Genomic DNA, 57,671 nt, shown 5'->3' on the forward strand with positions numbered 1-57,671 from the left:
CAACTCGTTATATGTTGATAAAACTACATGTTTTTCTGAAATAAGGCCGGGATAAACGCATGTTTTTATCAGTTTAATGAGGGCCTTTTATGCGCTAAACCTTAAAAAACATAGCAGAGAATGAGTTTGTAAAGTAAAAACTCAGCCTTTACTCCAGAGATTTACGCGCTTCCCCCGGGTCTTTACCGTCCCTGTGCAATTGCTTATGCCTGCTCACAGCCACATCCAGCGGATTCTGAATCGCACGGATGCTGCGCTCCGTCACATGCGTATAAATCATCGTCGTCTCCGGTCGCGAATGCCCCAGCAGTTCCTGGATATAGCGAATGTCCACACCGTTTTCCAGCAGGTGCGTAGCAAAACTGTGGCGCAGCGTATGCGGCGTGACCCGCTTTCTGAGTTTAGCCAGACGGCAGCTGCGCTTCAAAAAAGCCCTCACCGATGAGGCCGAATACGCCTTGCCTGCTTCACCCTCAAAGAGAAATTGCTGGGGTTTATACGTCCTTACATAATTTACCAACAGTGGCTGTATGCTCCGTCCCAGCGTGCTGTGCCTGTCCTTTCTCCCTTTGCCGGATCGCACATAGACCGCCTGCCTGTCCAGATCCACATCGGCAAGCTTCAATTTCAAAACTTCGCCAATGCGCAGACCCGACGAATAAATCAGTCCCAGGAGCGCTCTGTGCTTTAAGTTGCGCGTCGCCTGTAAAATAGAAATCACCTCCTCCGTAGACAGGACGTCCGGCAGCTTTCGGTCTTTTCTCGGCATCGCAATAGCTTCGGTCTGCACCTCCGGAAAACGGTTCAGTGTAAAAAAATGCTTCAAAGCATTCATCGCCTGCCGGTGCGAACTGATGCTGTAATTTCTCCTGGCCAAAACCCCCTCCGCAAATAACTCTATGGACCGGTTGTCCAGGTCAGATAAAGCCGTGGAGTTAAAAAACCTCAGAAAAAGTTCCACAAAAGCAGCGTACGTAGTCACCGTGGAAGGACTCTTGCGCTGACCTTTTAGGTATGCCTTATAAGCCTCTAAAGCCTTACGATGTTCAGTATTCAATACGGCTTCGGGAATATGTTCAGCTTCGGCGTTTTGCATAGCCCTGTAATCCACCTCGCAGCCTGCAGCTCTTAGCACCCGCATCAGTTGTCGCTTGGAGGCTGCCGTATTCGGTACATAAAAACACCGGTGCGTCTGCGTCCACCTGCACTGTGGAAGTTTTTTTAAGGCCGCTTTCAGTTCAGCATCAAACCCAAACCGAAGCCCTATACAGGCCGCTTTCTTATGCATTAAAGGTTCCAAAACAACTGTTTTCATGCCGGACGAGGTTAAAAAGCCATCTAATATAAAACAAAATGCTATAAAAAGAAGCTAACTGTCTGGAAATGAGTGTTTTTTTTTGCTGAATTTGATAAAAGACAGGTTGATTAGGTTTAGACAGGGACACCTGAAACAGCATAGATCGGCTAAAACCCCCGTGTCTGAAAACACAAAAAAACCGCCTGTCCAGGCGATTTTTGAATTGTGCACACGCAAAAGAAAATTTGCTGCTGGCGCGAGCGTCTCGCCTGCCTCGCCCTTAGGCAGGCTCGTGCCTTGTGCCTTTGCCTTTTAGTATTTCTTTACCTCTAAAAAATAATCTATATTAGCTTCACTGCTACTAAAACCCCCCTTTTATGAAATCTATACTTTCCATTGTTTTAATACTTGCAATAGGTCACTTACAGGCTCAGGATTATTTTTTAGAGGACAAAGGTCCTTTTGATCCCGGCATCCCAAGTCCCGAAAAATTTCTGGGCTACCCCGTAGGCTCACACCACACCCGTCACGACAGAATAGTAGCCTACCTTACCCAACTGGCAGAAGTGTCTGACCGGGCAGAAATCAATCAGTACGGAGAAACCTATGAGCATCGCCCTTTGGTGATGCTTACGGTAACGGCCCCGGAGCATTTGGCTCAGCTGCCGGCACTTCAGGAAAAACATAACCGGGCGGCAGACCCCTCCAATACAGAGGACTTGTCAGACCTGCCTGTGTTTGTGAATTTAGGCTACAATGTGCATGGCAATGAGCCGTCCAGTTCCGAAGCCGCTATGCTTACCGCCTATATTCTGGTAGCCTCAGAAAGTGAAGAAGTCAAAAATTACCTCAGTCAGGCAGTCATAATGATAGACCCTACCATCAATCCCGATGGGAGAGACCGCCATTCGCAGTGGGCCAATATGTTCAAAGGCGATCCGCTGGTTGCCGACCCTGCAGATGCAGAACATAATGAGCGCTGGCCCAGAGGGCGTACTAACCACTATTGGTTCGATCTCAATCGGGACTGGTTATTAGGCATCCATCCGGAAAGCAGAGGAAAACTGAACTGGTACCACCAGTGGTATCCCAATGTGGTAACAGATTTTCATGAGATGGGAACCAATTCCACCTATTTCTTTGAGCCTATGAAGGCCAATGCGTCCAAAGACCCCATCATGCCCGCAGAGAATTATACGACCCTAAACGATAAGTTCGCAGAATACTATGTCGAAGCCCTGGACAATATAGGCTCCTTCTACTTCACCAAAGAAGCTTTTGATGGTACATATCCGGGATACGGTTCCTCTTATCCCGATTTGCAGGGCGGTTTGGGGATTTTGTTTGAACAGGCGAGTTCGCGTGGCCACCTGCAGGAAACCCCAACCGGAGAAATCACCTTTGCGTTCACCATCAGAAATCAGTTGTCATCCAGTATGGCTACCGTGAAAGCGGCAGTAGAAAATAAGGATTTGCTGTACGATTATCAGCAGAGATTTTTCGAATCCGCCCTCTCCAATGCAGAACAGAGTGATGTCGAAGCCTACGTCTTCGGAGATCGCTACGATAAAAACAGAACCCGTGCGTTTATCGATAAGCTCCTGTTGCACCGGGTGAAGCTGTATAAACTGGAGGAGTCCGTCAAGGTAGACGGGAAGTCGTTTACTTCAGATTTTGCTTATTATGTGCCAACCAGACAGCCACAGTACCGCATGGTGCAAACCATGTTTGAAACCTATGAAGAATACACCGACAGTGTTTTTTATGATGCTTCGGCCTGGTCGCTGGCCAATTTCTATAACATGGAATACGCGCCCTTAAAAAAGGCAGCCAAAACAGGTAAAGAGGTTTCCCGTGAGGATCTAACACGCGAAGCGGTAAAAGTCACCCAATCGGACTACGCCTATCTTATCGACTGGAACGATTACAATGCGCCTGCGGTGCTATGGGAACTTCAGAAAGCCGGTGTCCATGTGCTTTCGGCGTTCAAGCCGTTTTCCCTGGCCATAGACGGGAAAGAAAAGGAATTTGATTACGGGACCCTGGTGATTCCTGTTAGTCGTCAGCAAATAAGCAGCGATTCTTTGTATACGCTGGTAAAAGAGTCCGCCATGGGACATGCCGTGGAAGTCACCTCTTCTGCGAGTGGCTATAGCAGGTCTGGAGTGGATTTGGGAAGCCGGAATATACGGGCCCTGGAAAAACCTAAGCCGTTTATGCTCATCGAAGATGGCGTCTCTTCCTACGAAGCCGGGGAGGTATGGCATCTCCTGGATACACGCGTGGATATGCCCATTACCAAAATTCCCATGCGCAATTTTGAAGAAATCGACTGGGAACGTTACAATACAATGGTGATGGTTTCAGGAAACTATAAACAGCTGGATTCTACAGACAGCGAGAAAATAAAAAACTGGGTGAGTTTAGGAAATACGCTCATCACCATAAGAGAGGGGTCGGAGTGGGCCATTAAAAACAAAGTGGTAAACGAAAAGCTGATAGGAGCAGAAGACATAGACGAAGACGCAGCTGAAAAGGAGGAAAACACAACAGAAAGAAAGCCCTATGTGGAGGCTCCGGAAAATATCGGAAAGCAGTCTGTAGGGGGAGCCATTTTTGAGGTTGACCTGGACCTGACCCATCCGCTTGCCTTTGGGTATACCCGCGAAAAATTACCCGTTTACCGCAACAGTGAAGTCTGGATTGCACCTAGTGAAAATCCGTACGCTACCGTAGCAAAATATACAGACAACCCCCATATAGACGGGTTTGTAACCGATAAAAACTTAAACGAGTTTTTAAAGCCTTCCGCTTCTTTGATCGTAAGTAAAGTAGGCAGGGGGAGAGTAGTTTTATTTGCCGATAATCCCAATTTCAGAGGCTCCTGGTACGCAACCAACCGCCTGTTTCTTAACGCCTTGTTTTTAGGACAGCATATTGAAATTCCCTCGGAATAAATTAGGGTTTTTAAGGAAAAGAAGCCTCGCTGCCGCGAGCCTGCCTGCAAAGGCAGGCTCGTGCCTTTATCCTTAGCCTGCGCCTCAATCTTGCCATTTTTTTAACAAAAGAGTCTTTAAAATCCAGTATCTTTAAAATTAACACTTTTGGTGCTTGTAGTTGAGACTCGGTATTTTTTAAAAGACCTTTAGTCTCTTATGTAGAAATCAGAAATTCTGCAAAAATATAAATCTAAGAAGCACCTCTAAAACGTTTAGTCAATTAAAAAATAAAAATGTTATGAGCAAATTAGCAGAAAAATTCACGTACGGATATTACGTTCTAACCGCCTTAAAAAAGGCAGATAATCTTAAAACACGCGAAGAGGACTATATAGCAGCGGGAACGGTCAACTGGGTATCCCAGGTGTCCTTTTCGCCCGAAATCGTTTCGGTAGCGATAGGTCAGAAAAGCGATTTGAACGAAACGATAGACTATAGCCAGCACTTCACCCTACATCTGTTATCAGAAGACCATACGGAATATGTAAGAACATTTGGGATGAAATCAAGCATCGAGGATGGCAAGATAAACGGAGTGCCTTTCAAAAAAGAAAATGACCAGGCCATCGTGGAAGACACCCTTGGATACCTTACCTGCAAAGTGGTTAAAAGCATGAATATGGGTGACCACACCGTCTATTTTGGAGAAGTCATCAAAGAAGAGGTTCAGAAAGACAAAAAAAGCCTCTGCACCATGCAGCTTCCATCAGAATATACCAAAGACAAAGCAGAGATTTAATCAGGTTGTTTTAAAGTATACATTCAGCTAAGGCTGGGTCTCAGCTGAATTTAAAACCTCAGAAGTCCAATGTATTTACATTGGACTTCTGCTTTTTTATAAGCACGGCGCCTTTAGGTATCTTCAGGTCGCACTGAACGGGTCCGGTTTGCCGATGCCTTTATAAACCTCAGATCAATTTTCTCTGATTTTGAACCGGCACAGGCCTTATGAGAAATAAGTGATGATTCCTAAGTAAATCGGGATTCCAAAGGTGATATTAAACGGAAAGGTGATGGCCAGGGCCATGGGTAAATACAGTCCCGGATTTGCTTTTGGAACGGCTAGTCGGATAGCCGCCGGTACCGCGATATAGGAAGCACTGGCAACCAGGATGGCCAGAAGCAGTCTGTTGCCTATGCTGTCCAGGAAAAATCCCGAGATCAAAGCAATCAGACATCCGTTAAAGGCCGGGATTAGAATGGCAAACAGAAATGCCGAAATGCCGTTGCTTTTAAAGACCTTTAAATGCTTACCGCTGGTCAGTCCCATATCCAGTAAAAACACGGCTAAAAAACCCTTGAAAATATCCGTCGTAAAAGGTTCAATCCCCCTGGCCTGTTCATCACTGGCCATAAACCCGATCAGCAGACTCCCCATGAGTAAAACCACACTTCCGTTGCTTATCGAATGCTTGAGGATAGCCCCCAAATCAATTTTGGAGGCTGCTTGGGAGGTTTTGGAAAAAATGGCGAGGAGCAGAACCCCCATGACAATGGCCGGGGCTTCCATGGAAGCCATGACTGCAACCATAAAGCCATCGTAATCTATGCCTTGTATATCGAGAAAGGAAATCGTAGTCAGAAAGGTAACCGCACTTATAGAGCCGTATGCGGCGGCAAGAGCGGCAGCATTATAAATGCCAAATTTCTTTTTGGCTATCCAGAAGGAATACACAGGGATAAGGACAGAACTGAGCAGTCCAATAGCAAAGGCCCAGAGGATTTCATCTCCAAACTCGCTGTGTGCCAGTTCCTGTCCTCCTTTAAAACCGATGGAAAACATCAGGTATAAGGAGATGAATTTTGAAGAATTGGGAGGAATTTCCAGATCGCTTTTGATGAATGCTGCAAAGATGCCTAAGCAGAAAAAAAGCAAAGCGGGGTTGGTTAAATTATCGAGCAGTAGACTTAAATCCATAACGAGTGACCTCTTAAAGTTTGAGCTGCAAATATTTAACATTCGAAGCTTTAATGATAATTTATATTATTAATGAAAGTAATTAATTTATTTTATAGAAAACAGGCAAATCTGACTAATTTAAAAGCAAGTGGCAGAGCCAGTCGTCTCTATGGGCTTTGACTTCAGGCAGGAATACTGATTTGTCGGGTCTAAATGTTAACAGGTCTTGCCTGCCCACGCGTCCCGACTGACTTTGTCCTTAGGCAGGCTTAGTGCCTGCCTGGCCATGTTTTCAGGCAGACTCAAGGGCCCTCAGTTCTGAAGCTTATGACTTTTAATAGGTTAAAAGGCTAGATAAAAGCACCTTATTAAGGTATATTGATAAAATCATTAAAATTCAATTATGAAAAAAATAGTAATATCAGTAGTAATGCTCCTTTTTTTAGGGGTTGTCTCCTGTAAAGAGGAAACCTCTTCAAAAGAAGAGATGGAACAGGAACGCACGGTTCAAAAAATAGATTCTCTGGAAAGAGAACTCGAGAAAATCAATACAAGAATGGATAGTATATCCAAAGAAGCAAAAGAAACTGTAGAACAACTGAATTAAAAAAAATAATATGAAAACTATAATACTAATAAGTATACTCGGTGCTTTTTTATTTTTAAGTCCTGGTCAGGCCTTTGCCCAGTCTAAAGGACAGGAAAAGAAAGAAAAGGCGCAGGAGAAGAGAGAAGAGGCTCAGGAAAAGAGAGAGGAAGCGCAGTACGAAATGGATTCAGTTCAGACTGAAGACGAGCGGGGTTCTTCTGAAAAGGCGAACAAGAGGTCTAAAGGCAATTCCGGAAAGGCCTATGGTAAAAATAAGGGAGATATGACCGGCAGAGAGTTTGGTCAGCATCGTGCCCAAATGGCACAAAACAAAGTGGAAGAGACCGAATCTAGATTATCTGAAACCGAGAGCCTAATGAAAGATCGTAGAGAACGGCTGAAACGCATGAGAGAATCTCTAGAGGAAAAGGCAAAAATGCCCGAAGCCGATAACAAGGATATCGAAGAGCGAAGAGAAAGAATAAGTAAAGCCGAAGAAAAACTTTCCAGGTTGGATTCCCTGCTTATGGAAACCCGGGAAAAATTGAGAGGAACACGAAGTTCACTCAAGAAAACAATACCTGAAAACTAAGGCTTTAATCACAGACTTTAAAGTTAAGTTTATCAGATTCCTCTGAGGTCATCCTCAGGGGAATTTTTGTTTGTAGAACTACGCCTGTTGCTTGTGGTTTTAATTTTCCGGATTAACGGCGTTGATCCAGATGAGAAGCCCGCTCCTGCAAATAGAATTCCAAAACCCCTGTCGCGTTTTTTGTCTTTTTTGCGTTCCATCAGCCTCTAAGCAAGCTTAGGCTTCCGGAAAACAAAAAATCCAATACCGAAAGGTATTGGATTTTTGTTTGATGTGGGTCATACTGGATTCGAACCAGTGACTTCTACCCTGTCAAGGTAACACTCTGAACCAACTGAGTTAATGACCCGATTTTTAAACAAAAAAACCCTAGGTTTAGCTAGGGTTAGTGGGCGATGAGGGGTTCGAACCCCCGACCCCCTCGGTGTAAACGAGGTGCTCTGAACCAGCTGAGCTAATCGCCCCAAATTGGGATTGCAAATATAAACCTTATTTTGATTTCTCAAACTAAAAGTTTTATTTTTTATAAAATTTCTGCCACCGTAAATGTACTTCCTCCCACAAAAATCAGATCGCCTGCCTTAGCCTCCCTTTGCGCCGCCTTCAAGGCATTTTTAACCGTGGTAAAGGCTTTGCCGTACAGGGAATAAGTCTTGGCCTTGTAATATAAGCTTGTGGCTTCCATTCCTCGGGGAACGTTGGGTTTGGAAAAGTAATACCTGGCTGTTGCCGGAAATAAGGGAAGAATGCTGTCCAGGTCCTTGTCGCTGACAAATCCTAAAACCATGTGCAAATTCTCAAACGTCTCCTGCATCACCTGCTCCAGAACCAGTTTTAGTCCCTCCTGATTGTGCGCGGTGTCTGCGACGATTTTAGGCTGCTCCCCAAGGATATCCCACCGCCCTTTCAGATGGGTGTTGTGTCTGACTTCAGCTAAACCTTTTCGGATAGCGGTTTTGCTCACCTTCCAGCCGTCGAGTGAATTCAAAACCTCCAGGGTCTTTAAACAGGTTTTCAGGTTGAATTTCTGGTAATGTCCTTTTAGATCGCAGTCGGGCAGGGGCATATTCAGATCTTCAGCAAAGTGAATAGGCGCCTGTTCCAGCTCAGCTTTTTTCAGAAATACAGCTTTGGTTTCAGGAGTGGTTTCACCAATCACCACGGGAACCGTTTTCTTAATGATTCCCGCTTTTTCTCCGGCGATTTTCTCCAGTGTGTTCCCTAGAAAAGCCATGTGATCCATGCCTATGTTGGTAATCACCGAGAGCAGAGGAGAGATGATGTTGGTAGAGTCTAGCCTGCCGCCCATGCCCACTTCAAAAATGGCAATATCCACCTTTTCAGTCGCGAAATGGTCAAAAGCCATGCCCACAGTCATTTCGAAAAAAGACAGGTTTTGAGTCTCCAGAAAGGTCTTGTGCTGGTCAATAAATTCCACCACCTGGACCTTGGAAATATGCTCACCATTGATTTTGATACGCTCCCTGAAATCCTTAAGATGCGGTGAGGTGTACAAACCAACTTTATAGCCGGCGCTTTGCAGCACCGAAGCCAGCATATGGCTTACAGAGCCTTTCCCATTGGTACCTGCCACATGTATGCTCTTGAACTGCTGCTCAGGATTCCCCAGCACTTTGGTCAGGGCTAAGGTATTGGTTAAGTCTTTTTTAAAGGCGGTCTGGCCTTGTCGCTGGTACATTGGAAGTTGCTCAAACATCCAGTGCAGCGTTTCAGTATAGCTCATTTGTAGTTATTCAGATAATTTAAAAACGTAAGTGATAAAACCGATTTGTGTAGTTGGCGCTTTAGGGTCGCTGTTGAATTTTGTCGCGAGGGCGGCACGCCTGGCGGGATCCAGAAGGCAGGCACTGGCGTTGGTCGTACCCTTAGCTCCAGGTGTAGCTTTCACCACGTCACCGCTTCTGTTCACTTCTATCCTCACCACGACTTCACCGGACTCGTCACAATCCGGGACAATTTTCTTTTTATTAATGGCTTTTCTACCACCAAGGCGGTAATTGCCATCCCCGTCCAGTCCTTTTCCGGTACCGTAATAATTTTTGGCATTGGGGTCTCCTTCCGGATCCCCTTTATCTCCTGCCAGGTTATCGTTGCCATCCCCGCTTTCGGCCCGCCCTTCATTTTCCGGACCATTCATCAGGCTCTCCATAGCATCGGTGACCGATTGCTCTGGTTTTTGTTCTTTCACGGGCTCGGGTTCCGCCTCCGGAGTGGGTTCCGGCTCAGGTTCTTCCACTTTTTCTTTGACTTCTTCCTTTGGCTTTTCAGGCTGTTTTTTGGTTTCTTTTACAACCTCTTTTTTGTCTTCGATGACAGGTGCTTCCTCGCTTTCCTGAGTCACTACATCGTCCTGAATATCTTCTGCTGTTGTTTCTTCCACTTCCTGAGGCGGTGGTGGCGTACTTTTGGGTTGTGGTGAAGTTTTCACGAGAGCATCGGGCTGTACATCTCCGGAGCCCACCTCTGTGGTTCCAAAATTAATCGCAATCCCTCGCTGTTCCGGTGGATCCATATAATTCAGCCCAAAGAAAAACATCAGCAATACAAACAGGATATAAATTCCTGTGGTGATGAAGAAAGATTTCTTCTCGTGTCTGGTTTTAAATAGGTTCACAATTTAGTCGGGTTTAACAGCCAGTACAATTTTGTACTTATTCCTGTTGGCTATATCCATGATGAGTACGGCTTTTTCAATAGGAACTCCCTCTGCGGCTCGCAAAACAATAGTAGGATCCTCAATACCGCTTAGCCGGGCTTTGAGTTCACTTTCTATGCGACTGGAGCTTACCGGCTCTTCATTGATGTAAAATTTCAAATCGTCTGTTATGCTCACCGCTATATTTTGAGTGGTTGTGGTCTTACCCTTGGCCTTGGGTAAAATCAGGTCCAAAGCTTCGGGGGTGATTATGGGAGACGTCAACATAAAAAAGATGAGCAGCAAAAACACAATGTCTGTCATCGAAGACATGCTGAAGGTGGCGCTCACTTTATTTCTACCTCGTAAATTCATAACTAACTAGGTTCGTTCAGTAAATCCAGGAAATCTACGGCGGTGGCTTCCATCTGGTGCACCACTTTATCGGTTCTAACGACGACGTGGTTGTAACCGATATAAGCGATAATACCTACGATAAGTCCCGCCACGGTTGTGGTCATCGCGGTGTAAATACCTTCGGCCAGCGATCCCATTTCGGCCTGGCCGCTGCTGCTGGCCAGTTCATGAAAAGCAATAACCATTCCGATGACGGTTCCCAGGAAACCAATCATGGGTGCAGCACCGGCGATGGTTGCCAGGACACTGACGTTCTTCTCCAGCTTGTAAACTTCAAGTCGGCCGGCATTTTCGATGGCGGTATTGATGTCTTCCAGAGGCATACCAATTCTGGATATGCCCTTTTGCGTAAGTCTGGCAACAGGAGAATTCTCCTGGGCACAGCGCATTTTTGCCGACTCGATATTGCCCGAAGTTACGCTGTCCTTAATCTGATTCATAAAATTCTTATCGGTCTTCGAGGCTGCTTTGATAGCGAAAATGCGTTCAAAATAAATGTAAATCGCAAGAAACAAAAGCACGGCCAGAATCAAAATGATAATGGTTCCTCCCGGACCACCACTGAACATTAAATCGATGATGGACAAGGTTTTCTCTTCGGCAAGTTCTTCTCCGACAACAGGAGTGTCTTGAGCAAATGGTATCATCATGAGTTAAGGTGTATTTAGTATATAAACAACGCTAATGTAAGCAATTAATTTCATCACGTGTTAAGTATTTTCGACTCTAAATCAATTGTTTTAACGCAATTTCCAAAGCCACACTGCTGATGTGTTTTTTGTCATTGTTATGTTCAAAGGTCCGCTGAATGGCATTTTTGATCGTGAGAGATATATCGTTAAAAATCGCTTCATCGGTCATTAAGACTTTGCGTTCCATAAAGTAGGCAAAGACTCTCGCCATTCCGCAGTTGGCAATAAAATCGGGGATCACACTGGCCTTTTGGTCGGCGTATTCCATAATCGGACCAAAGAAGATTTCCCGGTCTGCAAAGGGTACATTGGCCCCGCAGGAAATCACTTCCAGACCATGCTCCACCAGGCTGTCGATCTGGTCTTTTTGAATGAGTCTGGACGAAGCGCAGGGTGCAAAAATCTCTGCGCCAAGCGACCAGAATTCAGCATTGGCCTTATCGAAAGGAATCAAATCCGGACTTTTTAAGGTGTTTCCTTCTTTCGCTAAAAACAAGTCCTTGATTTCTTCAAAGCTAAACCCATTTTTATTGATTAATCCGCCATTACGGTCCAGAATACCGATGATTTTAACGCCCATTTTGGACAGGTAAAAAGCAGCGGCAGAGCCTACATTTCCAAAACCTTGAATGATGGCTGTTTTGCCTTTCACATCCCCGCCGTAAATGCTGTAGTAATGTTTTGTAGATTCTGCAACGCCATAGCCTGTACACATGTCGGCTACAGTGAATTTTCGTAATACGTCTGGGGTATAATCGGTGTTTTCTATAACCTTGATGACCCCCTGTCTCAGCTGTCCAATTCTGTTGATTTTATCGGCTTCTGTAGGTTGAAAATGCCCGTTGAAAACCCCCTCCTGCGGATGCCATACGCCACAGCTTTCTGTAATGGGAATGACCTCGTGGATTTCATCTACATTCAGGTCACCACCCGTGCCGTAATAACTTTTCAGCAATGGAGAAACCGCCTTATACCAGCGTTCCAGAACCGCCTGTTTTCGGGGATCACTGGGATCAAAATTGATGCCCGATTTCGCTCCGCCAATGTCCGGGCCGGACACGGTAAATTTGATTTCCATGGTTTTTGCCAGGGACAGGACTTCATGTTCATTTAATCCTTCCCGCATACGTGTTCCGCCGCCGGCAGCACCGCCTCGCAGGGAGTTGATAACCGTCCAGCCTTCGGCTTCCGTTTCAGAATCCTTCCAGTGAAACACGATCTCAGGGGCTTTATCTTCATATTTTTTTAAAAGTTCTTTCATAGGGAATCTTCGCGTTTTGATGATTTGCTGGCAAATATATAGATTCATTGAAGCCCAGCCGATTTGAGCTTCAATTATTCTTAAAATGTATTAAGGTAAGAAAACCTGACCGGAGGAATGGTCCTGCGAAGCCCCCGTTACCGAAGCCAGCACATTCACTTCGCCACGGACTTTCAAAACACCTAAAAATCCGAAAACCAGGGCTTCTTTGTAATTGATCACTTCAGGGTCTGGAATGACAAGTTCAGCATCACATTGCTCAGAAATCAGCTCCATCAAATACCCATTGAACGTGCCTCCGCCGGTAAAGAGCACCTTTTGGTGACCGGAAACGGCCTTGGCGATCTGACGGGCGAAGTGTTGCGTGCAGGTGCTTATTATTTCTTCAGAACTCAATTCTGTAAGATTCAATAGGGGAAGAAATTCAGCTTCCAGCCATTCGATGCCTAGCGATTTTGGCGGGGGTTTGGAATAATACTGAAGCTTTTCCAGTTCAGCACCGAGCTCCAGATTTGGAACTGAAGCCCTGGCGATAGAACCACCCTCGTCATAGGCTTTGCCAAGCCTGTTGGCATATCTATTCAGAATTTTATTGACGGGGCAGATGTCATACGCGATACGCTGATTCCCGCTTTCAAAAGAAATATTGGCGAAGCCACCCAGATTTACGCAGGCCTCATATTGGCCAAAAAGCAGGCGATCTCCAATGGGAACCAAAGGAGCACCCTGACCGCCCAGGTCTACATCCTGTACCCTAAAATCGCAGATGACTTTGTGATGGGTCAGACCAGCCAGCGTTGGCAGATTGCCAATCTGGTAGGTGAGCCCCTTTTCGGGCTGGTGTAAAATGGTGTGGCCGTGAGAAGCGATGAAATCAATGTCAGACACGTGGTTCTCGCTGATAAATCGATTGATATATTCAGCCAGCAAAAGCGTATAGTCTTCATCCAGGGCTTTGATTTGTTCCATAGGTCGGGTGTGCGCATGTTTCAGCTTTTCTAACCAGACAGAGGAATAGGCGTAGGTACTGGTAGAATGAATTTCAAAAGAAAAATCTTCCCCTTTTTGGAAGCTACAGTGGACAAGGTCGATTCCATCCAGGGAAGTGCCAGACATGACGCCGATTACAGAATAGGTGTTCATAGATGAGTTCTCTGTGGTCAAAATTAATCCAAAGTCTTTAAACCTTTTGCCTGTAGATGTTTTTTCTAAAGAATTTTTCGTTCCACGTATTTTACATTAATCTTAATTTATGAAAGCTTTGATTGAAAATTCTTTAGGTTAATCTTATATTTGTGTCAAATTTTTAATAAAACTGAAACAGAAATTATATGGATTTTAAATTGACAGAAGAACACGAAATGATTCGCCAGGCGGCGAGAGATTTCGCTATCAATGAATTGAAACCCGGGGTCATTGAACGTGATGAAAAACAGGAGTTTCCCAAAGAACAGGTTAAGAAGATGGGCGAGCTCGGATTTATGGGCATGATGGCCTCTCCAGAGTATGGAGGCGGCGGAATGGATACCGTATCTTACGTCTTGGCGATGGAAGAATTGTCGAAAATAGACGCCTCGGCTTCCGTTGTGGTTTCTGTGAATAATTCGCTGGTATGCTGGGGACTGGATACCTACGGTACCGAGGCGCAAAAAGAAAAATATTTATCCAAATTAACGACTGGCGAGAAAATCGGCGCCTTCTGTTTGAGTGAACCTGAAGCTGGGAGTGATGCGACCTCTCAAAAAACGACGGCCATCGATAAAGGAGATCACTATATCCTTAACGGTACCAAAAACTGGATTACCAACGGAAGTTCTGCAGAAATTTATTTGGTGATTGCACATACAGACAAGCAGAAAAAGCACCGTGGAATCAATGCCTTTATTGTAGAACGAGGTATGGAAGGTTTTGAAGTGGGTCCAAAAGAACAAAAAATGGGTATTCGCGGAAGTGATACGCATTCGCTGACCTTCAACGATGTGAAAGTGCCTAAAGAAAACAGAATTGGCGAAGATGGGTTCGGATTTAAATTTGCCATGAAAACGTTGGCTGGAGGAAGAATCGGTATTGCAGCTCAGGCTTTAGGTATTGCTGCCGGGGCTTATGAATTGGCGAAAGAGTATTCCAAAATCAGAAAAGCCTTTGGAACTGAAATTAAAAACCACCAGGCCATTGCGTTTAAACTGGCAGACATGCACACCAGCATAGAAGCGGCAAGACATATGGTTATGAAAGCAGCCTGGGATAAAGACAACGGGAACAACTACGATTTGTCTGGGGCTATGGCTAAGCTGTATGCTTCTCAGGTAGCGATGGATGTGACGATTGAAGCAGTGCAGGTTCACGGTGGAAATGGCTATGTCAAAGAATACCACGTGGAACGAATGATGCGTGATGCTAAAATCACTCAGATTTATGAAGGAACTTCAGAAATTCAAAAAATAGTCATCTCCAGAAGTATCTTGGCCGACTAATATTTGACATTAGAGCATAGTAAAAGCCTGAAATTCTAAGCTTTAGAATTTCAGGCTTTTTTGTTTCTCTTTCCGACGATAGAAGGTAGTAAGTACAAAGTAGAAAGTACTGAGTAGTCAGTATGAAACGGGAAGTTGTATTCGATGTTTAATATTCAGTATTCAATATTAAGTAGTTTTTGAGTGCTTAGTTTGAAAAGGACTATCTATAGATAAGCCAAATACATCGCTTATCCAGTCTGCCGTAAGGTAAGCCATAGGGTATTTAGGGATATACCGGCCATCTGTCACTTCAAGTTGGACTGTATATCCTGTACTTAAAGACACAAAGCTATACGCTTATTTTTTTATGTAACCGACTCAAAGTCCATAGCGAGGTAATTCAATTAAAACAACCAATACCAATAGTTTTTAATTTGGTGGATTTCAACTCGCCTTTGCCTTCTGCTTGTTTTGAAAAGTTTTTCTTCTAATAAAAAATAGTATCCTTGCCATTCAAAAGGTAAACTATGAAAATTTCAGTAGAATTGACGCTCACGCCTATTCAGGACGATTACGAACCTATCATTATCGATTTTATTAAAGCTCTGCGTAACTCCGGACTTAGAGTTATTGAAAATCCGCTGAGTACACAGGTGTATGGTGAATACGAGAACGTGATGCAAATTCTGCAGGAAGAAGTTCAGACGGCTTTTGAAGCCATGGACCGGGGTTTACTGCACATGAAACTGATAAAAACGGATAGAAGTAAGTATGAGCCTCATTTTTGATTGGTTGTTTTCAGAATATGAAAACACCCCAGCGCATTTTATTGTTTTAGAAATCATCGCCATTGTCTTTGGATTTTTGAGTGTTTTATTTTCAAAAAAAGACAATATCCTGGTGTTTCCCACAGGGATTGTAAGCACGCTTATTTTTGTTTACATCCTCTATCAGTATAGCCTTTTAGGGGATATGATGATCAATGCCTATTATTTTATCATGAGTATTTACGGCTGGTATATCTGGACCAGAAAGGTGGATGCATCGCATTTCATTCCCATTCAAAAAGCAACACCAAGAGAAAACATAAAATCGATTTTTATCTTTATAGGAACCGCCATCTTTGTTTCTGTGGTTTATGAATTTTTTGATAAGTGGGAGGGATGGATCAGTTATATGGATGTATTGACCACCGGGATTTTCTTTGTGGGGATGTGGCTGATGGCCAAAAAGCGACTTGAAAACTGGATTTACTGGATAGTTGGGGACCTCATTTCTATTCCCCTGTATTACTACAAAGGCCTTACCTTTACTTCCTTTCAGTATTTACTTTTTACGATCATTGCTGTTTACGGATTTTTAGAATGGAAAAAGAACTTGAACAAACCCAAAGAGACCTTACTAAAATAGTGCTCTTTGGTCCGGAATCTACCGGGAAATCGACCCTTGCCGAAAGCCTGGCCAGGCACTATAATACCGAATGGGTGCCTGAATTTGCCAGAGCCTACTTGCAGGAAAAATATAACAATTCTGCAGAGGTATGTGCCCCCTCAGACCTGATTCCTATTGCCAAAGGTCAGATTCAACTCGAGAATGAAAAGTCTGAAAAAGCGAAAGATCTGTTGTTTTGCGATACCAATGTGCTTCAGACCCTGACTTACGCTAAAACCTATTTTGAAAACTTTAAAGATCCACTTCTTGAAGACTGTGTGAAGCAACATCAATACGCACATTACTTTCTGACGTATATAGACACCCCCTGGGTTCCCGATGATTTACGAGACAAGCCCCATGAGAGAAAAGAAATGTTTGCTATATTTGAAGAGACTTTGATCAGCAGAGGTGTATCCTACACCATTTTAAAAGGAAACCTCACACAACGTTTACAAAAAGCGAAATCAATCCTGAAAACATTATAAACCCATTATGAAACTTCATCCTAACGACCTTTCACGAATTCAAAAACACGAGCTCACTGCGGAAAAAATTGAGCAGGACTTAGAACATCTTAAAACCGGATTTCCCAAAGTTGACATTGTTAAACCAGCCACTTTAACGGATGGTATTATTAACTTAACCGCTGAAGAAAAAGCTGAACTGATGGAGGTTTACCAAAATTCAGCAGTGAAGGTTTTAAAATTTGTTCCCGCCAGTGGAGCTGCTTCCAGAATGTTCAGACTGCTTCATCAGTTTCAGGAGGGTTTCCCGAAATCTGACCTGAGTTTTGAGGCCTTCTTAAACCAAAGTCCATTTCAACCGCTTCAAAGATTTTTTGAGTCTATCGAGGATTTAGCTTTTTATGAAGATTTAAAATCAGCTCTAGAACAAAAAGGGATAGTGGTTGGCAAGTTGCCGAAAGGACAAATGGCCCTGAAGTTTACGCATGAGATATTGGCAGAATCGGGATTTGATATGTCCAACTTGCCAAAAGGTCTTGTCCCCTTTCATAAGTATCCGGATAAAAAACTAAGCGCTTTTGAAGAACATTTCCATGAAGCCATCCGTTATGCGGTGAAGGATAAAAAAGCTCAGCTTCATTTTACGATTTCTCCAGATCACCTCGCCGAGTTTCAGAAGAAATTAAAAGCTGTACAGCCTGAAATTGAAAACCAGACGCAGGTGAATTTTCAGGTTGATTTCTCTTTTCAGCATCCCTCAACCGATACGGTTTGTACAGATGCCACTGGGAAGTTGTTCAGAGATCAGAAAGGTGAAATCCTGTTTCGACCAGCCGGGCATGGAGCTCTGATAGAAAATTTGAATAACCTCGATGCTGATCTGGTGTTTATCAAAAACATAGATAATGTCTCTCATCAGCATACGGCCATTGAAACCGACCAGTCTTCACTGAAATACAAATCCGTTCTTGCTGGACTGCTTCTTCAGCTTCAGGAAAAAGCCTTTTTCTTTTTGAAAAAGTTAGAGAAGAATTCAGATAATCAGGATTTTCTTAAAAAAGCCGTCTCTTTTTTAAGAAAAGACCTGAATGTTCACCTGGATATTAAAGACAAACAGGATGTGTTTCATTTTCTCAACAGACCGATACGGGTTTGCGGCATGGTGGAGAATACTGGCGAGCCTGGCGGAGGACCATTCTGGATTAAGAATGGGGATGGCAGCATTTCCCTGCAAATTGTAGAAAAAAATCAAATCGATTTATCCGATCCCGATCAGAAAGAGAAAATGCAAGCCTCTACGCATTTCAATCCTGTGGATATTGTCTGCAGCATGAAAAATTATAAGGGAGAAGCCTTTGATTTGAAAACATTTGTAGACAGCGACCGGGGTTTTGTTGCCGATAAATTCGTGGGTGGAGAACCCATTAAAGGTCTGGAGCTTCCCGGCCTTTGGAATGGCGGCATGGCACATTGGAATACGGTTTTTGTAGAAGTACCTGTGCAAAGCTTTAACCCTGTGAAAGCGGTAATGGATTTGCTTAAACCCGGACATCAATCCCGAACGGATGTTTGATACAAAACAGCTTTACAAAGAACTTGAATTTCAATTTGCCTTGAGTGGCGGGCCTGGAGGTCAGCATGTCAATAAAACAGAGACCAAGGTGATTATCACCTGGCATCCTTCATCCTCAGCGGTTTTTTCTGAAACTCAAAAAAACAGGATACAGGAGAAACTGGCTTCCCGGATAAACGCTGAAGGTGAACTGAAACTAAGTGTCGCCAAAACCCGAAGTCAGCTTCAGAATAAAAAACTGGCGGTAGCGATGCTGGAAGATCTGCTTACCAAAGCACTTCACAAACCCAAAAGAAGGATAAAAACAAAGCCTTCCCGCTCTTCCAAATTGAAACGTCTTCAGAAAAAGAAACAGCACTCAGACAAAAAGCAGTTGAGGAAAAAACCGAAGCTTTAAAGGTTTATGTCATCCCGACGGTAGAAAGTACAAAGTAGTCGGTAGTCAGTAGGGAATAGAATGAAATGGAAAGCAGAATTCTGTGTTCCATAGTCTGTAGTTAAGCGTACTGGGTCGTGAATCCTTATGCCTTGAGCCGGCAAAGATTCTTCACTTCGCTGCTCTCCGTTCCACACCTGAGGCAGGCAGGCAGAGTGACAAAATCCTCTTTCATCCGTCAATCAGATTCGCCAGGTCTTTTCCCACACTGCTTCCAATAGCAACACCCATTCCGCCTAAACGGACCGCACAAAACACCCGGTCTGAAATCGGTTTTACAATGGGTTTTTTCTTTTCCCCAATCCCCAAAATTCCACTCCAGCGCTGATCGATTTCGACCTTCTGATTTGGTAGAATAAGATTTTTCAGCAAATCCTCCAAAGCTGTTTGAATACGTGAAGTGGTTTCCATAGCTGAGGTCATTTCGCGTTCCTTGTCCAGATTTCGACCTCCCCCGAGCAGGATTCGGTTGTGGATGTTTCTGAAATAATAAAAGCCTTCATCCAAATGAAAGGTGCCCTGAAGGGGTAAGTTTGGAATGGGTTTAGAAATCAGAACCTGACTCCTGGCCGGAGTTACTTTTAGATTCAATAATTCGGAAGCAAAGGCATTGGTGGCAATGCAGAGGTGGCTGGTTTTAAAACTAAACTCCTTGAGTTGGATATGCACGGATTCCGCGTCGGAGGAGAAAGAGGTGACTTCCGTAGAATTTAAAACTGAAATGCCTTCGGACTGCACTTTTCTCAATAGGGCCTGCATCATTTTACCGGTATCAATCTGTCCTTCAAAAGGAGTGAAAATGAGATTTGACAGGGAATTCCCGAATCCAAATGCATTGGGTTTAATTTGGAACGTGTCGGCCTTAAAAATGGGACGCAGCATGTCGTTAAGCATGCTTAGGTTGGCTTCGCAGGCTTCGAAGCTGTCTTTATTTTTCTTCAGAAAAACTTCGTATCCTCCATGCTGCTGATAGTCGATTTGTTTTTCGCCCAGTGTGGATTTCAGTAATTCCAGTCCCTCTACACGTTGCTGTACCAGATTCAGAAGCTCTCCTGTATCGTGGTTTTGCAGATCGGAAAGCAATTCACTTGCACTGCCAAAACAGGCAAATCCTGCATTTTTAGTACTCGCGCCCTGAGGTAAAATTCCCTTTTCAAGAACTAAAACCTTAGCCTTTGGAAACTTTTTCTTAAGCTGAAGTGCACAGGATAGGCCCACGATACCACTTCCTATGATGCAGAAATCTATATGCTTGAACCAGGTGTTTTGTTCCCAATAGGATAAATTCATGACGCGAAATTTACAGCAAATATAAGCCTCTTTAAATTTTTGTCGCTGTAGGAGCACGAATCTTGAAACAGGCTGGATTGAATTGGATTTTTTATCTCCTTAAGCGCTTAAACCTTTCTCTAAGCAGAATTTTAGCTTACATAACTATTTCCAAACCAAGCCCGATAAATTTTGTAATAAATAGTGATGTGTTTAGGCTGAATTCAAAACATTTATTTTAGTTTTGCGGCACATCTCAAAGGGGTGTTCCGATAGTTATCGGGACTGAGATTATACCCAATGAACCTGGGCAAGTAATGTTGCCAAGGGAAAATGACAGGTCTGTCATGCATTGTTTTTTACTCCTGATACCAGAGCGGTCATCAGGTTTTTTTATGTTTAACTTTGAATAATTGCCCCTTTTATTCGTGAATTATTTTACGAATGAAAACTAAATTATTTCTATTATGCGCTATCCTATGGGGATGGCAATCCTTCTCACAAACTTACACGATAGAAGGAAAAGTAACCGACAATGGCGAGCCACTTCCAGGGGTAAGCGTTTATGCCAAATCCAGTAATATTGGCACCGTTACCGATGATGACGGGAACTATGAATTAAGCTTTTCTCCAGGCAGTTATACGCTTGTGTTTACCTTTGGCAATCGCAGGGAATTTAAAATCAAGGTAGATTCCAATCAGACTTTGAATGTGGATATGGCCAATGCTGAAGAAGCTCTGGATGAGGTCTTGGTCGAAGCCTTTCGGGTTAACTTTGATGATCCAATTCCTCACTCCAATCTGAGAAAAAAAGAAATTGAAAAACGGAACCTTGGTCAGGATATTCCCATTTTGCTCAATGTTCTTCCGTCGGTAGTATCTACAACCGATGCCGGGAACGGAATTGGCTACACCTCAATACGGGTGAGAGGAAGCGATGCGTCCAGAGTAAATGTGACTCTGAACGGAATCCCCTACAATGACCAGGAAAGTCAGGGTACCTTCTGGGTCAATTTACCGGATTTCGCCTCTTCTACGCAAAGCTTACAATTGCAGCGAGGTGTGGGAACTTCTACTAACGGCTCCGGGGCTTTTGGAGCGAGCCTGAATATTCTTACCGATGCCAAAAGTGATGAGGCGAGTGCAGAATTAAGCAATTCGTTCGGATCCTTTAATACCAGAAGACATGCCGTAGAATTTGGTACCGGCCTTCTGCAGGATAAGTTTACCTTTTCCGGCCGTCTGTCTCAAATAAAATCGGATGGTTACATCGACAGAGCCTTCTCAGATTTGAAGTCTTATTTTTTGCAGGGAACTTACAAGGAAGGGGGCAGCTTTATTAAAGCTCTGGCTTTTGGAGGCAATAATGTGACCTACCAGGCCTGGTATGGTGTAGACAGGGAAACTCTGGAAACCGACAGAACCTTTAATCCTTCAGGCATTTACACCGATGAAAGTGGTAATACTCAATTTTATGATAACGAAGTTGATAATTACAAACAAGACCATTACCAGCTTCACTGGAACCAGACTTTAAATCAAAACTGGTCCACAAACTTGAGTTTAAATTATACCTACGGCCGGGGTTATTTTGAACAGTATGAAGAAGATGCAGATTTAGCTTTTCATGAGATTGGACCTGTAATGGTCGGAAATGAAACCATTGAAAATTCGGATTTGATCAGAAGACGCTGGCTGGATAATGATTATTATGTCATTAATGCAACAACAAATTATAGAGACAGTCAGCTGGAGTTTACTTCGGGCCTCTTTTATAGTTATTACACCAACGATCATTTTGGAGAAGTCATCTGGTCAAGATTTGCGGGAGATTCTGAAATAAGAGATGATTATTATTTTGGCAACGGTACCAAGACAGAATTTACTGCATTCAGCAAGGCGACATGGCATCTCAACGATGCATTGAGTGTTTTTGGAGATTTACAGGGGCGTTTTGTGAATTATAATACCAGCGGCCTGACTTCAGATAAAGTGAATCTTCTGGTCGATGAAAACTTCAATTTCTTCAACCCTAAAGCCGGGGCTACCTATCAGCTAAACACCGATAACCAGTTTTATGCGTCTTATGGACGAGCTCAGCGAGAGCCTCGCCGAAGAGATTTTGAAAACGGCATTACCAATCCGGAAATTTTAGATGATTTTGAACTGGGCTGGAGACTCGATTTAGGAAACTCGTCTGTGAATACCAACGTGTACTATATGTATTACAAAGATCAGATGGTTCTTACCGGCGCTTTGGATGATGTGGGTGCACCCATCAGAGAAACCAGTGGAGAAAGTTATAGACTGGGTCTGGAGATTGATGCGGATATCCGAATCAGTAAATTGTTTTCTGCCCGTCCTAACCTGACTTTAAGCAGAAATAAAAACATCGATTTTAAAGCCAATCTTAATGGTGAGATTCGTAATCTTGGAAACACCAACATCTCTTTCTCTCCAGAAATCATCGCAGCAAATCAACTGGTTTTTCACCCCAGCGAAGCCTTTCAAATCAACCTGATCTCAAAATTTGTCGGGGAACAGTATATGGGAAATATAGATAGTGAAGTCTCCTTACTGGATAGCTTTTTCACGAATGATGTGAATATTGTTTATGAGTGGAAAAATCCGCCCTTATTCAAATCTGTGGTATTTTCCGGTCTCATCAATAATATTTTTGATGTGAAATACGAATCCAACGGGTATTTCTACTTTTTCGATTTCCAGAATTCGGCAGGACAGGTCGAAACCTTTGAAGGTGCAGGGTTTTATCCTCAGGCAGGTATTAATTTCCTTGCCGGGATGACACTCAAATTTTAACTGAACGATTTGATTCAACAAAAAAGACCTCCTAACAGGAGGTCTTTTTTGTTATAAGCGTAAAAATTAATCTACAAATTCAGCAGATTTTAAGATAGCCTCAATTTCAAACATTTGTAATCTCTTGGATGAAGAAGGCTTAAACACAAAACCCTCCAGAATGACGTAGCGATCGTTTTCCGCATCTTTAATCGCATAGGTCACAAATGGACCTGCCATAAAAAAACCTTTTACCTCCCAGGTTCCTTTGATTTCATAAGCAAATTTCCCATCGATTTCAGTCTCAAATAAATAAGGGGCATAAGCTTCTTCGGTAATCATGTGGGTGTCTTCGCTTGGTCCGGGAATATACTTTTCTCCAATGGAATCTCTCATTTTTATGATGTTGGCAATAACATCATCATTTTTTTCAATGCTAGATAGGGGTACTTCATAAGCCAGTAATTCCATAGTTCCGTTTTTAATATCCTTTCGCATCCAGAAAAAATCTTCCTCTTGTTTGGCATAGCGATAGGCTGAGGGGAACAGCATGCTGATGCCCAGCGATTTTTCGAGGACGTCTACGGGTTTAGGAGACTTTCGCATGCGTCGTCTTTTCTCCTTGAGTTCCGTTTTTTCAAATACGTTTAAAAACTTTAAGGCGTTGTTTTCCAGTTCAGCGATGATAGATTCAGAATCTGGACCTGCCACGATAATGCCTGTTTGTGGTTTAGCAAAAGAGTCCAGCAGGATTTGATGTCCCGTCTGTTCAGATTGTTCAATCTTCAAAAATGTTCTGTTCCTTCTGGCAAACCCGTTAAAAGCTTGCGGGGGTATCTGGTTAAGGGCATACTTCGGCTCCTGTTGTGGTAAACCTAGGGCGTCAGCTGCAAAAATACTTCTTATCTGCTCCCCGATAGAATCCTGCCACAGCTCATTTGTGATGACTACATTGAGACTGTTTAGGTTTCCGGAAGATTCTGCCTTGTAAGCGGTACCGCTTGTGTCAGCACAGGAGTAAACGAAAAGTAAAAGGAGTGTTGTTAAGCTAAATCTTTTTAAAAAGCGTAAAGTTATTTGCATTTTTGATGTTTTAAGTTGGATAAGCTTTATCCAATATTGTTCCAAAAATACATTTCTTTCTATTTAAGTTGCCTAGCTTGCCAAATAATTCATGAGTTTGAATTTATGCTCCTGGATAAACCTGTCTAGTCTTTGATTCCAAAAGGGAACATCTTTATAAAAGTCAACACAATCCTCCAGTGTTTTTTGCTCGATTAGCTGAGGGATGATAAAGGTTTCGAAATCACGTTTAATCAGGTTTAAAAACTCTTCTGTATTATCTCCAGTCTTAATACAGTATCCTATGCTGTTTTTGAATTTGTGAAATTGAAGCTCTTCCGGGAGATAACAATCCTGAGAAACGCAAACAGCCAGTTCAGTAATTTCAGGTCGTTTTTTATCAGACTTCGTAATTGGAGGGATCATCAGACCAAGATTTATTCTAAAATCAATTTTATCCTCTGTGGACCACCAGTATTTCTGTACAGTGAGCACCAAAGAAAATTCCTCTGAAGACTTCCACCAAATCTCTCCATCATTTTTGAAATTAGCTTTGAACATAAGTGGTTTTAAGACTTCATTTTCCATTTTTTGTAATAATTCTATTGCTTTCATAGTTAAGAGATTTTGACTTATTCAAAAGTATAAGCCTTCTTCGGTTTATATTTACGGTTAACCCGTAAACTTGGTGCGGTAAAACCGCATTTTTTTTTTAGGACTAAAACAATCCCTAATTTTTATTCAAACCTTAAAATCATTCTTTATCTCCTATTGCGATAGGAGATTTAAAATTCTTTATTCCCAACTGCTTTAAAAACAGTATCTTTGCGCAAATTTTGAAAATGAAAGACTCAGATAAACATAAAGACCCGAGCAAAAAGAATTCTAGAAATAAATTTAGTAAAAAGGAAGTTGCTCAATCTAAAGTAGATAAGCAGATCAAAAACCCTAAGGCAGGCATGCGTCTTAATAAATACATCTCTAATTCTGGGGTGTGTTCGCGAAGAGATGCCGACATTTATATAAAGTCGGGGAATGTCACCGTGAATGGAAAGGTGATTACCGAAATGGGGCATCAGGTGATGCTGGACGATGAGGTTAAATTTGACGGAAGATTAATCAATCCTGAACCCAAATCCTATGTGCTTTTGAATAAGCCTAAAGGATTTTATGTGACGGGGAGTTATGAAAAAGGCAAATTAACTGCCCTGGATTTGGTTCAGAATGCTTCCAAAGCTAAATTAGCTCCAGTTGGTAAATTAGACACCAGTGCCATGGGCTTGATTCTCTTTACCAATGATGGCACCCTGGCCAAAAAATTATCCGGACATAAAAACGGTGTTCGCCAGATTTACCAGGTGGAATTGACCAAGCCTCTGAAAGAGCAGGATTTGGAAGTCATAAAGGATGGCCCCTTCATAGAAGGGTCTAAGGTAAAGATCGAGGAAGCTTCCTATGTAGATAACAGGCCTAAAAATATTATCGGGCTGGAGCTGAGAAGTCAGCGTGCTCATATTGTACAGCGTATCTTTAAAAAGCTGGGTTACGAAATTGAAAAACTGGATCGGGTGGTCTATGCCAATCTTGATAAGAAAAATGTACCAAGAGGCCACTACCGCATTCTTACAAAGCAGGAAGTCATCAATCTGGGGATGGTTTAATAAATGAGCCCTTCTGTACATGTGCTGAAATTTACTAACTTACTGGAAATTTTCATTTTATGACAGGCTTTTTGATAAGCAGATGTTCTAATTTTGGAAATACACAACTTATAAATCCTACTCATATAGTGGGATTTATAAGTTATATAGAGTTCTCTAGAAAATTTTAATTCTAATGAGGAAGTCCCTTTTAATCTGCCTTGTGATCTTGCTTTCGGCGTTTTACACAAAAGATGCTCTGGCACAAAAAAATGTGAAAACCCAGGAGTTGCTCTGGACCCGTTTTGCTCTTGAAGCGAAACTCTCTGAAAATTACCAGATCCATCAGGAACTGGAAGAAAGAACCTACTGGTTCCCCTGGCGACAACACCAGTTTCTGTCTAGAACCTATTTGAGAAGAGAACTTGGGAAGGGCTGGAATGCGGGACTTGGGTTCACTTATTTCCTTCAGGCTTTGCCAAATGATCCCGAGATAACCGATTATACAAACCGGACGGAGTTGCGACCCCAGCTAGAGATTGCTTATAAGCAAATACTTTCTGAAAAAATAGAGTTACATCATCGCTACTGGAGTGAATTTAGATTTTTTGAGAAATCTGATAATGCCTTTGAATATGGAAATAACAGAACCCGATATAAACTTGAATTAAGATATGCACTTACACCGAAAATAACTCTAAAAGCTTTTGATGAAATACATATCAATTTGGGGAACAAGATTGTTCAAAATGTATTTAATCAAAACCGATACGGGGGTAGCCTTTTGTATATGCTGAAAGACAATTTTGGTGTTGAATTAGGTTATTTGAATTGGTTTCAGCAACAAGAATCAGGGGTTGATTTTTATAATCGTCATATCCTGAGATTTACCGTCAGATATGCTTTCTCTGGGAAAAAATCCAGGTCTTAAAATTTAACATTTTAAAGCTTTTTACTTCTGTCAAAATAAGTTTCATTTGTAATGAAATTAAACCTTAACATTTGACTTCACATATGAAGTTTTGCACAGAATGCCAGAATTCAATTCCTTCCCTGTCACCTTTAAATTTTGCTAAGGTTGCTATTCTTTCCTAATACACATATTTTTTTCTTAACTTTAAAGCTAATAATTAGTTATAAATGAACACAAAGTACATTGACCTAATAAGCCAAACCTATGATTTTCCTCAAGATGAATTCACGCTCAATGGCGACCAGCTCAAGTTTCATGATATAGACCTGATGGATTTGGTCGAGAAATTTGGAGCTCCGCTGAAATTCACTTACCTGCCTAAAATTTCCGAGAATATTCGTCGCGCTCAAAAATGGTTTCAGGATGCTATAGAAAAGCATGAGTATAAAGGAACTTATAATTATTGCTACTGCACCAAAAGTTCACACTTTAAGCATGTGCTGGATGAAGCTTTAAAGAATGATATTCATATTGAAACTTCATCAGCTTTCGATATTGATATTGTAAACAGACTGAAGGAAAAAGGCAAGATAACCAAAGATACCTACGTGATTTGTAATGGATTTAAAAGAGATCAATACATTTCCAATATTACCAAACTTATCAATTCTGGACAGCAAAACTGTATTCCCGTTATCGATAACTATGAAGAGATAGCCTTACTTACCAAAGATATCGATAAGGATTTCAAAATCGGAATCAGAATCGCTTCTGAAGAAGAACCCAAATTCGAATTTTATACGTCCAGGTTAGGAATAGGTTATAAAAATATCGTTCCGTTTTATGAAGATCAAATCAAGAATAATGATCAGGTCGAGCTGAAGATGCTTCACTTTTTTATCAACACGGGCATTAGGGATAATGCTTACTATTGGAATGAGCTGCAAAAGTGTTTACGCGTGTACACGCGATTGAAAAAAGTGTGTCCAAGTGTTGATAGTCTTAATATTGGGGGTGGATTTCCTATCAAAAATTCTTTGGCTTTTGAATATGATTATGAATATATGATCGATGAAATCATCAACCAAATCAAACTGACCTGCGAAGAAGAGGATGTTCCTGTTCCGCATATTTTTACTGAATTTGGAAGCTATACCGTAGGCGAAAGTGGGGGAGCTATCTATGAAGTTTTATATCAAAAACAACAAAACGATCGGGAGAAATGGAATATGATTAATTCCTCGTTTATCACCACGTTGCCCGATTCCTGGGCGATAAGCAAACGCTTCATCATGCTTGCTGTGAATAGATGGCAGGACAGGTATGAGCGTGTTTTGCTGGGAGGATTAACCTGCGATAGTGACGATTATTACAATTCTGAACAAAACATGAATGCCATTTATCTTCCGAAATATGAAAAGGAAAATCCGCTTTACATCGGGTTTTTCAACACGGGAGCCTATCAGGAAAGCATCGGAGGTTTTGGTGGACTACAACACTGTTTAATTCCAAGCCCCAAACATGTTTTAATACAAAAAAACGACGACGGAAGTCTGTCGACAGAACTATTTAGCGAACAACAAAAAAGTGAAGATTTACTCAAAATTTTAGGTTATCATGGCATCTAAAACAAATTATGCAGGAATTCCAGACAAGTATGCACGTATCGACGAGGCGAAAGTCGTTTTAATTCCAGTTCCTTATGACGGAACAAGTTCTTGGCAAAAAGGAGCAGACAAGGGGCCGCAGGCTTTCCTGGAAGCTTCAGAAAACATGGAGTTGTTCGACATAGAAACCCGAACAGAAGTTTATAAAAAAGGCATCTATCTGGCTCCGCCCGTGTCTGAAAATTCTTCGCCGGAGAAAATGGTAGAAGCGGTTCACAAGACGACCAAAAACTACATCAACCAGGATAAGTTTGTGACTATTTTTGGTGGCGAGCATTCGGTGTCCATTGGAACCATACGGGCTTTTCATGAGCACTTCCAGGACTTAACGGTAGTTCAGATCGATGCGCATGCAGATTTAAGGCCTTCCTATGAAGGCAGTACCTGCAACCATGCCTGTGCGGTTCATGAAGCCAGTAAAAAAGGGAATCTGATTCAGGTGGGAATTCGTTCTATGGATGAGTCTGAATTGGAACACATGGATGAAAACCGCGTCTATTTTGCTCACGATCTTTACGAAGACTGGACAGAGGATGCTATCGGGCAGATGACTCCCAATGTATTTATTACCATAGACCTGGACGCTTTCGATCCTTCTATCATGCCTTCTACAGGAACTCCGGAGCCCGGAGGTCTGTTTTGGTATGAAACCCTGGAATTTCTGAAGGAAATTTTCAAAAAGAAAAATGTAGTCGGTTTCGATATCGTGGAACTTTGTCCAAATGAAGTGGATAAGTCTTCAGACTTTCTGGCTGCTAAGCTGTATTATAAAATGCTGAGCTATAAATTCAAATATGAAAATGCTTCTGAAGAAGAAGAGGAGGATTAGATTTTTAGATACTAGAGGTTGGATATTAGGCTTTAGACACCAGATATAACACACAAAAGCTTAGGTTATCCATAGCTACCATAGAAACTATAGAATCAACAGCAGCCATAGAATCAACATCAAAAACGGCAAGCATAGAAGTAAAGAACAGAGAGAAAAGAATAAGGAGAACCAAGATGCAGGAACCAGGACTTTAATTATTTTAAATTTATTGGCTACGGTCTTTTTTTCTTTGTTCCCCATTCTTTTTTCTATAGGATAGTCTAAGATTTTAAAATAAAACACACAACCATGAATAAACCCATTTCAGACTTTATAGAAAAATATTACTTACACTTTAACGCGGCGAGTCTGGTCGATGCGGCCAAGGCTTACGAAAAACAACTGGAAGGTGGTTCCAAAATGCTGGTATCCCTTGCCGGGGCTATGAGTACTGCCGAACTGGGAAAGATATTCGCTGAAATAATTCGTCAGGATAAAGTGCATATCGTCTCCTGTACAGGGGCTAACCTGGAAGAGGATATCATGAACCTGGTAGCGCACTCCCATTACAAACGCGTGCCAAACTACCGGGATTTGACACCTCAGGATGAATGGAAATTGCTGGAAAAAGGGCTTAACCGTGTGACCGATACCTGTATTCCGGAAGAAGAAGCTTTTAGACGCTTGCAAAAGCATATCGTAAAGATCTGGAAAGATGCAGAAGCTAAAGGCGAGCGGTATTTCCCTCATGAATACATGTATAAACTTTTGCTTTCGGGAGTTCTGGAAGAGTATTATGAAATAGACCTGAAGGATTCCTGGATGTATGCGGCAGCAGAGAAAAATTTACCAATCGTTGTGCCGGGATGGGAAGACAGTACGATGGGAAATATTTTTGCCAGCTACGTGATGAAAGGAGAGCTGAAAGCTTCCACCGTTAAATCCGGAATTGAATACATGACGTTTCTGGCCGACTGGTACACCGATAATTCCAAGGATGGCATCGGTTTTTTCCAGATAGGAGGAGGTATTGCAGGGGACTTCCCTATCTGTGTGGTGCCTATGCTGTATCAGGATATGGAGAGAACCGACACGCCGTTCTGGAATTACTTCTGTCAGATTTCAGACTCGACCACCAGTTATGGTTCCTACTCCGGAGCGGTTCCCAACGAAAAAATAACCTGGGGTAAACTGGATATCGATACCCCTAAATTTATCATAGAGAGCGATGCTACTATCGTTGCTCCCCTTATATTTGCTTACCTACTGGAAATGTAAGAAGAATGAAGACAGCATAGAACCTTCAGAATTCATCTTTACTTAGGACGCTGGTTTAGGGTGAAGGTGAATTCTGAAAGTTTGAGGTCTTATACCACATAAAGCTTACGGATATCAAAATCCGAAGAAACCCTTAAAAATGTCTTCTGAATCTGACTCCAGATTTGTTGCTGGTAGCTTGCTGCAACTGAATTGAAAATAAACATTAAAATAATTTTACTCTCCACATGGATGATCTTACGCCTAAAATTGAACAAATTGAACTGAAATACCTGTCCCTGAAAGACTTTGAAGTCCTGAAGGAGGTGTTTATAGAAATTTACGGCGATGCTCCCGATGCCTATTGGCGCAAGGATGAGTTAAAGAGTTTGATAGATATATTCCCGGAAGGCCAGGTGGTGATTTTGGTCAATGGTGATCTGGCAGGATGTGCGTTTTCTATCATCGTGGACTACAATAAATTATCGGATAAGCATACTTACGATGATATTGCCGGGGATGTGAAGTTCAAAAATCATACAGAAGACGGCGATATGCTGTACGGGATTGATGTGATCATCCGAAAAGAATACCGCGGCTTGAAACTGGGCAGACGGCTTTATGACTACCGAAAGGAATTGACCGAACAGCTGAATTTAAAGGGAATCGTATTTGGAGGCAGAATTCCGAATTACCATAAATTCTCAAGCAAGTTAAGTCCGAAGCAATACATACAAAAAGTAAGGACGAAGGAAGTCAATGACCCTGTATTGAACTTTCAGTTGTCCAATGATTTCAGACCGGTTAGAATTTTGTCCAATTACTTAGACGGTGATAAAGACTCCAAGGAGTACGCGGTCCTGATGCAGTGGGATAATATTTATTTTGAAAAAGAAAGCAAGGCGCCCTCCAACCAGAAAAGCGAAGTGCGGCTTGGGCTGGTGCAGTGGCAGATGCGTTCCTACAGCAGCCTGGAAGAACTCCTGCATCAGGTAGAATATTTCGTGGAATCCCTGTCGGGTTACCGTTCGGATTTTGCGTTATTCCCGGAGTTTTTTAACGCTCCGCTGATGTCTAAATACAACCATCTCAGTGAACCCGATGCGATTCGGGAACTGGCAAAATACACCGAGCCGATTAAGCATAAAATGGCAGAATTGTCCATTGCGTACAACATCAATATCATTTCCGGAAGTATGCCCGAGGTGATTAACAATAAACTGTACAACGTGGGCTACCTGTGCAAACGCGATGGAAGTACAGAGCGATACGAAAAAATACATGTCACTCCAGATGAGGCCCGGGTTTGGGGGATGCAGCGCGGCAGTGAGTTTAAGGTGTTTGATACCGACTGCGGTAAAATTGGCATCCTGATTTGCTACGATGTGGAGTTCCCGGAGTTGTCCAGAATCCTGGCCAAAGAGGGGATGGATATTTTATTCGTTCCTTTTCTTACCGATACTCAAAATGGATTTTCCAGAGTCAAACTCTGCGCGCAGGCCAGAGCAGTAGAAAATGAATGTTATGTCGCTATTGCAGGTAGTGTTGGTAACCTGCCAAAAGTGCATAATATGGACATTCAGTATGCGCAGTCTGCGGTGTTCACGCCATCGGACTTCGCCTTTCCAAGTGATGGGATAAAAGCGCAAACCACGCCTAATACCGAAATGATTTTGATCGCCGATGTGGATTTACTGGCGTTGCGAGAACTTCATAATTTTGGAAGCGTTAAGAACCTGAAGGACATCCGAAACGATCTCTATACCTTATCGAGAAAGAAATAGATAAGAATATATTTCTGATCATGAAGCTGAAGTTTTGGAGTGCTTATGAGGCTATAAAATAAAAAAAGGACTTTATTTTTTGAAGATAAATGCTACATTTAGGGCATGAATCGATACCTGCTGTTTTTGATCACTGCAAGTTTACTTTGCTTAGGTGCCTGTTCCGAAAGTGGAAACAGCAGCACGGAGGTGGAGATATGCGATGATGGAATCGATAATGATGGAGATGGTCTGACCGATTGCGAGGATGGCAATTGTGCTTTAAAAGCGGCCTGTGTTGAAAGCAACTGCGCCGATGGAATCGATAACGACGGAGACGGCTTTGCAGACTGCGATGACCTGGATTGTGAGGAAGTCCAGGAATGTCTGTTCGAAAGATGTATCGATGGCGTCGACAATGACAACGATGGCCTCATAGATTGCGATGATCCGGATTGCAATTCGAATCTAAACTGTAATTAGTTTTTTGAGTCCTTTTATCGATCCTTAGGCATGGCTCATAGCTCTTATGAATCTGCTTTCTGGCGATCAGGCAGCGATTAACTTCCCGAATAAAATCAGTACTAAAAAAAGCGTTTTTGAATATCAAAAACGCTTTGTATCTGTATTGAGTATGTCTTCTATTCTCTGCCTAAATAAATGCTCAAGAAGTAGAGTAAAGTGGCTAGGGAACCAATAGCGGCTACCACATAGGTTCTGGCTGCCCATTTCAAAGAGTCTTCCGACATTTTGTACTCATCCTGAGTAACTATATTGTGATCTTTCATCCAGGCTAAAGCCCTGTTGCTGGCGTCATATTCTACCGGTAGAGTCACAAAGCTAAACAGCGTACCCAGTCCAAACATGATGATTCCGGCCAGCAGTACCGTTTGACCAACACCAACCGAAACCATGGTCATCAGGATGAGTCCGCCAAAAATCACCCACTGGCTCCATTGAGAAGCCACACTCACCACGGGTACGAGTTGACTTCTCAGTTCTACCCAGGAATAAGCTTTGGCATGTTGCACGGCATGACCCACTTCGTGAGCGGCCACAGCGGCTGCAGCGGCATTGGTTTGGTTGTAAACACTTTCGCTAAGGTTCACCGTTTTTTTAGTTGGGTGGTAATGATCGGTCAACCGACCAGGGGTAGAAATGACCTCCACATCATGGATGTGATGATCTTTCAGCATTTTTCTGGCAATTTCAGCTCCGCTCATTCCATTCTGAAGCTGGATTTTGGAGTATTTTTTAAATTTGCTTTTTAATTTGTTGCTCACATACCAGCTCGCGAGAAGTATGGCGCCTATTAAAATATAATATCCTATCATTGTTTATGTTTAAAATATACTCATCAAAAGTTTGACCAAAATTGAATTTGTCAGTTATAATTCTTTAAAGTTTAGAATTTTTATGCCTGAAGATGGGATGCATCTATTTCAAAGTTGCTAAATTTTCTGCAAGACTCAGGTTAATACGTGTTTGTGACCCTGGTAATGCACTTTATCCTCTTAAATACTTGAGACTAAACAGACTTATCAAATTATTTGAGAGCATAGCTTGCTATATAAATTTATAATCGTAAATTTGCACCCTTATTTTCAAGACTTTGAAGATAAAAAGGAATGTTTAATTATTAAAATTTTAAGTGTGGATACATTAAGTTACAAAACGGTTTCAACCAACAAAGCTACTGCAGATAAGCACTGGGTTGTTGTTGATGCCAGCGGACAATCTCTTGGACGTGTAGCTTCTATTGTTGCCAAGCTTTTGAGAGGTAAGTACAAACCTAGCTTTAGCCCTCACGTTGATTGTGGAGACAATGTTATCATTGTGAACGCAGAGAAAGTCAACCTGACCGGTAAAAAGTGGGACTCAAAAGAGTATATCCGACATACTGGATATCCTGGTGGACAGAGAAGTTTAACGGCTCAAGAAGTATTTGACAAGAGCCCAGAGCGTCTTGTGGAAAAATCTGTAAAAGGGATGTTGCCTAAGAACAAATTAGGTGCTGATTTATTTAGAAATCTTCGTGTCTTTACAGGGACAGAGCATAACATGAATGCTCAACAACCAAAGGAAATTAATATAAACGAACTAGTTTAAATGGAGACAATTCACAAAATTGGCCGTAGAAAAACTGCCGTAGCTAGAGTTTATCTTACTGAGGGGAAAGGTGAAATCACCGTTAACAAGAAAAAAGTTAACGACTATTTTACAACCGGACCTTTGCTTTATAAAGTCAATCAAGCTTTGGCTTTAACTGGTAATGAAGATAGATTTGATATCAATGTCAACGTGTTTGGAGGAGGAATCACCGGACAGGCAGAAGCTATCAGATTGGCATTATCCAGAGCAATGTGCGAACTGGACCCTGAGAACAGAGCTACTCTAAAGCCAGAAGGATTGCTGACAAGAGATCCAAGAATGGTGGAACGTAAGAAATTCGGTCAGAAAAAAGCAAGAAAGAAATTCCAATTCTCAAAACGTTAATCGAGAATTTCATTCAATTATTGAAATTATTAATAGTTCAATTTTTTGTTGTTATTTGGGTCATAACACCCAAAGTTAGTTTAGCATCTAAATAAATAAGACCAATTCAATTGCTACTTATTTATTGCTATCCCAACAGAAGAACGTAAACTAAAACAAAAATGGCAAATCAAATAGAGGTCAAGGATTTACTTGACGCCGGTGTTCACTTTGGACACCTTACAAGACGATGGAATCCAAACATGGCTCCTTATGTATACATGGAGCGTAATGGAATTCACATTATCAACTTATACAAGACGGTTGCAAAAATGGAAGAGGCTGGTGCAGCCCTTGCAAAAATAGCAGCTAGCGGAAGAAAAATTCTTTTCGTCGCTACCAAGAAACAAGCTAAAGAAATTGTAGCTCAGGAATCTGAAAGAGCACAAATGCCTTACATTACCGAAAGATGGCCTGGAGGGATGCTTACCAACTTTGTGACCATCAGAAAGTCGGTGAAGAAAATGGCAACTGTGGATCGTATGAAAAAAGACGGTACCTTCAATTCGCTTTCTAAAAAAGAGAGACTACAAGTAGACAGGATGAGAGCTAAACTTGAGAAAAACTTAGGGTCTATCTCAGACATGTCCAGACTGCCTGCAGCTATCTTTGTTGTGGATACACTTAGAGAACATATCGCTGTTAAAGAAGCACAAAAATTAAACATTCCTGTGTTTGCAATGGTGGATACCAACTCCAATCCAAGAGATGTGGATTATGCTATCCCTTCTAACGATGATGCTTCCAAATCTATCCACAAGATCATGTCTTATATGGCAGATTCCATTCTGGAAGGTCTTAACGACAGAAAAGAAAGTAAAGAAGGTGCTGATGCCAAACCGGCAAAAGCCAAAAAGAAAAAAGCTACAGAAGAAGTAACTGACGAAGCTACTGAAGCAAAAGCAGAAAAGAAGACAACTGAAACTAAGGCACCTGTCGTTGAGGAGGTTCCTGCAGATAAAGCAGAGCCAACTGAACCAGCAGGGGAAGACAATAAAGCTTCAGAATAATATAGATTTAATAACATCAAATCGCTTAAGTCTTGCTTAAGCGATTTTTATATTAACACAAAACTTATAAATCATGGCAAAAATTACGGCTGCTGAGGTCAATAAACTTAGAAAAAGCACTGGTGCTGGTATGATGGATTGCAAAAAAGCTCTTGTGGAAAGCGAGGGTGATTTTGATAAAGCTATCGAGATATTAAGAAAGAAAGGGCAGAAAGTTGCTGCCAAAAGAGCAGATAGAGAGTCATCTGAAGGTGCAGCCATTGCTGTAGTTAACGACGATGCTACCAAAGGTGCTATCGTTTCTTTGAATTGTGAAACCGATTTCGTTGCTAAAAACGATTCGTTCACTAAACTGGCAAATGATTTTGCTCAAATGGCACTTGGTGTTGAGAGCAAAGACGAATTATTGAAACTGGATTACAACGGTATTACTGTAGGTGAAAAACTGACAGAACAAACGGGTGTGATCGGTGAAAAAATCGAAATAGGGGATTTCAGAATATTGAAAGCTCCCTTCGTTGGATCTTATATTCACGCCGGTAACAAAATCGCTGTTTTGACCGGTCTTTCTAAGCCTGCTGAAGGTGCGGAAGAAATCGCCAAAGAAGTTTCTATGCAGGTTGCTGCAATGAATCCAGTGGCTTTAAATGAAGAAGGTGTGGATCAGTCCATTATCGATAAAGAAATCGAAATTGCTAAAGATCAGCTAAGACAGGAAGGGAAGCCAGAAAATATGCTGGATAAGATCGCTGAAGGTAAGCTGAAGCGTTTCTTTAAAGACAATACCCTGGTTAACCAGGACTTTATCAAAGACAGCAAAATTTCTGTAGCTCAACACGTGAAAACATTGGGTGATGTGGAAATTCTTGCTTTTGAAAGAGTAGCTTTAGGCTAATTATAGCCAGATCTGAATATCTAAAAGCCCTTTGGTTAACTCCAAAGGGTTTTTTTATGCTCAAAATTGAAGTCGATATCTCATTTTTTCAAATAAGATAATCCTTATATTTGCAAAACTCTATTCTAAAATCAATATGCAGTATAAGCGAATTTTACTCAAACTATCTGGTGAAGCTTTAATGGGAGATCGCCAATATGGAATTGATCCCAAGCGACTGGATGATTATGCGAAAGAGATCAAAACTATCATAGATGCAGGAGTAGAAGTTGCCATTGTTATTGGCGGCGGCAATATATTTAGAGGTATTTCCGGAGCCAGCAAAGGCATGGACAGGGTGCAGGGTGATCATATGGGAATGCTGGCCACCGTTATTAACGGACTGGCCCTGCAAAGCGCATGTGAGGACAATGGCATGCAAACCAGACTGCAGTCTGCTATCAAAATCAATGAAGTGGCAGAGCCGTTTATCAGAAGAAAAGCGATTCGGCACTTAGAAAAAGGAAGAGTGGTCATTTTTGGTGGAGGTACAGGGAACCCGTATTTTACCACCGATTCTGCAGCTGTGCTTAGAGCAATTGAAATGGAAGCCGATGTTATTTTGAAAGGGACGCGTGTGGATGGAATTTACACCTCAGATCCAGAGCAGAATACAGATGCTACCAAATTTGATTTTATCAGTTTTGAAGAAGTTTTAAAAAAGGGCCTGAAGGTGATGGATACCACGGCATTCACCCTTAGCCAGGAAAATGAATTGCCTATTATTGTATTTGATATGAATACCTCCGGAAATTTGTTGAGAATAATTTCAGGAGAAAATATTGGAACCAAAGTGAATTTATAGACTAAAAGATATGAACGAAGAAATAGAATTTATAAAAGATACCGCCAAGGAATCGATGCAGGAAGCCATCAAGCACCTTAGAAAACAGCTGGCAAACATTAGAGCCGGAAAGGCGAATCCTTCCATGTTATCTTCTGTTATGGTTGAGTATTATGGAACAATGACACCGCTTAATCAGGTGGGTAATGTAAATACGCCCGATGCCAGAACGATTACGATTCAGCCTTTTGAAAAGTCTTTGATGAAAGAGATTGAAAAAGGAATCATGAACGCCAATCTTGGTTTTAACCCGATGAACAATGGTGAAAGCGTGATTATCAGTGTTCCGCCTTTAACCGAAGAAAGACGTGTTCAACTCGCCAAGCAGGCTAAAGCCGAAGCTGAAGAAGCTAAAATTGGCGTAAGAAACGACAGAAGAACTGCTATGAACGAGATTAAAAAGGCAGATCTTCCTGAAGACGTTCAAAAAGACACTGAAGATGACATTCAGAAACTGACAGATACTTACATAGAGGAAATAGATAAAATCTATACCGCTAAGGAAAAAGAAATCATGACCGTTTAAATACAGGTCTTATAGTTTTATAAGTTTACATTTGAAAATAAACCATTTTTTAGGATTTCTGCCCTTTATACTAGCCTTGAATCTCTGTGCTCAATCTTCGATAAAAGGCGAGATAATCGACAGTTCAAATGCTGAAAAAATAGTTCCAAACGCTGTTCTGATCACAAATCAACAGCGTTATTTTTTTTCCGATAATCAGGGAAAATTTTCCATAGAACTCAGGAAAGGCGAAATAATTGACAAAGTTGTTTCCAGAGGGTATAAACCTTTGATGTCTTTTGATGCCTTTTCAGTTTTGAAAATGACTCCTGCAAAGGCTGATAATTTAGAAAGGGTAAGCAGGCATAAAATCGATTCGATAGTCAGGCATCAGGTGATTTCATCTCATTTCAGCTTTAAAAGCTTAAGCAGAACTTCAATATCCAATGCGGTACCCGATTTTATATTGAGGAAAGCCGCAGAGGTAAGACTGACCACTCAGGAAGGATTTCAGGAAAACCTCAAAGCTGTCAGTGTGAATGGCCTGGAGGAAGTAGTGCCTAAGCTGGTCAATAAAGATGTTTATTCTTTCGACTGGTTTCAAAGCTACATCGAGATTTTTGATTATCGTTTTGTTTCACCATTCCATAGTTTAGATACGCCTCTTTATGAGTTTTATTCGCTTTATGAAACTCCTGAGGTTAAAATTCTAAGTTTCAGGCCCTTGAAGAAAGGCTTTTTAAGATCATTTCAGGGGCTTGTGATCATAGACAAATCCACTTCCAAATTCAAAAAACTGCAGGTTGTTTTAGATGGAGAGTTCAAATTGAATCTGGTTACGGATTATGATTCTGTCACAGGTTTGCCTAAAAAAACCGAGGCCTTTATTTATCCGGGGACAGGAGGAACAAAGCTTTCTTTCTTTGGCGGGGGTATGGCATTTGGAAGAATTCAGAAAAAAAATCCGGAAGGAAATGATGCTCAGCTTACCCACCAGCAGGTGTATTACGATGTTGTGACTGGGGACAGCATTTCTCCATATCCTAAACCCTTTACAAAAATCTACGAACCCAAACCTGGCGAGATTCCTGAGGAGTACTGGTCCGACTTTGAATTTGCCTTTATCGCAGATCAAAAGGAAACCTCAGAGCAACTGGAAGCTTATATTCAGGAGGAGAATATTGGAAAAAAAGTAAATCGGATTTCTGCTTTCGACCAGGGCTATTATCCCATCAGCATTTTTGACGTAGATCTAACCCGATTGTTTAAGTTCAATAATTATGAAGGCTTACGCCTGGGAGCAGGTGTGATTACCAATGAATCTTTTTCAGAACATTACCGCTTAGGGGGTTTTGCCGCCTATGGATTCAAAGATGAACGCTGGAAGTACGGCTTCAATGGGGGACTGCTTTTAAATCCGGATACCTCCACTTGGTTTAATGCCTTCTATGACAACGATATCGAGGAGGTGGGGATGAATAATTTCCTTACCGACCAGCGTGTGTATTCTTTGTTTGAGCCGCGACTTGTGAATATCACGTTCTTTTATAAATATGAAACCTACGGCTTGAGTCTGCAGCATAATTTTACGCCACAGCTGATGACTGAATTTAAAGTTGACAAAAGCAGCATTTCACAAACCCAACAGTATGCATTTCTTAAGGATGGAATCTTATACGAGGATTACGATTTAACCACGGCCACATTCGGATTGAGATGGACCCCTAATTATACCTATTCCAAAGTTGGTAAACGCGTGTATGTCAACGATAAATCCTCTCCTGAAATCTCAGCGCAGGTAAGTCAGAGTTTTGATGGGGTGATGGAAGGAGATTTCAGCTTTACCAAACTGAGCGCTAAAGTTGAATATGAAATTCCGCATAGCTGGGGGAGTCTCTCCAGCATAGAGCTGGGAGGCGATATTGGCTTTGGAGACATTCCTTTAACCCATAGTTTTCATGCGTTTCCCAATAGCCCCAACAAACCGAATGTTCTCAGTAGGTTTTCAGTGGCTGGGGTAAAGAGTTTTGAGACGATGTTCTTCAACGAATTTTTCAGCACAAAACTGGCCACCCTGCATCTGAAACATAAGCTGGCCGCATTTCAGCTCTCAAATACGATTCAACCGGAACTGATTTTTATTTCAAGACACGCTATTGGCGATTTTGATAATCCCGGGCAGCATCAGAATATTTCATTCAATAGCCTGTCTAAAGGCTATAATGAAGCTGGATTTGAACTGAACAAACTGTTTTTTGGTTTTGGTTTGAGTTTCGCCTACAGGTATGGAGCTTACCACCTTCCTAAGCTTGAAGATAATGTCTCGCTTAAATTTACTTTTTACTTAAAGCTTTAAGATTAAAACCCCAAACAGGTTTTGATTTTTTTACATTTGCAAATTCATATCTTACGACATGCAAAAGGTTTTTAGCTTTGGTTTTTGGAATTTCATCGCCAGCAGAATTTTGAGAAACAGAATTGTAATCATTCTCATTCTTCTGGGAGTTACGGTTTTTCTGGCCTTCCAGTGGCAACACATGAAATTTTCTTATTCTGAAGCCAATATGCTTCCAGATGATGCGCCAATCAATCAGCAATACGCAGAGTTTGAAGAAAAGTTCGGATCTGATGGTAATGTGATTATGCTGGCCACAGACGATCCCGATTTATTTACCCCAGAAAACTTTAAGGCCTGGGCAAAGCTCGCCGATACCTTAGCTACTTTTCCTGAAATAGAATCTGCTATTGGTATCCACAATTTGCAAAAACTTCAGAAACGCGAAGATCCCAAGCGTTTTGAGATGCAGCCAATTATAGAGAGTTATAGCCTTTCTGAAGCACAAATCTCAGCTTACGAAGAGTCCCTGTTTACGGATTATCCATTCTATGACGGACTTATTTACAATTCGGAAAACAGGACTGTACAGACCGTTGCCTACATGAAGGATAGTGTTGTGAACGCTGAAGGTCGGAAGACCTTTATCCTGGACAAATTTATCCCCCTGATAGAATCCTTTAAGGAAGAGAATTCACTCGAGATTCATGTGTCAGGAATGCCTTACGTCCGAACCCTGAATTCTCAAAATATAGTGGATGAAATTCAATGGTTTGTGCTTTCGGCACTTCTGGTGACGTCCTTTATTTTTTTCTTTTTCTTCAGGTCTTTTCGCGCCACGCTTATCTCCATGCTTACGGTTATTATAGGGGTGATGTGGGCTTTTGGTTTTATCGGACTGCTCGGGTTTGAGATTACGGTCCTCACTGCACTCATTCCTCCATTGATTATCATTATTGGAATCCCCAACTGTATCTTTCTGATCAACAAATACCAGCATGAAATAAAAATGCATGGTAACCAGGCGAAATCTCTTCAGCGCGTTATTACCAAAATCGGGAATGCGACGCTGATGACCAATGTGACGACAGCTTCAGGTTTCGCGACCTTTATATTTACCCAAAGTGAACTGCTCAAGGAGTTTGGTATTTTGGCGTCTATTAATATCATAGCCATTTTTATCCTGAGCTTACTCATCATTCCTATTATCTATAGTTATATGCCACGGCCACAGGATAAACACCTAAGGCATCTTGGCAAACAATGGATTGAAGGGTTTGTCGAATGGATTGTAAAAATGGTGAAGCACCGAAGAGTCACTATTTACTTTACCTCTGTCGCCATTTTAGTCGTAAGTATTTTAGGTATTTACAATATTAAAGTCTCAGGGAGCCTGCTGGAAGACATGCCTCAGAGCGCCGATTTTTTTAAAGACATCAAATTTTTTGAAGATAAATTTGATGGCGTGCTCCCGCTGGAAATCATGATCGACACCAAGCGAGAGCAGGGAGTGACCAAGCTGTCTACGCTTAAGAAAATGGATAATTTGAAGTCGGAAATTAACGACATTGAAGAACTTTCCCCGCCTTTGTCTGTCGTGAATCTGGCTAAATACGCCAAGCAGGCTTTTTATAATAACAACCCAAAATATTACCAGCTGCCCACCTCTCAGGAACAGACTTTTATGTCTCCGTACATCAAAAGCATGGAGGATATGGAAGGCGGTTTTTCATCTTTTATAGATTCTACAGGTCAGTTCGCCAGGATGACCATGTTTATGAAGGATGTGACTACCGAGGAGATCTCGAAAATCGAAGCTAAACTGCTTCCTGAAATCGAAAAGATATTTCCCGAGGATCGTTACGAAGTCACCCTGACCGGAAAGGCTTTGGTCTATCAAAAAGGCACTTATTACCTGGTGGACAACCTCATTATTTCCCTGACCCTGGCTATCGTGCTTATCGCATTGTTTATGGCCTGGATGTTTCGTTCATTCAGAATGATTCTGATTTCCCTTATCCCTAATTTATTACCGCTTATCATGACCGCGGGAATGATGGGCATTATTGGGGTTCCCATAAAACCTTCAACCATATTGGTTTTTAGCATTGCCTTTGGAATTAGCGTTGATGATACCATTCACTTTTTAGCCAAATACAGGCAGGAGCTGAAAGCCCGCCACTGGAAAATAAAACAGTCTGTTTATCCCGCCTTAAGGGAAACGACAGTGAGTATGTTTTATACCTCCATCGTTTTGTTTTTTGGTTTTTCGGTGTTTATGATTTCAAGCTTTGGCGGAACCGTCGCCCTTGGTGGACTGGTTTCAGCGACCTTATTGTTTGCGATGCTTGCTAATTTACTACTGCTGCCCTCTTTGCTGCTTTCTTTAGAACGCAGTATTGCTAACAAAAAAACCATGAAGGAGCCACAAATTCAAATTATAGATACGGACGATGATGAAGACGACAAGAACTAATGGGTGATCAGGTATTCCGTTTTAAAGCATTTGATCTAGAGCATTCCAAATCTGCCATGAAGATTGGGACCGATGCAGTATTGCTTGGCGCCTGGACCTCTGTAGATGAGAGAGTCAATTCCATTCTCGACGTTGGGGCAGGTACCGGTATACTGGCAATTCAGCTTGCTCAGCGGTCGTCTGCAGAAACCATAGACGCGGTAGAGATAGATCCCGACGCTTTTGAAGAATGTGTGACCAACTTTGAAAACAGCTCCTGGGGAGACCGCCTGTTTTGTTACCATGCCAGTTTTAATGAGTTTTATTCTGAAATGGAAGAGACCTATGATCTCATCATTTCGAATCCGCCCTTTTTTGGTGAGCAGCCTAAATTTGATGTGCAAAACACAGCCAGAGAAAAGGCCAGGTTTCAAAAGCACCTGAGCTTTGAAGATTTGCTGTTAGGGGTTTCCATACTTTTATCACAACAGGGTCACTTCAGTGTGGTTCTTCCCTTTTCAGAACAGGGGAAATTCATTTCAGTAGCTCGCGAATACCAGCTCTACCCCTCAGATATACTTGAGGTAAGAGGTCAGCCAGCTTCTCCGATCAAGCGAACTCTGATCAAATTCAGAAGACATAAAACAGAATTCATTTCTCGAACTGAACTCATAATTGAACATTCGAGGCATGAATACACGCAGGAATACATCGATTTGGTAAAGGATTTCTATTTAAAAATGTGATTTTTTAAGATTTAGGTAAAATAATAACAAAGCTTCACAGATGTTCAGTTCTGTATTCGTTAAATTTGTAAATAAGAACATTTACTTATGAAACAAGATACCTTTCAAGCCCCGGATTATTACAATATAGATGATATACTCAGCGAAGAACACCGAATGGTTCGCCAGGCGGCCAGAGATTGGGTGAAGCGTGACGTGAGTCCAATCATTGAAGACGCTGCCCAAAAGGCAGAATTCCCTAAATCAATTATTAGTGGTTTAGCCGGAATTGGTGCTTTTGGACCTTATATTCCTGAAGAATATGGCGGTGCAGGTTTAGATCAGATTTCTTACGGATTGATCATGCAGGAAATAGAACGCGGAGATAGTGGGGTTCGCTCCACAGCTTCGGTACAATCCTCTCTGGTCATGTTTCCCATTTATGCCTATGGGACCGAGGAGCAGCGCCAAAAGTTCTTGCCTAAACTGGCCACCGGAGAATTTATGGGCTCGTTTGGACTAACAGAGCCCGACCACGGGTCGAACCCAAGCGGGATGACCACACATTTTGTGGATAAAGGCGATCACTATCTGCTCAACGGCGCCAAAATGTGGATTTCCAACTCCCCGTTTTGCGATGTGGCCGTGGTATGGGCCAAAAATGAGGAAGGAAGAATACACGGATTGATTGTGGAACGTGGGATGGAAGGCTTTTCGACTCCCGAAACCCATAACAAATGGTCGCTGAGAGCTTCTGCTACGGGAGAGCTTATTTTTCAGGACGTGAAAGTGCCAAAAGAAAACCTTTTACCAGGTAAAAGTGGACTTGGAGCACCTTTATCCTGTCTGGATTCTGCCCGTTACGGCATTGCCTGGGGAGCGATAGGCGCAGCGATGGATTGTTACGATACGGCTTTGCGCTACTCCAAAGAACGGATTCAGTTTGGAAAGCCCATTGCCGGGTTTCAGCTTCAGCAAAAGAAACTGGCCGAAATGATAACCGAAATCACCAAAGCCCAACTCCTGGCTCTGCGTTTGGGTCAGCTTAAAAATGAAGGTAAAGCGACTACTGCTCAAATTTCTATGGCCAAGCGTAACAACGTGGACATGGCGATTACTATTGCCAGAGAAGCCAGACAAATCCTTGGAGGAATGGGAATCACAGGGGAATACAGCATCATGCGTCATATGATGAACCTGGAAAGTGTGATTACCTATGAAGGCACGCATGATATCCACTTGCTGATTACAGGATTGGATATTACCGGGATTTCAGCTTTTAAATAGTAGTTAGCACATTCAAAATTAACGTTTAAATAAAAGAGTCAGTAAAGTTTAATTTCCATTGACTCTTTATTTTTACAAAAAAATGAAGCAATGCAGGTAACGAAACTCAAGGAAAATTTAAAAGACTTAAGATCACAGCTTATAGACCATAAACTCTACAAAAGCGTGGAATCCCCACAGGATTTACAGATTTTCATGAAGCACCATGTGTTTGCGGTCTGGGATTTTATGTCATTGCTAAAATCCCTTCAAACGCAGTTGACCTGTACCACTTCACCCTGGATGCCTAAAGGGAACCCAAAGCACCGCTACCTGATCAATGAAATTGTTTTAGCTGAAGAAACCGATCTGAACTCTGAAGGCGAACGCCAGAGTCATTTCGAGATGTATCTCGATGCTATGAAAAGCGCAGAGGCTTCTACGGCGCAGGTGATGGATTTTGTCAGCCAGGTTCAGCATGGAACCGATATCTTTTTGGTGATTTCTGCCAGCGACCTGCCAGCAAGTGTCAAGGCCTTTTTAATCTTTACCTTCAATACCATACAACGTGGCAAAGCCCATGAAGTCGCCGCCTGTTTTACGTTTGGCAGAGAGGAGCTCATTCCCGACATGTTTACCTCTATCATCGGTGAGATCCAGAAAAATTTTCCTGAGAAGGATCTGAGTCTTTTCAAATACTACTTTGACAGGCATATCGAACTGGATGAAGATGAGCACGGGCCTATGGCTCTCGAATTGATCTCTGCTTTATGTGGTGATGACGAGCAGAAGTGGAAAGAAGTCGAGGTCTGTTCCAGAGAAGCTTTGGAAAAGCGACTTGGCCTCTGGGACGGGATAGTCAAAGAAATCGAGTATTACAAGGCGATTGCCTAGGGTGTAGGACTGTTACACAAGAGCCTGCCTGACGGCAAAGGTTGGCGTGACGCTCGCGCCAGCATTGGGGATTATAATTACCCTGACTTTTACCTTTAATTTATTCGAATAAATTATTTTGACTACTGACTACTGACTACTGACTACTGACTACTCCTCGCTCGGAGCCAGTTCCACCTGAAGCCCTCCAAGATCTTCAGTAATGTGAATTTGGCAGCTCAATCTGCTGTTGTCCCTGACAAAAAATGCTTCCGATAGCATAGCTTCCTCATCGTCTTCTTTTTCTGGAAGTTCGGTATCAGACTGGACATAACACTGGCAGGATGCACACATGGCCATACCTCCGCAAATCCCGATGCTTCCTTCCGGAGCGAGTTCGTAAGAGCGAATCACTTCCATCAGATTCATCGCCATATCTGTAGGAGCATCTACCTGATGTGAAGTGCCTTCTCTGTCTATAATTGTGATTTTTACATCCATGACTTAAACTAAAATCTGAGATGCAAAACTAAAGAATTGATTCCTCATGTTTCCTTTAAATGGTAAAATTTCAGCGGGAATTTTTGTAAAGCCAGTCAGGCTCACTTTACAGGCAATCTTTTGATGTCTCAGGCAGTTGAACAAAAAAATTCGAACTTGTAATTCTGTTAGTTTTGCTCTTCTTCCATTTCTTTTTCAAACGTAGAAATACTCCGGTTTAAAGCTGTTTTCAGTTGAATAATTTCGGATTTCAACTCTTCCTTTTTTTCACCAGTGGCCTTTTTATAGTCCTCCAGTTTTTTATTTAGCTCAGCTTTTCTATCCGCTATGTTTTGCTTTTCGTCCTCAAACTGGTTCTGAAGGTCAGCACTTAGGGTATTGTAATTTTCTATGACGTCATTGGTGCTGGCCTCAATATCCTTTTCCATTTTTTCGATATTGTCGCTTAGGTTATCCCACTTTTCAGCAGTGTATGCTTTGGAGACCTGTATAACGTCCTCCATCTCTCTTTGGATGTCTTCAGAAGAAGTGTTACTATCTTTGTTTGAAGTATTGCAGGACCACAGAAGGGAGGTTAGAAGGACGGCTGCAGCTATTGAGTTCAGCGGATTCCTTCTTCTTATAAACGATTCTGATGTGGCTGTAGGGGTTTGTTTTGATGCCGGTTTATCTATGCAATGTTCCTGAGTGTTCATATTCATGATTTTTATTTTAGAATTAAAATTTAAGTTAAGCCGAAAGGATCTAAAAAAAGTGGGTTGACTCTAAAAAATTCTAAATTCAAACCGGTGATATATTTAATCAATACTTCTGATCACTGATTTTGGCGCTTCCTTTTTGGTCCCGTCAAATCCAGTGACACCGCCAACCGTGGTGTACTTTAATACATTGCGTTTGTTGGGATGGATTTTAGCAAAGGCACTTTGACACATCAGTGTAGCTTCATGAAATCCACACAGAATCAACTTCAGTTTACCCGGATAGGTGTTCACATCTCCAATCGCGTAAATTCCCGGAATATTGGTTTGATAATCAAGGGTATTATCGACTTTGATGGCATTTTTTTCTATTTCCAGCCCCCAGTCTGCTATGGGGCCCAGTTTTGGAGATAAACCAAATAAAGGTATAAAGTAATCGGTTTCTAAGCTATAATCCTCTTCTGGATTATTATTCTTTCTGATGGAAACGGATTCCAGATGTTCGTCACCGTGAACGTCTACGATTTCAGCTGGAGTAATCAATTTAATTTTGCCGATGTCTTTGAGCTCTTTGACACGGTCTACCGATTCTAAAGCGCCTCTGAATTCATTCCTTCTGTGCACCAAAGTCACTTCGGAAGCAACGTCGGCCAGATAAATGCTCCAGTCCAGGGCAGAATCTCCTCCGCCTGCAATCACTACAGATTTGTCCCGGAATTGCTCGGGGTCTTTTACCATATAATGAATGCCCTTGTTCTCAAATTTAGAAATATTGTTAATAGGTGGTTTTCTGGGTTCGAAACTGCCCAGCCCGCCAGCTATAGCGACAATAGGAGCGTGGTGTTTTGTTCCTTCGTCGGTGGTTACTATAAAGCTGCCATCTTCCTGTCTTTCGATATCCTGAGCTCTTTCGCCGAGCGTAAATCCAGGCTGAAAGGATTTGATTTGTTCCATCAGGTTATCTACCAGTTGTCCGGCTTTCACTTCCGGAAAACCAGGGATATCATAGATAGGTTTTTTGGGATACAATTCAGACAATTGCCCCCCGGGTTGTGGAAGGGCATCAATAATATGACATTTGAGTTTCAATAATCCTGCTTCAAATACAGTAAAAAGTCCTGTAGGTCCAGCTCCAATAATGAGAATATCCGTTTTGATCATATCAAAATCTACTTGTAATTTTTTATTTCTTTTTGATTAAGCCAGTTGATCGGCTTTAACATTGATGACCTCTTTGATTTGAGGCGCGTGTTTTTTAATCGTCATTTCAACTCCAGACTTCAGAGTCATTTGGTTGACCGTACAATCCACGCAAGTTCCCATAAGCTGAACTTTTACCAGTGAATCGTCTTCGATTGAAATCAACTCGATATCTCCGCCATCACTTTTTAAAAAAGGACGAATTTCATCCAGAGCGGTTTCAATGCTTCTTCTTAATTCTTGACCAGTCATCATATTTTTTTATTTTTTACAGCACTACATCCAGCCATCGTTGTAATTTTTATAGCTTCTGTAGGCGGCAAGTTCTTATTTCTATTCACCACTTCTTGTACAGTGTTTCTTGTCAGTTCAGCAAAAGATTCGCTCAGTGCTGTTCCCTTTTGCAAGGCTGCCGGACGACCAATATCTCCCGATTCTCTCAGGCTCTGTACCAGTGGAATTTCTCCCAGAAATGGAACGCCCAGATCTTCGGCAAGGTATTTGGCTCCCTTTTCTCCAAATATATAATACTTATTGTCAGGTAATTCAGCAGGAGTAAAGTAAGCCATATTTTCACAAATTCCTAAAACGGGAACATTGATGCTTTCCTGTTGAAACATCGACACGGCTTTCTTGGCATCTGCCAGGGCTACATTTTGAGGGGTACTCACAATCAGCGCACCTGTAATGGGCATGGATTGCATGATGGACAGGTGGATATCTCCGGTTCCGGGAGGCAGATCTACAAGTAAAAAGTCGAGCTCTCCCCAGTCGGCATCAAAAATCATCTGATTGAGGGCTTTGGCGGCCATAGGGCCTCTCCAGATCACCGCCTGATCCGGCTTTGTGAAAAATCCGATAGAAAGCAGTTTGACCCCGTAACTTTCGATAGGTTTCATCTTAGACTTCCCGTCTTTGGTTACAGAAAGCGGCTTTTCATTGGCCACATCAAACATGATAGGACCGGAAGGGCCGTAAATATCGGCATCCAGTAAGCCTACTTTAAATCCAAGATTGGACAAGGTTACTGCAAGATTGGCGGTTACTGTAGATTTACCTACACCCCCTTTTCCTGAAGCTACGGCAATGATATTCTGAATCCCGGGAATCGGTTTCCCTTTGATTTCATTGACGTTTTTTTTCTGTGGGGCTTCCACACTGATTTTAACTTCAACTTTAGCTTTTTTGTAGACATGCTCATGAATGGCTTTCATGACATCTACTTCAGCGCGTTTTTTGATGTGAAGCGCTGGTGTAGAAAGCTTTAGATCTACAATCACTTCATCGCCGAAGGTCACTATGTTTTGCAAAGCACCACTATCCACTATATTTTGGCCTTCACCAGCAATACTAATGGTTTCTAGTGCCTTTTTTATATCGTCTTTATTGAGTTTCATAAATTAATTAATTCTAATTAAGATTTAATCTAAATGCAAATATACAAGTTAATCCTCTATTTGCTTGTTATTGAAGTGGTTTTAGGTAGATTCTTAGGGATAAATTAACGACTTGAAAAGCATTCAGAATTCAAGTTCTACAGCACAAGTAGATTGCAGCCTCGTATATCACTTTGGTCGAATCTGCCGAGAATTTCAAATTCATCGGAGTTGATTTGCTTTCCCAAATCCTGAGTGGCTATAAATGCACAGGAATCTGTATTGGCTAAATCGATGACATTAATCCCTCCCGTTTTTCCAGGGTTGAGGTAGTGAAAAGGATCTTCGGTATCCCGAATGAGAATCTTCATATGAGGCGGACTTTCAAATCTGCTTTGGCCTTTGGAATAGGCCTGAGATAAGAGTTCTGTCATGCCATACTCGCTATGGATATGATCAACCCCAAAGCCTTGACTTAAAATTTCATGGAGTTCCTGGCGAATCATCTCTTTACGTCGTCCTTTCATGCCGCCGGTTTCCATGATTATGGTATTTTTCAGCTGAAAAGTATGGGTCTCAACCAGATCCAGTAAGGCAAAGGAAACACCGATAAGCAGTATTTTTTTTCCAGACTTGTCGAGTCTGATGAGGGTGTCAGACAATTGATCTAATGCATGGAGATAAAATCCGCTTTCTTCCGACTCGCTTTCCTTGATGAAGTGATCCACCATATAAATTAAAGAGGATCCTTCGCGTTCCAGGTAAGAAGGCAGAAGGCCTAAAACCACAAAATCTGAAATATTTCCGTAGAAAAGCTCGAAGGTTTTTGTAAAGCTTTCTATGTAGAGGCTGAGGTTTTTGACATGGTGCTGACTTTGAACCTGGCCAGTAGTTCCGCTGCTTAAGAAGGTGATTTCAGGAGTGAAATGTCCGGTTTTTACGTCATGCGTTTTAAAAAACTGTATGGGTAAAAAAGGAATATCTGGAATTGACCTGACCTCCTGAGGATTGACGCTGAGATGGTCGCAAAATTCTTTATAGACTCCGTTGGATTGGTATTGCTTCTGAAATACGTCTAGCGCAGCATTTTCAAATTCTTTTTCTGATTTTATATGGAAAGGGAAACTGGAATTCATACCTCAAAATGAAATTCAAAAGTAATAAAAAAGCAGCCTAATCGAGACCTGCTTTTGTTTTAAAACAAAAGCAGTGTATTTAAGTTCGGTTTCTATACCTGCTGCATAAGACTGCATTTTTGTATTACTACAGACAGGTATGAATTCAATCACCTGCTTTTTACAGTTTTTGATATGCTGTCAGATTTACGATATCCTGAAAAAACAAGACAGATTTACAGCGCAGTCTTAAGTGGAGTAAATCCGGGATTTAACTCTTGGTTAAACTTTGAATCTTCTTTTTTCCCTTTATCCATAGTAGTTCATGATGTAGCAGGATTTCCAAGGTTAAGTTTAGATTAAGAGAATACTTATCTGTTAATCAAGATGCAATCTTTTGTTAACCTGCACATAACACCGAAACTTTCTTCTCCATGTAAGTTTGCTTCATCAAAACAATTAAAACCATTAAAATGAAAAAAATATTTTTATCTGCAACTGTTTTAGCTTCGCTTCTTTTAGTTTCCTGCTCAAGCGATGATGATGCTCCTATAAGCCCAGAACAACCTCCTGTAGGTGAGGAAATTACTGTTTTCGGGACTATAGAGGAAGATCAGACCTGGACCAAAGACAAAGTTTACATCTTAGACGGGAAAGTCGTTGTTGATGGTGGTGCAACCTTGACGATTGATGCAGGTACTGTTATAAAAGGGGCTCAGGGTCAGCAAACACAAGCTTCTGCTTTAATTGTGGATAGAGATGCAACTTTAAATGCAAATGGTACTGCTCAAGAGCCGATTATCTTTACTTCTATTTTGGACGAAATTATGCCAGGTGAGGTTGTAAGTCCTAACCTTACAGTAGATGACAGAGGTCTTTGGGGAGGTGTTATCATATTAGGGAATGCGCCTTCTTCCTTTGAAGGGGACGCTACTGAAGAATTAATCGAAGGTATTCCAGCTAACTCAGGATTTGGATTGTACGGAGGAACTGACCCTGCAGACAGCTCTGGAAACATCGAGTACATCTCTATACGTCATGGTGGAGCAAACATTGGTGAGGGAAACGAAATCAATGGATTAACCCTTGGTGGAGTTGGTAACGGTACAGTAATCAACCATATAGAAGTGATCGCTAACTTAGATGATGGTGTTGAGTTCTTCGGAGGAACTGTTAATGCTTCAAATATCGTAGTCTGGGGTGTTGGCGATGATGCTATAGACATCGATCAGGCATACAGTGGTACAATTACCAATGCAGCAGTAGTGATGAATAACGTTTCTGACCATGGTTTAGAAATTGACGGACCAGAAGGTTCTGCTACCGGAATGTACACTCTTCAGGACATAACTATTTTCTCAGACGATTCTGAAACTAATGCTAATTCAGGAAACAGAGAATATGCTCAATTCCGCTCCAGCGCCATGGGTACTAACAACAACATATTATTAGTTGGTGGATTACCAGATTCAGATTTCACATTACAGGATAACCAAGGTGTTGCTGACAATTACAACAGTGGAGATCTTACTTTTTCCAATATACAAATTGTACCTCCAGCAGGTGTGACTGATATTTCTACACTATTTACAGATGCTTCAGGACTTACATCTTTTCAGGATGACGCTACAGGCGCTAATGGGTTTGTTTCGGTAGTCGCCGACACAGGTGCAGCTACTGTAGGTGCGGACCTGGGAGTTTTTGGATGGACTTGGGTGTCTGAAGCAGCTTCTGCTTTAGGTTTTTAGTATTGAATATAGACTCTAAATACATACAGGATATTGCTCGGTTTTTTCAAGCCGGGCAATATGGTTATAAATTATAATATGCAAAATATGTTCAGATTTTTTAAGATTACATCAATTCTGTTTTTTAGTATAGGCTTGTTTTCAGTCTCTGCGCAAAACGGAAAAATAGAAGGTAAAATTTTAGATGGAGAGTTAGACGATGTTCTCCCATTTGCCAACGTCACAATCGTAGGAACCAATAAAGGGAGTACATCAGATTTTGATGGATTGTATTCCATTGCAGTGGAACCTGGAACTTACACCCTTTCATTTTCGTTTGTCGGTTATCAAACGAAAGAAATTACAGAGGTGGTTGTCAAAGAAAATGAAACAACACGACTTGACGTCACTTTAAAGTCTGCTGCAGACAACTTGCAGGAGGTTATTGTAACTACAACGGCGAGGAGAAATACAGAAGCTTCAGTATTGAACCTGCAACGAAAGTCCGTTAAGGTTTCAGATGGTATGTCCTTAGAAGGGATAAGACGAACAGGTGCCAATGACGTTGCCTCTGCCGTTAAAAATATACCAGGGGTATCTGTCCAGGGAGGTAAATATGTTTTTGTGAGAGGCCTTGGCGACAGGTATACAAAATCTATACTTAATGGTATGGATATTCCAGGTCTGGATCCCGATAGAAATACCCTTCAAATGGATGTTATTCCGTCCAGTATTATTGAAAATATAGTCGTTTCAAAAACGGCTACTGCAGATATGCCCGCAGACTTTACAGGTGGCGTAGTGAATGTCGTTACCAAAGATTTTCCTTCACGTGAAACCTATAGTGTAAGTGCAGGCGGATCTTATAACTTTGATATGCATTTCAATTCAGATTATCTACAGGGAAACACCTCTCCTACAGACTTTTTAGGCATTGATAATGGAGAAAGAGATTTGCCTATTCCACAAGAACTGAGTATTCCGGCCCCGGTGGGTAGGGGATTGAATAGTGATGGCGTGAGTGTGACAGAGGTTACCAATCGTTTTGATAAAAAACTTGCTGCAGATAGAACCACAAGCCCCGCAAATTTCAATTTTAGCTTCTCAGCGGGGAATAGTTATGAGGTAGGTGAAAAGAATAACAAATTTGGATATCTGGCCAATGTTTCCTATAGAAATACTACAGAATACTTTGAGCAATTGGAACAAAACTTCTTTTTCAAACCTATTTCATTATCAGAAACTGAATTAACGCCAAACAGGACTCAAACCGGTGATGTTGGGATCAATAACGTTCTCATAAGCGGTTTAGCAGGTCTGTCTTATAAAACAGAAAAATCTAAATACAGCTTCAATGTTTTACATCTTCAAAATGGAATTTCGAGAGCCGGTAAATTTAGAACCTTCACCTTTATCCAGGACGATATTGAAGTGGTAAGAGACAACATAGAATATACAGAGAAATCTATTACCAATTTCAATCTTTCGGGTTCTCACGTCAATGAAGATGCTTCCTGGGAAACAGAATGGGCGTTATCCCCTAGTTTTTCTAATATAAACGACAAAGACGTACGCGTTACACCTTTTGAAGTTATTGGGGAAGATCAGTTTTCAATTCGCCCGAGTACAGCTGGTGCTCCACAGCGTTTGTGGAGGGATTTGGAAGAGTTCAACTTGTCAGGTAAATTAGACCTTACCAAAAGGCATGAGCTTTTTGGAAGGTCAGCTAATCTGAAATTTGGTACAGGCTACACGTTTAAGGAAAGGAACTTCAGAATTAATAATTACAATATTCTGGTTAAAGGTTCTACAGTAACCCCTATTGAAGGCGATGCGGACCGACTTTTACTTCCTGAAAATATTTGGGTACCAGAGACCAACAGTGGAACCTATATACAAGGTAATTTTGAGCCGGCAAACAATTTTGAGTCTTATTCAACTGTAGCTTCTGCTTACATTTCTGAAGAGTTTAATATTACAGAAAAGCTAAAAAGTGTTTTGGGCTTAAGGTTTGAGAATTACCAACTGAATTATACGGGTGTCAACAACCAGGGAACGCTCGATCTTAATGATGAACAAATTTTAGATCAAGCTGATTTTTTCCCGTCTGCAAATCTTATTTATGCTTTAAATGATCAAACCAATTTAAGGGCGTCTTATTACGAAACCACGGCAAGACCATCTTTTAAAGAAGCCTCTATTGCACAAATTTTTGATCCTTTAAGCGATATTACTTTTATAGGTAATATCGATATTCAGCCTTCTTATATCAACAATTATGACTTGCGCTACGAGCGATATGGAGAAAACGGTCAATTGTTTGCTGTGAGTGCTTTTTATAAATCATTCAATGATCCTATAGAACTTGTGGCATTCCCTGAAGCCCCTAATAACCTTCAGCCACAAAACGTAAATTCTGCAGATGTTTATGGAGTTGAATTGGAAATAAGAAAGGATTTTGGTTTTATTGCTGAAGACTTAAGAAAATTCAGCGTCAACGCTAACGTTTCTATAATCGAATCTGTTGTACAGATGTCTGAGCAGGAATTTGAATCCAGACAACTTGCTGCAAGAGAGGGGCAAACCATAGATGATGAAAGGGATCTTCAAGGGCAGTCTCCATACCTCGTAAACATCGGTTTAAGATACGATGATGACGAAAAAGGCTGGCAAGGCGGTTTGTTTTACAACGTACAAGGAGAAACTCTTGAGGTTGTAGGTATAAGAAACGTTCCAGATGCTTACACGCAGCCCTTCCATAACATGAGTTTTAGATTGTCTAAAACTTTTGGAGAGGAAAAGCAGTCTTCTGTAAATTTTGGATTTAGTAATATATTAAATGATGTTATTGAAACGAATTACAATTCATTTCAGGCAGAGTCCAGAATTTACTCTAGAAGAGATCCGGGACAACAGATTTCTTTGGGATACTCCTATAGTTTTTAAATGGGTATGATATAATTTACTTAAAAGCTGCTCTGAAAAGAGCAGCTTTTTTTGTGTTTATTCTTAACTTTAAGCTAATATTCAAAACCTTAAATTTGTAAAGAACAAAAGCACTAACTCATGAAAAAATCTGATATCACTATACTTGTTGTGGATGACGATCCGGATATCCTGGAGATTCTAAGCTACAATTTAAACGCTGAAGGCTACAAAGTCGTCACTGCCGAAAATGGAGTGGAAGCCGTTAAAAAGGCAAAAAAGAAGAAGCCTCAGTTAGTGATTTTGGATGTGATGATGCCAGAAATGGATGGGATAGAAGCCTGTGAGCAAATTCGGGAAACCAAAGGTTTGGAAAACACACTCATCACGTTTTTAACCGCAAGAGGGGAGGATTATTCTCAGGTAGCAGGATTTGACGCCGGAGCCGATGATTATATCACTAAACCGGTAAGACCTAAAGTACTGATGAGTAAAGTCAAAGCCTTATTAAGACGTTTCAAATCCGGTGCTCCAGATCAGAAGATTTATGAAATTGGCGATATCACCATCAATAGAGATGAATATAAAATCACCAGTCAGGGGACAGAGATGACCTTGCCCAGAAAAGAATTTGAATTGCTATCTTTACTCACTTCAGAACCCAATAAAGTCTTCAAAAGGGATGATATTTTAAACACGGTCTGGGGGAATGAAGTCGTGGTAGGTGGGAGAACCATCGATGTCCACATTCGAAAGTTGAGAGAAAAATTGGGCGACGATAAATTCAAAACAGTGAAAGGCGTCGGCTATAAGTTTGTTCATGAATGAGTAAAAAATTCAAAAGATCCTATAAGTTTGCCCTGAACACCTCTTCCTACATCACTCTTTTTCTTACAGGGCTGGTGACCTTATACGAGTATATTCAACTGGAAGTCAATTTGGCTTCTATTTTTGTTTTTGCCCTGGTCTGTTTTGTATTTTCATTTCTGATTATTCAGTTGAGAATTGAATATTTTATCTACAAGCGGGTAAAATCGATTTACGACAGTGTTTCTTTACTGGACAAATCTTCGCTGAGCAGTCAGCGGACGACCTCTGATATGAAAACCCTGACCGAGGAAGTGGAGCGTTTTGCAAAAGGTAAAAAGCTCGAAATTGAAACGCTCAAAGTGAGGGAAAACTACAGGAAAGAATTTATAGGCAATGTGTCTCACGAGTTAAAAACCCCTTTGTTTACAGTGCAGGGCTATATACTTACGCTTCTGGATGGGGCCATTAAAGATAAAAAAGTAAGAAAAAAATACCTCAATAGAGCTAGCAAAGGGGTGGATAGACTGATCTATATCGTCAAAGATCTGGATATGATTACCAAGCTGGAAACCGGCGATCTTAATCTTTACATAGAAACCTTCGATCTTGTGGATCTTGTAGAAAGCGTCTTCGATTTACTGGAGATGAAGTCTGCCAAAAAAGAAATAAGCCTGAGCTTCGATAAAGCCTATGCGCCTATCTATGTAGAAGGGGATAAAGAGCGGATACAGCAGGTGGTGACGAATCTTATTGTCAATTCTATCAAGTATGGCAAGAAGGGAGGAACCTCTGAGATCAGTTTTGATGAGGTGAAAAATTCAAAAATCATGCTGCGTGTCACCGATAACGGGGAGGGCATCGAAAAGGAACATATCCCAAGACTTTTTGAACGTTTCTTTAGAGTCGATAAAACGGGGTCCAGGCGGGAAGGTGGCTCAGGACTGGGACTCTCGATTGTTAAGCACATTATGGAAGCCCATAATGAGCAGGTCTATGTGGATAGCGTTTACGGGATTGGCAGCGAATTCTCCTTCACGCTTCCAAAGTCTGCCGAAATGCCGGAAGAGGAAACCGAGGCCACTCTTCAGAATTAAATCCGGAATACATCTCCAGGTTTTCCAGGTCAGTCGTTTTAAATTTCTTCTGGGAAGAACATGGAGCAATTTTCTGTTTCTCCAGTCGATCTGCCAGATATTCCTGCTCCCCCTGATGCGGGGTAGGGACAAAAAACACGGTTTTACCCAAACAGGCCATATCCATTACCGAAGAATAGCCCGATCTGCAAATCACGATCCTGGCGCTGCAAATCAAGGTGTTGAGTTCCCGAGATTTCAGATGGTTATAAACGCTGAGGTGTGGCGGTAAGTTTTGAAGGACGTCTTGATTGTAGACGCCTCGAACAATCACACAGGTTTTGGAAGTGAGTTTTATGAACGATTCTATGAGTTTCTCTTCAAACTGGGTACGAAGGGGTTCCGGACCGGAAATAACCGCCAGATAATCTATTTTTTCTTCAAGTTCTAAGGTTTTAAACCGGCTCAAAACACCAATTCGCTTCACGGGTACATTTACCTGTTTCGATAGACTTAAAATTCCGCTCAGAGAAGGAGTCGTATCCGTGTCTGGCACCCAGACCTCAGCAAAGCGGTTGAGTTGTTTAGCATTGAAATAGGAAGAACTATAAGAAAATAAACCTGCTTTAAATTGAAGTTGGTGACAGAGGATTACAGACCTCACTTTCTTGGAGTAAGCGCCAAATCTATGATCTGAAAGGATAAGGTCTACTCCGTGTTTATCGACGTATGCTTCAACCAGATCCTCGTCCATAAGTGCTCTTTTCTGAAGTCCAATGCCCTGCAGCACCAATTTAAGATAAAAATAAAAACCAAA

General features: G+C 41.7%; 53 protein-coding genes and 2 tRNA genes (1 of these 55 running past the window's edge). 33 read left to right on the forward strand and 22 right to left on the reverse strand.

Annotated elements, in window-relative coordinates:
* Nucleotides 1-148: 148 nt before the first annotated feature.
* On the reverse strand, nucleotides 149-1,315 hold the full coding sequence (locus tag G3567_RS10900; RefSeq protein ID WP_164005365.1) for a tyrosine-type recombinase/integrase: 1,167 nt from the start codon (nucleotides 1,313-1,315) through the stop codon (nucleotides 149-151).
* 359 nt (nucleotides 1,316-1,674) lie between these two features.
* Here G3567_RS10900 and G3567_RS10905 point away from each other — a divergent pair, with 359 nt between their 5' ends.
* Both G3567_RS10905 and G3567_RS10910 read left to right on the forward strand, forming a co-directional pair.
* Nucleotides 1,675-4,254 (forward strand): M14 metallopeptidase family protein, encoded by a 2,580-nt coding sequence (locus tag G3567_RS10905; RefSeq protein ID WP_164005366.1) that lies wholly within the window; start codon nucleotides 1,675-1,677, stop codon nucleotides 4,252-4,254.
* 280 nt (nucleotides 4,255-4,534) lie between these two features.
* Complete coding sequence (locus tag G3567_RS10910; RefSeq protein WP_164005367.1) at nucleotides 4,535-5,035, forward strand: flavin reductase family protein; 501 nt, start codon at nucleotides 4,535-4,537, stop codon at nucleotides 5,033-5,035.
* A gap of 207 nt (nucleotides 5,036-5,242) precedes the next feature.
* Here the strand turns inward: G3567_RS10910 and G3567_RS10915 are convergent, their stop codons facing one another.
* Nucleotides 5,243-6,214, reverse strand: coding sequence for a sodium-dependent bicarbonate transport family permease (locus G3567_RS10915; RefSeq protein ID WP_164005368.1), 972 nt, complete (start codon nucleotides 6,212-6,214; stop codon nucleotides 5,243-5,245).
* Between the two features lie 385 nt (nucleotides 6,215-6,599).
* Here G3567_RS10915 and G3567_RS10920 point away from each other — a divergent pair, with 385 nt between their 5' ends.
* Nucleotides 6,600-6,803: a hypothetical protein gene (locus G3567_RS10920; protein WP_164005369.1), complete on the forward strand. Its 204-nt coding sequence runs from the start codon at nucleotides 6,600-6,602 to the stop codon at nucleotides 6,801-6,803.
* Nucleotides 6,804-6,813: 10 nt separating this feature from the next.
* Nucleotides 6,814-7,377, forward strand: coding sequence for a hypothetical protein (locus tag G3567_RS10925; protein WP_164005370.1), 564 nt, complete (start codon nucleotides 6,814-6,816; stop codon nucleotides 7,375-7,377).
* Between the two features lie 274 nt (nucleotides 7,378-7,651).
* Here the strand turns inward: G3567_RS10925 and G3567_RS10930 are convergent.
* The 8 genes from G3567_RS10930 to G3567_RS10965 form a co-directional block, all read right to left on the reverse strand.
* Nucleotides 7,652-7,726, reverse strand: a tRNA-Val gene (locus tag G3567_RS10930).
* A gap of 40 nt (nucleotides 7,727-7,766) precedes the next feature.
* Nucleotides 7,767-7,841, reverse strand: a tRNA-Val gene (locus G3567_RS10935).
* Between the two features lie 59 nt (nucleotides 7,842-7,900).
* A complete protein-coding gene (locus tag G3567_RS10940; protein ID WP_164005371.1) occupies nucleotides 7,901-9,121 on the reverse strand; it encodes a bifunctional folylpolyglutamate synthase/dihydrofolate synthase in 1,221 nt (406 codons plus the stop codon).
* A gap of 6 nt (nucleotides 9,122-9,127) precedes the next feature.
* On the reverse strand, nucleotides 9,128-10,012 hold the full coding sequence (locus G3567_RS10945; RefSeq protein WP_164005372.1) for an energy transducer TonB: 885 nt from the start codon (nucleotides 10,010-10,012) through the stop codon (nucleotides 9,128-9,130).
* A gap of 3 nt (nucleotides 10,013-10,015) precedes the next feature.
* Nucleotides 10,016-10,408 (reverse strand): ExbD/TolR family protein, encoded by a 393-nt coding sequence (locus G3567_RS10950; RefSeq protein ID WP_164005373.1) that lies wholly within the window; start codon nucleotides 10,406-10,408, stop codon nucleotides 10,016-10,018.
* Nucleotides 10,409-10,410: 2 nt separating this feature from the next.
* Complete coding sequence (locus G3567_RS10955) at nucleotides 10,411-11,100, reverse strand: MotA/TolQ/ExbB proton channel family protein (RefSeq protein ID WP_164005374.1); 690 nt, start codon at nucleotides 11,098-11,100, stop codon at nucleotides 10,411-10,413.
* A gap of 76 nt (nucleotides 11,101-11,176) precedes the next feature.
* Nucleotides 11,177-12,403, reverse strand: a complete 1,227-nt coding sequence (locus tag G3567_RS10960) for a Glu/Leu/Phe/Val dehydrogenase dimerization domain-containing protein (RefSeq protein ID WP_164005375.1) — start codon at nucleotides 12,401-12,403, stop codon at nucleotides 11,177-11,179.
* A 90-nt stretch (nucleotides 12,404-12,493) separates the two neighbouring features.
* Nucleotides 12,494-13,546 carry an anhydro-N-acetylmuramic acid kinase gene (locus tag G3567_RS10965; protein ID WP_164005376.1) on the reverse strand — a complete coding sequence of 351 codons (1,053 nt, stop codon included), beginning with the start codon at nucleotides 13,544-13,546 and terminating at the stop codon, nucleotides 12,494-12,496.
* A gap of 188 nt (nucleotides 13,547-13,734) precedes the next feature.
* On the opposite strand from G3567_RS10965, the gene G3567_RS10970 reads away from it, so the two are divergent.
* Entirely contained in the window at nucleotides 13,735-14,877 is a 1,143-nt protein-coding gene (locus G3567_RS10970) for an acyl-CoA dehydrogenase family protein (protein ID WP_164005377.1), read from the forward strand.
* Nucleotides 14,878-15,045: 168 nt separating this feature from the next.
* Here the strand turns inward: G3567_RS10970 and G3567_RS10975 are convergent, their stop codons facing one another.
* Nucleotides 15,046-15,204, reverse strand: a complete 159-nt coding sequence (locus G3567_RS10975) for a hypothetical protein (protein ID WP_164005378.1) — start codon at nucleotides 15,202-15,204, stop codon at nucleotides 15,046-15,048.
* Between the two features lie 182 nt (nucleotides 15,205-15,386).
* On the opposite strand from G3567_RS10975, the gene G3567_RS10980 reads away from it, so the two are divergent.
* Genes G3567_RS10980 through arfB form a run of 5 tightly spaced genes read left to right on the forward strand, consistent with a single transcriptional unit; the run spans nucleotide 15,387 to nucleotide 18,727 of the window.
* A complete protein-coding gene (locus tag G3567_RS10980; protein WP_164005379.1) occupies nucleotides 15,387-15,647 on the forward strand; it encodes a thiamine-binding protein in 261 nt (86 codons plus the stop codon).
* Complete coding sequence (pnuC, locus tag G3567_RS10985; RefSeq protein WP_164005380.1) at nucleotides 15,631-16,269, forward strand: nicotinamide riboside transporter PnuC; 639 nt, start codon at nucleotides 15,631-15,633, stop codon at nucleotides 16,267-16,269. Before G3567_RS10980 ends, pnuC begins: the two co-directional genes overlap by 17 nt.
* Entirely contained in the window at nucleotides 16,224-16,778 is a 555-nt protein-coding gene (locus G3567_RS10990) for an AAA family ATPase (RefSeq protein WP_164005381.1), read from the forward strand. The genes pnuC and G3567_RS10990 overlap by 46 nt, the downstream gene beginning before the upstream one ends.
* A gap of 7 nt (nucleotides 16,779-16,785) precedes the next feature.
* Nucleotides 16,786-18,330, forward strand: coding sequence for a DUF4301 family protein (locus G3567_RS10995; RefSeq protein ID WP_164005382.1), 1,545 nt, complete (start codon nucleotides 16,786-16,788; stop codon nucleotides 18,328-18,330).
* A complete protein-coding gene (gene arfB, locus G3567_RS11000; RefSeq protein WP_164005383.1) occupies nucleotides 18,323-18,727 on the forward strand; it encodes an alternative ribosome rescue aminoacyl-tRNA hydrolase ArfB in 405 nt (134 codons plus the stop codon). Before G3567_RS10995 ends, arfB begins: the two co-directional genes overlap by 8 nt.
* A gap of 210 nt (nucleotides 18,728-18,937) precedes the next feature.
* Here arfB and G3567_RS11005 read toward each other — a convergent pair whose 3' ends face one another.
* The gene (locus tag G3567_RS11005) at nucleotides 18,938-20,056 is read right to left on the reverse strand and encodes an NAD(P)/FAD-dependent oxidoreductase (protein ID WP_164005384.1); all 1,119 of its coding nucleotides are present in this window, start codon (nucleotides 20,054-20,056) and stop codon (nucleotides 18,938-18,940) included.
* 423 nt (nucleotides 20,057-20,479) lie between these two features.
* On the opposite strand from G3567_RS11005, the gene G3567_RS11010 reads away from it, so the two are divergent.
* Nucleotides 20,480-22,855 (forward strand): TonB-dependent receptor, encoded by a 2,376-nt coding sequence (locus tag G3567_RS11010; protein WP_164005385.1) that lies wholly within the window; start codon nucleotides 20,480-20,482, stop codon nucleotides 22,853-22,855.
* 66 nt (nucleotides 22,856-22,921) lie between these two features.
* Here the strand turns inward: G3567_RS11010 and G3567_RS11015 are convergent, their stop codons facing one another.
* Both G3567_RS11015 and G3567_RS11020 read right to left on the reverse strand, forming a co-directional pair.
* Nucleotides 22,922-23,917 (reverse strand): DUF4837 family protein, encoded by a 996-nt coding sequence (locus G3567_RS11015; protein WP_164005386.1) that lies wholly within the window; start codon nucleotides 23,915-23,917, stop codon nucleotides 22,922-22,924.
* A gap of 72 nt (nucleotides 23,918-23,989) precedes the next feature.
* Nucleotides 23,990-24,511 (reverse strand): DUF4304 domain-containing protein, encoded by a 522-nt coding sequence (locus G3567_RS11020; protein ID WP_164005387.1) that lies wholly within the window; start codon nucleotides 24,509-24,511, stop codon nucleotides 23,990-23,992.
* A 227-nt stretch (nucleotides 24,512-24,738) separates the two neighbouring features.
* Here G3567_RS11020 and G3567_RS11025 point away from each other — a divergent pair, with 227 nt between their 5' ends.
* From G3567_RS11025 to G3567_RS11055, 7 genes are all read left to right on the forward strand, one after another.
* Nucleotides 24,739-25,557 (forward strand): pseudouridine synthase, encoded by an 819-nt coding sequence (locus tag G3567_RS11025; protein ID WP_164005388.1) that lies wholly within the window; start codon nucleotides 24,739-24,741, stop codon nucleotides 25,555-25,557.
* A 175-nt stretch (nucleotides 25,558-25,732) separates the two neighbouring features.
* The gene (locus tag G3567_RS11030; RefSeq protein ID WP_164005389.1) at nucleotides 25,733-26,467 is read left to right on the forward strand and encodes a DUF2490 domain-containing protein; all 735 of its coding nucleotides are present in this window, start codon (nucleotides 25,733-25,735) and stop codon (nucleotides 26,465-26,467) included.
* 209 nt (nucleotides 26,468-26,676) lie between these two features.
* Nucleotides 26,677-28,077: an arginine decarboxylase gene (locus tag G3567_RS11035; protein WP_164005390.1), complete on the forward strand. Its 1,401-nt coding sequence runs from the start codon at nucleotides 26,677-26,679 to the stop codon at nucleotides 28,075-28,077.
* Nucleotides 28,067-28,945 carry an agmatinase gene (gene speB / locus G3567_RS11040; protein WP_164005391.1) on the forward strand — a complete coding sequence of 293 codons (879 nt, stop codon included), beginning with the start codon at nucleotides 28,067-28,069 and terminating at the stop codon, nucleotides 28,943-28,945. Before G3567_RS11035 ends, speB begins: the two co-directional genes overlap by 11 nt.
* A gap of 291 nt (nucleotides 28,946-29,236) precedes the next feature.
* Nucleotides 29,237-30,205, forward strand: coding sequence for a deoxyhypusine synthase family protein (locus G3567_RS11045; RefSeq protein WP_164005392.1), 969 nt, complete (start codon nucleotides 29,237-29,239; stop codon nucleotides 30,203-30,205).
* Nucleotides 30,206-30,432: 227 nt separating this feature from the next.
* A complete protein-coding gene (locus tag G3567_RS11050; protein WP_164005393.1) occupies nucleotides 30,433-31,968 on the forward strand; it encodes a carbon-nitrogen hydrolase family protein in 1,536 nt (511 codons plus the stop codon).
* 105 nt (nucleotides 31,969-32,073) lie between these two features.
* Nucleotides 32,074-32,430, forward strand: coding sequence for a hypothetical protein (locus G3567_RS11055; RefSeq protein ID WP_164005394.1), 357 nt, complete (start codon nucleotides 32,074-32,076; stop codon nucleotides 32,428-32,430).
* A gap of 158 nt (nucleotides 32,431-32,588) precedes the next feature.
* Here G3567_RS11055 and G3567_RS11060 read toward each other — a convergent pair whose 3' ends face one another.
* Entirely contained in the window at nucleotides 32,589-33,281 is a 693-nt protein-coding gene (locus G3567_RS11060; RefSeq protein ID WP_164005395.1) for a zinc metallopeptidase, read from the reverse strand.
* A gap of 319 nt (nucleotides 33,282-33,600) precedes the next feature.
* Here G3567_RS11060 and rplM point away from each other — a divergent pair, with 319 nt between their 5' ends.
* The 11 genes from rplM to G3567_RS11115 all read left to right on the forward strand — a co-directional run bounded on the left by rplM (nucleotide 33,601) and on the right by G3567_RS11115 (nucleotide 45,450).
* A complete protein-coding gene (rplM, locus tag G3567_RS11065) occupies nucleotides 33,601-34,056 on the forward strand; it encodes a 50S ribosomal protein L13 (protein ID WP_164005535.1) in 456 nt (151 codons plus the stop codon).
* Nucleotides 34,057-34,443 (forward strand): 30S ribosomal protein S9, encoded by a 387-nt coding sequence (rpsI, locus tag G3567_RS11070; protein WP_164005396.1) that lies wholly within the window; start codon nucleotides 34,057-34,059, stop codon nucleotides 34,441-34,443.
* Nucleotides 34,444-34,604: 161 nt separating this feature from the next.
* Nucleotides 34,605-35,492, forward strand: a complete 888-nt coding sequence (gene rpsB / locus G3567_RS11075; protein WP_164005397.1) for a 30S ribosomal protein S2 — start codon at nucleotides 34,605-34,607, stop codon at nucleotides 35,490-35,492.
* Between the two features lie 73 nt (nucleotides 35,493-35,565).
* Nucleotides 35,566-36,387, forward strand: coding sequence for a translation elongation factor Ts (gene tsf / locus G3567_RS11080; RefSeq protein WP_164005398.1), 822 nt, complete (start codon nucleotides 35,566-35,568; stop codon nucleotides 36,385-36,387).
* Nucleotides 36,388-36,523: 136 nt separating this feature from the next.
* Nucleotides 36,524-37,231 carry a UMP kinase gene (pyrH, locus tag G3567_RS11085; RefSeq protein ID WP_164005399.1) on the forward strand — a complete coding sequence of 236 codons (708 nt, stop codon included), beginning with the start codon at nucleotides 36,524-36,526 and terminating at the stop codon, nucleotides 37,229-37,231.
* Between the two features lie 10 nt (nucleotides 37,232-37,241).
* Nucleotides 37,242-37,796: a ribosome recycling factor gene (frr, locus tag G3567_RS11090; protein ID WP_164005400.1), complete on the forward strand. Its 555-nt coding sequence runs from the start codon at nucleotides 37,242-37,244 to the stop codon at nucleotides 37,794-37,796.
* 31 nt (nucleotides 37,797-37,827) lie between these two features.
* Nucleotides 37,828-40,131, forward strand: a complete 2,304-nt coding sequence (locus G3567_RS11095; RefSeq protein WP_164005401.1) for a DUF5686 family protein — start codon at nucleotides 37,828-37,830, stop codon at nucleotides 40,129-40,131.
* Between the two features lie 58 nt (nucleotides 40,132-40,189).
* Nucleotides 40,190-42,586 (forward strand): efflux RND transporter permease subunit, encoded by a 2,397-nt coding sequence (locus G3567_RS11100; protein WP_164005402.1) that lies wholly within the window; start codon nucleotides 40,190-40,192, stop codon nucleotides 42,584-42,586.
* Nucleotides 42,586-43,311, forward strand: coding sequence for a tRNA1(Val) (adenine(37)-N6)-methyltransferase (locus G3567_RS11105; protein ID WP_235923578.1), 726 nt, complete (start codon nucleotides 42,586-42,588; stop codon nucleotides 43,309-43,311). The genes G3567_RS11100 and G3567_RS11105 overlap by 1 nt, the downstream gene beginning before the upstream one ends.
* 87 nt (nucleotides 43,312-43,398) lie before the next feature.
* Nucleotides 43,399-44,577 carry an acyl-CoA dehydrogenase family protein gene (locus G3567_RS11110; RefSeq protein WP_164005403.1) on the forward strand — a complete coding sequence of 393 codons (1,179 nt, stop codon included), beginning with the start codon at nucleotides 43,399-43,401 and terminating at the stop codon, nucleotides 44,575-44,577.
* Between the two features lie 90 nt (nucleotides 44,578-44,667).
* Nucleotides 44,668-45,450, forward strand: coding sequence for a DUF3050 domain-containing protein (locus G3567_RS11115; protein ID WP_164005404.1), 783 nt, complete (start codon nucleotides 44,668-44,670; stop codon nucleotides 45,448-45,450).
* Nucleotides 45,451-45,600: 150 nt separating this feature from the next.
* Here the strand turns inward: G3567_RS11115 and G3567_RS11120 are convergent, their stop codons facing one another.
* The 6 genes from G3567_RS11120 to G3567_RS11145 all read right to left on the reverse strand — a co-directional run bounded on the left by G3567_RS11120 (nucleotide 45,601) and on the right by G3567_RS11145 (nucleotide 50,340).
* Nucleotides 45,601-45,930, reverse strand: a complete 330-nt coding sequence (locus tag G3567_RS11120; RefSeq protein WP_164005405.1) for a 2Fe-2S iron-sulfur cluster-binding protein — start codon at nucleotides 45,928-45,930, stop codon at nucleotides 45,601-45,603.
* Nucleotides 45,931-46,097: 167 nt separating this feature from the next.
* Nucleotides 46,098-46,631 (reverse strand): OmpH family outer membrane protein, encoded by a 534-nt coding sequence (locus tag G3567_RS11125; protein WP_164005406.1) that lies wholly within the window; start codon nucleotides 46,629-46,631, stop codon nucleotides 46,098-46,100.
* Between the two features lie 96 nt (nucleotides 46,632-46,727).
* Nucleotides 46,728-47,789: an NAD(P)/FAD-dependent oxidoreductase gene (locus tag G3567_RS11130; RefSeq protein ID WP_164005407.1), complete on the reverse strand. Its 1,062-nt coding sequence runs from the start codon at nucleotides 47,787-47,789 to the stop codon at nucleotides 46,728-46,730.
* A 36-nt stretch (nucleotides 47,790-47,825) separates the two neighbouring features.
* Entirely contained in the window at nucleotides 47,826-48,080 is a 255-nt protein-coding gene (locus G3567_RS11135) for a NifU family protein (RefSeq protein ID WP_205521226.1), read from the reverse strand.
* Nucleotides 48,080-49,225 carry an Mrp/NBP35 family ATP-binding protein gene (locus G3567_RS11140; RefSeq protein ID WP_164005409.1) on the reverse strand — a complete coding sequence of 382 codons (1,146 nt, stop codon included), beginning with the start codon at nucleotides 49,223-49,225 and terminating at the stop codon, nucleotides 48,080-48,082. The genes G3567_RS11135 and G3567_RS11140 overlap by 1 nt, the downstream gene beginning before the upstream one ends.
* 137 nt (nucleotides 49,226-49,362) lie before the next feature.
* Nucleotides 49,363-50,340, reverse strand: a complete 978-nt coding sequence (locus G3567_RS11145; RefSeq protein ID WP_164005410.1) for a LuxE/PaaK family acyltransferase — start codon at nucleotides 50,338-50,340, stop codon at nucleotides 49,363-49,365.
* Between the two features lie 659 nt (nucleotides 50,341-50,999).
* Here G3567_RS11145 and G3567_RS11150 point away from each other — a divergent pair.
* The 4 genes from G3567_RS11150 (at nucleotide 51,000) to G3567_RS11165 (ending at nucleotide 56,875) form a co-directional block, all read left to right on the forward strand.
* Complete coding sequence (locus G3567_RS11150; protein ID WP_235923579.1) at nucleotides 51,000-52,067, forward strand: hypothetical protein; 1,068 nt, start codon at nucleotides 51,000-51,002, stop codon at nucleotides 52,065-52,067.
* Nucleotides 52,068-52,154: 87 nt separating this feature from the next.
* Nucleotides 52,155-54,992, forward strand: coding sequence for a TonB-dependent receptor (locus G3567_RS11155; RefSeq protein ID WP_164005412.1), 2,838 nt, complete (start codon nucleotides 52,155-52,157; stop codon nucleotides 54,990-54,992).
* Between the two features lie 120 nt (nucleotides 54,993-55,112).
* Nucleotides 55,113-55,799 (forward strand): response regulator transcription factor, encoded by a 687-nt coding sequence (locus tag G3567_RS11160; protein WP_164005413.1) that lies wholly within the window; start codon nucleotides 55,113-55,115, stop codon nucleotides 55,797-55,799.
* A complete protein-coding gene (locus G3567_RS11165) occupies nucleotides 55,796-56,875 on the forward strand; it encodes a sensor histidine kinase (protein WP_164005414.1) in 1,080 nt (359 codons plus the stop codon). The genes G3567_RS11160 and G3567_RS11165 overlap by 4 nt, the downstream gene beginning before the upstream one ends.
* On the opposite strand, the gene G3567_RS11170 is transcribed toward G3567_RS11165, so the two are convergent.
* On the reverse strand, nucleotides 56,814-57,671 hold the 3' portion of the coding sequence (locus G3567_RS11170) for a glycosyltransferase (protein WP_164005415.1). The gene runs 207 nt beyond the window's last position; 858 of the gene's 1,065 nt are visible here — the last part of the coding sequence; its start codon lies off the right edge, out of view; the stop codon is at nucleotides 56,814-56,816. The two genes, G3567_RS11165 and G3567_RS11170, sit on opposite strands and share 62 nt — an antisense overlap.

Origin of the sequence: Psychroflexus aurantiacus (assembly GCF_010820555.1) — a bacterium.
Classification (GTDB): Bacteria; Bacteroidota; Bacteroidia; order Flavobacteriales; family Flavobacteriaceae; genus Psychroflexus; species Psychroflexus aurantiacus.

Bases quoted from the DNA above. Each gene is read 5' to 3' on its own strand.
- G3567_RS10900 (WP_164005365.1), bottom strand. From the start codon at position 1,315: ATGAAAACAGTTGTTTTGGAACCTTTAATGCATAAGAAAGCGGCCTGT.
- G3567_RS10905 (WP_164005366.1), top strand. From the start codon at position 1,675: ATGAAATCTATACTTTCCATTGTTTTAATACTTGCAATAGGTCACTTA.
- G3567_RS10910 (WP_164005367.1), top strand. From the start codon at position 4,535: ATGAGCAAATTAGCAGAAAAATTCACGTACGGATATTACGTTCTAACC.
- G3567_RS10915 (WP_164005368.1), bottom strand. From the start codon at position 6,214: ATGGATTTAAGTCTACTGCTCGATAATTTAACCAACCCCGCTTTGCTT.
- G3567_RS10920 (WP_164005369.1), top strand. From the start codon at position 6,600: ATGAAAAAAATAGTAATATCAGTAGTAATGCTCCTTTTTTTAGGGGTT.
- G3567_RS10925 (WP_164005370.1), top strand. From the start codon at position 6,814: ATGAAAACTATAATACTAATAAGTATACTCGGTGCTTTTTTATTTTTA.
- G3567_RS10940 (WP_164005371.1), bottom strand. From the start codon at position 9,121: ATGAGCTATACTGAAACGCTGCACTGGATGTTTGAGCAACTTCCAATG.
- G3567_RS10950 (WP_164005373.1), bottom strand. From the start codon at position 10,408: ATGAATTTACGAGGTAGAAATAAAGTGAGCGCCACCTTCAGCATGTCT.
- G3567_RS10955 (WP_164005374.1), bottom strand. From the start codon at position 11,100: ATGATGATACCATTTGCTCAAGACACTCCTGTTGTCGGAGAAGAACTT.
- G3567_RS10960 (WP_164005375.1), bottom strand. From the start codon at position 12,403: ATGAAAGAACTTTTAAAAAAATATGAAGATAAAGCCCCTGAGATCGTG.
- G3567_RS10965 (WP_164005376.1), bottom strand. From the start codon at position 13,546: ATGAACACCTATTCTGTAATCGGCGTCATGTCTGGCACTTCCCTGGAT.
- G3567_RS10970 (WP_164005377.1), top strand. From the start codon at position 13,735: ATGGATTTTAAATTGACAGAAGAACACGAAATGATTCGCCAGGCGGCG.
- G3567_RS10980 (WP_164005379.1), top strand. From the start codon at position 15,387: ATGAAAATTTCAGTAGAATTGACGCTCACGCCTATTCAGGACGATTAC.
- pnuC (WP_164005380.1), top strand. From the start codon at position 15,631: ATGAGCCTCATTTTTGATTGGTTGTTTTCAGAATATGAAAACACCCCA.
- G3567_RS10990 (WP_164005381.1), top strand. From the start codon at position 16,224: ATGGAAAAAGAACTTGAACAAACCCAAAGAGACCTTACTAAAATAGTG.
- G3567_RS10995 (WP_164005382.1), top strand. From the start codon at position 16,786: ATGAAACTTCATCCTAACGACCTTTCACGAATTCAAAAACACGAGCTC.
- arfB (WP_164005383.1), top strand. From the start codon at position 18,323: ATGTTTGATACAAAACAGCTTTACAAAGAACTTGAATTTCAATTTGCC.
- G3567_RS11005 (WP_164005384.1), bottom strand. From the start codon at position 20,056: ATGAATTTATCCTATTGGGAACAAAACACCTGGTTCAAGCATATAGAT.
- G3567_RS11010 (WP_164005385.1), top strand. From the start codon at position 20,480: ATGAAAACTAAATTATTTCTATTATGCGCTATCCTATGGGGATGGCAA.
- G3567_RS11015 (WP_164005386.1), bottom strand. From the start codon at position 23,917: ATGCAAATAACTTTACGCTTTTTAAAAAGATTTAGCTTAACAACACTC.
- G3567_RS11020 (WP_164005387.1), bottom strand. From the start codon at position 24,511: ATGAAAGCAATAGAATTATTACAAAAAATGGAAAATGAAGTCTTAAAA.
- G3567_RS11025 (WP_164005388.1), top strand. From the start codon at position 24,739: ATGAAAGACTCAGATAAACATAAAGACCCGAGCAAAAAGAATTCTAGA.
- G3567_RS11030 (WP_164005389.1), top strand. From the start codon at position 25,733: ATGAGGAAGTCCCTTTTAATCTGCCTTGTGATCTTGCTTTCGGCGTTT.
- G3567_RS11035 (WP_164005390.1), top strand. From the start codon at position 26,677: ATGAACACAAAGTACATTGACCTAATAAGCCAAACCTATGATTTTCCT.
- speB (WP_164005391.1), top strand. From the start codon at position 28,067: ATGGCATCTAAAACAAATTATGCAGGAATTCCAGACAAGTATGCACGT.
- G3567_RS11045 (WP_164005392.1), top strand. From the start codon at position 29,237: ATGAATAAACCCATTTCAGACTTTATAGAAAAATATTACTTACACTTT.
- G3567_RS11050 (WP_164005393.1), top strand. From the start codon at position 30,433: ATGGATGATCTTACGCCTAAAATTGAACAAATTGAACTGAAATACCTG.
- G3567_RS11055 (WP_164005394.1), top strand. From the start codon at position 32,074: ATGAATCGATACCTGCTGTTTTTGATCACTGCAAGTTTACTTTGCTTA.
- G3567_RS11060 (WP_164005395.1), bottom strand. From the start codon at position 33,281: ATGATAGGATATTATATTTTAATAGGCGCCATACTTCTCGCGAGCTGG.
- rpsI (WP_164005396.1), top strand. From the start codon at position 34,057: ATGGAGACAATTCACAAAATTGGCCGTAGAAAAACTGCCGTAGCTAGA.
- rpsB (WP_164005397.1), top strand. From the start codon at position 34,605: ATGGCAAATCAAATAGAGGTCAAGGATTTACTTGACGCCGGTGTTCAC.
- tsf (WP_164005398.1), top strand. From the start codon at position 35,566: ATGGCAAAAATTACGGCTGCTGAGGTCAATAAACTTAGAAAAAGCACT.
- pyrH (WP_164005399.1), top strand. From the start codon at position 36,524: ATGCAGTATAAGCGAATTTTACTCAAACTATCTGGTGAAGCTTTAATG.
- frr (WP_164005400.1), top strand. From the start codon at position 37,242: ATGAACGAAGAAATAGAATTTATAAAAGATACCGCCAAGGAATCGATG.
- G3567_RS11100 (WP_164005402.1), top strand. From the start codon at position 40,190: ATGCAAAAGGTTTTTAGCTTTGGTTTTTGGAATTTCATCGCCAGCAGA.
- G3567_RS11105 (WP_235923578.1), top strand. From the start codon at position 42,586: ATGGGTGATCAGGTATTCCGTTTTAAAGCATTTGATCTAGAGCATTCC.
- G3567_RS11110 (WP_164005403.1), top strand. From the start codon at position 43,399: ATGAAACAAGATACCTTTCAAGCCCCGGATTATTACAATATAGATGAT.
- G3567_RS11115 (WP_164005404.1), top strand. From the start codon at position 44,668: ATGCAGGTAACGAAACTCAAGGAAAATTTAAAAGACTTAAGATCACAG.
- G3567_RS11120 (WP_164005405.1), bottom strand. From the start codon at position 45,930: ATGGATGTAAAAATCACAATTATAGACAGAGAAGGCACTTCACATCAG.
- G3567_RS11125 (WP_164005406.1), bottom strand. From the start codon at position 46,631: ATGAATATGAACACTCAGGAACATTGCATAGATAAACCGGCATCAAAA.
- G3567_RS11130 (WP_164005407.1), bottom strand. From the start codon at position 47,789: ATGATCAAAACGGATATTCTCATTATTGGAGCTGGACCTACAGGACTT.
- G3567_RS11135 (WP_205521226.1), bottom strand. From the start codon at position 48,080: ATGACTGGTCAAGAATTAAGAAGAAGCATTGAAACCGCTCTGGATGAA.
- G3567_RS11140 (WP_164005409.1), bottom strand. From the start codon at position 49,225: ATGAAACTCAATAAAGACGATATAAAAAAGGCACTAGAAACCATTAGT.
- G3567_RS11145 (WP_164005410.1), bottom strand. From the start codon at position 50,340: ATGAATTCCAGTTTCCCTTTCCATATAAAATCAGAAAAAGAATTTGAA.
- G3567_RS11155 (WP_164005412.1), top strand. From the start codon at position 52,155: ATGTTCAGATTTTTTAAGATTACATCAATTCTGTTTTTTAGTATAGGC.
- G3567_RS11160 (WP_164005413.1), top strand. From the start codon at position 55,113: ATGAAAAAATCTGATATCACTATACTTGTTGTGGATGACGATCCGGAT.
- G3567_RS11165 (WP_164005414.1), top strand. From the start codon at position 55,796: ATGAGTAAAAAATTCAAAAGATCCTATAAGTTTGCCCTGAACACCTCT.